Genomic DNA, 57,671 nt, shown 5'->3' with positions numbered 1-57,671 from the left:
CAGGGAAGAAGGTTGTTTCAGCTTGTTTTTTATACCATTTTCCAGTTGCAGGATCTCTAACCGATATATACCCTTTTGTGACACCATTAGCATCTGCTGCACCTGTCCATGTATCTACTCTAATATTCGGATCTTTTAAATAATGCCCTCCTGTACCAACCTTGGTACCATTTGCATAAGTTTTTATCTCACCATTTAAAATATGTTCAGTATTGATCGTTACCTGAGTACCTTTACCGGCCTGTTGTTGAACTAATTCTGCCGGTGTGGAAGATGGTTTAAAGTCCTCAAGGTATTCTCCTGCTTTATTTCCTGTATGCGGATCTACTGTTAATTTACTTTCACGATCAACCTGACGTTTTATCGTTTCTAGTTCCTTTTCCGATAACTTCTGCCCTGTAGCTCTAGCTTTCCAGGCTAAATCACTCAAACCTTTTGCTGTAACTCCACTTGTTGAGAGTGAAAATAACAATTCCGCATCTGATGTTGACACGCCTAAAAACAATAAATAATTATTTTTTACATTAGTCAAATAATATATTTTTATAATTTATTAATCTTTGATTATGGATTTAGTTAAATTTAAGTATCCATATTGGGATAAATTTTAAACAATTTTAAGATATTGCTGAATTGGCATTATAAATTTATAGCATGCTAGATATAACGTTGATTTTAATGGTTTTTTAACTCATAAAATCACTCATTATTCGCATGCTGACACTTCATAACCTCCGAGGTTTGTTGGATCATTTAATTTTTAAATAAAGATAAACGCTAGGTTTCGATATCTAGCACTCCACTTGAATAAGTTTTGTTATCACATTTAACTTACCGTTTTAATTTATCTTTAATAGATTTTTATCACGTTGGGAGCTGACCATAAGATCTTTACCCAAATTGGTGAAGGCTATTTTTTTATTCATATTCATTACATCAGCTCATAAAATTAGAATAAAAAAAGCAAGTCACATAACCGCTAATTACTCTTTTTATTATAAAATTGATACTATAATAGCAACTAGATTTATGAGTAACGATCAGCGATAATCTTAACTCACTCTTATTCAATAATGAGTTTTGTTATGTTTACCATTTATCATTCAAACCAAGTCGATCTACTTAAGTCTATTGTAAGTGAATTGATGCGCAGGCAACCATTAGAGGATGTATTTACACCTGATATAGTCATGGTGCAAAGCCAAGGTATGGCACAATGGTTGCAAATTGCGTTAGCGGATGAACTTGGTATTGTGGCTAATGTTGATTTTCTTTTTCCGACACAGTTTATTTGGCAACTTTATCAAGCTTTGTTTCCCGAGGCGCCAATTGAAAATAGTTATAATGTTGAATCAATGAGTTGGCGTTTGTATTATTTGTTGCCTCAAGTTATTAAACAACCTGAGTTTAGCGCACTTAAACATTATCTTGATATCGATAAGCAAGATAGAAAGCAGTACCAACTTGCAACACGAATTGCCCGTTTGTTTGACCAATATTTAGTTTATCGTCCCGATTGGTTAGCCAAATGGGAAGCCAACCAAAATGTTGCCGAATTAAATCATCATTCTGACGAAGTTTGGCAAGCAGAGCTATGGCGAAAGCTAATATCCATCAGTCAACCTTATCATCGCGCTAATATTTATCAACAAATGCTTGAAATTTTGTTAGATAATAACTTTGATCGTTCACGTTTAGATTCGTTACCTAGCCGTATTTTTATTTTCGGTATTACCTCGCTACCACCGATTTATCTTTCACTACTTTCAGCACTTGGACAACATATTGATGTCCATTTGATGTTTAATAATCCGTGTAAATGGTATTGGGGCGATATTGTTGAAAAGCAGTTATCAGATATCTTCAATACCCCTGAAAAAAGCCCCAATCCACTTTTAACTTCGTGGGGGAAACTTGGGCGTGATAATCTGTTTTTATTACAGGACTTCAATAATAAGCAAGATATTGATGTGTTTGCCGATCAAAACCGAGATTGTTTATTACATGCAATTCAACAAGATATCCTTGATCTTTATCCAATGGTAGTTGCTCGACAACCCGTTGAACTAGCAGATAAATCCGTATCTTTTCATGCTTGCCATAGCGAACAACGTGAAGTTGAAGTGTTATATGATTATCTTTTATCTGTTTTTGATGCTGATCCTACATTAGAATTACGTGATTGCATTGTGATGGTATCGGATATTGATAAATATGTCCCTTATATCCGTGCTGTTTTTGGTAATGCTTATGAAAAACGCTATTTGCCTTTTACTATATCTGATCAAAAAGCACGTAACATTGATCCGATTGTACAAGGTTTTTTTACTATATTAAATTTTCCACAAAGTCGATTTACTGCTGAAGAGCTGTTTAATTTATTAGAGATACCAGCTATTTCAGAAAAATTTGCAATTAGTGAATCACAGTTAACTTTATTACGTACTTGGATTATTGAATCAGGCATTCGTTTTGGTCTTGAAAGTGCACATAGCTGGTTATTTGGACTGGAGCGTTTATTACTAGGCTATACCATGAGTAGTGAACAAGGCGGTTGGCAACAGATCTTGCCGTATGATGGCGCGACAGGCTTAGATGCCGAATTAATCGGCCAATTAGCTGAGTTTATTAAAATTGTAAGTAAATGGTTTACAGCTTTAAGCGAAGAAAAAACATTAGTTGAATGGCAAAGTTGCTGTCTTGAACTAATTAACGATTTTTTTGTCGATACCCCACAACGTGAATCAATTTTATTAATGATCGAAGAGGAATGGCAAAAATTAATTAATAGTGGTTTAGCTGCTAATTATACTGATAATATTTCTATCACAATTTTGCATGATGCAATGCAATCGCGCTTAGAGCAAAATCATCTAGCGCATCGTTTTTTAGTTGGTAGGATAAACTTTTGTACCATGATGCCAATGCGATCCATTCCTTTTAAAGTGGTCTGTTTGCTGGGTATGAATGACGGCGATTATCCAAGAACATCGCTTCCTCTCGACTTTGATCTTATTGCTCATCATCCAAGACGAGGCGATCGCAGTCGCCGTAATGATGACCGCTATTTATTTTTAGAGGCTATTTTATCAGCGCAAAACCAGTTATATATTAGCTATATTGGGCGAGATATAAAAGATGATAGTGAACGTTACCCATCAATACTAGTTGATGAGCTTTGGGAGTATATTGCACAATATTATAACAAGCCTGTTAATCAAGTTGATAGCTCGACAAATAACTTGGATTTTTTACGTGTAAACCATACACGCACACCATTTAACCCCCAAAACTTTTTGCAAGATCCCAAAAGTTATGCTGATGAATGGTTACCCGCTGCATTACAACGAGGGGAAAATCAAGACTTTATTAGTGAAATAGCCGCTATTAGCGTCGATAATATCAATCTTGACGAACTAAAACGATTTTACCAACACTCAATTAGGATGTTTTTACAAAAACGTTTTAATTTTTATATTAATTATCTTGATGATACATTACCCGATGCGGAAAACTTTAATCTTGATAGCTTACAGCGTTATCAATTGAACTTGCAGATTTTAAATCAACTTATCACCAAAGAATCACAACAATCCAATGATTGTTATCAACACTTAGCGCTAACTGGTGACTTGCCAGATGGCGCATTTGGACAGATTATTTATCATGAACAAAATGAAGCAATGCAATCATTAGCTAATAAAATCTGCCAAGAACGCCTAGAAATAACAACTCAAGAAGTGAACTTAGCCATTTCACTAAATCAACAACATTACCAATTACAAGGTTGGTTAACCCATATTCAAGATGATGGTATTTTAACATGGCGCCCTTCAAAACTTTCAATTCGAGATGGTATTTCGTTGTGGATCGACCATTTGGTTTATTGCATCTTAAATCCAGATAAAGTTGAAAGTCAAAGCCGTATCTATGGCAGAGAAGAAAACGAATGGCGTTTTTCACACTTTCCAAGTAATGAGGCTATGGCAATTTTAACCTCGTTAATTGAAGGCTATGTACAAGGTATCAATCAACCTTTATTACTACCTGTACAATGCGCATGGAATTGGTTAATTGCAGCCTATAACAAAAAAACAGGTGAGGTTATCGCGAGTGAAAAAGCAATTAATCAACTGTTAAATACTTGGCAAGGTGGATTATACCAATCGGCTGAGTGTGATAGCTACTACGCTAGACTTTATCCTGAATTAACGGATGAATTAATTGAACAAATTACTTTTGCTGCCCAACGATTTTTACTGCCAATTTTATTACATCAAGCAACCGTAGAATAAGGGGCATTATGTTTATTGATACACACTGTCATTTTGATTTTCCGCCTTTCACTGATCATCTGGCCGATTCAATAGATAAGATTCGCCAAGCGGATATTGTTGGGTTAATCATACCCGCAGTTAGCGCTAACTATTTTAATACCGTTTTGCAACTTGCTGATAATTATTGCGAGATCTATGCTGCTTTGGGGCTGCATCCTATTTATCAACATACCATGGCGGATTTAGAGCTGTTAACCAATATCGTTAAAACCAAACCTAAAAAATTAATTGCCATTGGTGAGATAGGACTGGATCGCTATGATTTAAGTATTGATTTGCAACAGCAGTTATCATTTTTTAGGTCACAATTAGCGCTTGCTAAACAGTTTGATTTACCTGTTTTGATTCATTCACGCAAAGCGCACGATATTATGTACCACGAATTACACCGCGCCAACTTACCTTGCCGTGGTGTAATACATGGATTTTCAGGTAGCTATCAGCAAGCTATGCAATTTGTTAAGTTGGGCTACTATATTGGTGTAGGTGGTGTAATTAGTTATGAACGAGCAAATAAAACTCGCAATACAATTGCTCAATTACCGCTCGAGAGCCTTGTGCTTGAAACGGATGCTCCTGATATGCCATTAAGTAGCCGTCAAGGTCAAATAAATCGCCCTGAATATATCACTGAAGTATTTAAAACATTGACCCAATTACGCAATGAATCAGCAGAACACATACGCAGTACGATTTTAATAAATACCTTGACGCTATTTAATAGAATAAATAGAATGAAAATTACACAAAACAAATAAAATAACCCTATCATTATTATAGAATTATTTTATTAAACCCATAGCAGGTTTATATGACCAGACAATTTAATCAGCTGTTGATTCGATCTATTATCTCTCTTACCCGATTATTTCCTTTGTGGGCAATACTGTGCGCCGGTGTTGCCTATTTCTTTCCTTATACCTTTATTCCTATACGCCCCCACACCGCACATTTACTTATGTTTGTAATGTTTACCATGGGAGTTACATTAAGTATTGATGACTTTAAACGTGTGGTAACCAAGCCTAAAGCAGTAATAATTTGCACTTTACTACATTATATTGTAATGCCACTAACTGCTTTAATCTTAGCCAAACTGTTTACAATGAGACCAGAATTATTAGTTGGAATGGTGTTAGTCGGTAGCGTTGCCAGCGGTACGGCTTCAAATGTGATGATTTATCTTGCTAAAGGCGATGTTGCGTTATCGGTGACAATTTCATCAGTGTCAACACTAGTAGGCGTGGTTGTAACACCTCTACTCACACTATTATTAGTAGGAACAACTATTGAAGTCCCTGTTTGGGACATGCTTTTGCATATTGTACAGATCGTTTTAATACCGATTATATTAGGTTTAATTGTTCACCATTTTTTATATCCTATCGTCAAAAAATGTGAACAATTTTTACCACTTTTATCAATGCTCTGTATCTTATTAATTCTGTGCATTGTCGTAGCAGGTAGCCATACGCAAATTGGTCAAGTGGGGGGCACCGTTATTTTTGCAGTTGTGATTCACAATGCATTAGGTTTACTTGGCGGTTACTGGGGTGGTCGTTTATTTGGTTTTGATGAGTCAACTTGCCGAACCATGTCACTTGAAGTGGGAATGCAAAATTCCGCCCTTGCCGCTACCTTAGGTACTACCTACTTTTCGGCCTTATCAGCGCTGCCCGCGGCAGTATTTTCGGTTTGGCACAATATCTCTGGTTCATTACTAGCTGGCTATTGGCAAGATAAATCTGTTAAGAATAAGAAAAAAGCCAATAATTAATAAATAATATTGTAAAATGGCATCCATCGCTCTCTTTCTTAATAAAATAAGTAGTAAGAGAGCTTAATTTCCAGTGCTTATAGCCAACTGCTCACCCAGCATTTAAATTAATTTTAGGCAAAATTAAAATGAATAGCGAATTACAGTTACCACCCTTTGTTTATCGAATATTACCATGGATTGCAGCATTTGCATTTTTTATGCAATCGCTTGATACCTCGATATTAAACACTGCGCTTCCCTCGATGGCTAAAGATCTTAATGAATCCCCCTTAAATATGCAATCAGCAGTGATAAGCTATGCTTTAACCTTGGCATTATTTATTCCAGTCAGTGGTTTTTTATCAGATAAATTTGGCACTAGAAATATTTTTGTGATGGCAGTTTCACTGTTTACCCTTGGCTCATTGCTTTGTGCTTTATCCAATTCATTAATTTTTTTAGATATCTCTCGTGTTATTCAAGGTATTGGTGGCTCAATGATGGTACCGATATCACGTTTAGTATTAATTAAATCTTTTAAGCGTAGTGATTTTTTAGCCGCCTTAAATACTGCCACCATTCCCGGTTTAATTGGACCTGTTTTAGGACCGGTATTAGGAGGATATTTGGTTGATATGGTGAGTTGGCATTGGGTGTTTTTTATTAATTTACCCATTGGTATTTTAGGTGTGATAATTAGTTGGAAATATATGCCCAATCTAAAGGGTGAACACATGCCTTTTGATCTATTTGGCTTTATATTTATTGTGATTGCCTTTATTAGTGCCACTTTAAGTGTAGAGATTTTAAACCAAAATCAGACATATGATTTTCCATTGCTACTTGCCGTAATCAGCTTCGTTTTTCTACTTGTTTATTATGGGTATGCCAAAAAGAAACCAACCCCCTTATTCCCACTATCACTTTTTAAGATTCATACGTTCAAAATAGGCATTATTGGCAATTTAATTTGCCGATTAGGTATATCTGGTGTGCCTTTTTTAATTCCATTGTTATTACAAGTTGGTTTTGGCTACTCGGCTGTTTTTGCCGGTGTGATGCTAATGCCAATGGCCATTGCATCAATTTGTACTCGAATTTTTATTCCACGTATTTTAGCTCGTTTAGGCTATCGTTTTGTGCTCGTTGCTAATACCATTTTAGCGGGTGTCATGATTATTTTAATGTCGTTGTTAAATTTATCAACACCACTTATATTAATTAGTTTATTGCTATTTTGTATAGGTGGTATAAATTCTATGCAATATACCGCGATGAATAGCATAACTTTAGCGAACTTAGAAAACGAAAATACGAGTAGTGGTAATAGTTTAATGGCAGTTAATCAACAGCTTGCAATCAGTTTTGGTACAGGATTTGGTGCAGTTTTACTGCGATTAATTAGCAACTCAGCTAGCACTATTCACGCATTTCAATTAACATTTGTTATACTCGGTGTGGTTACAGTGCTATCAAGCGTTATTTTTGCGCAACTAAAAAAAGAAGACGGCCAAAATCTAATTACCCATCACCAAGAAACAAGGAGATAAGTATATGTTTCAGTATCAAATCATCCCCGTTACCGCTTTTCAAGAAAACTGTAGCATTATCTGGTGTGATCAAACCATGGAAGGCGCATTGATTGATCCTGGTGGTGAACCAGAACTACTGAAAAAAGCCGTTGAAAAACTTGGCGTAAATATTAAACAGATTTTATTAACCCATGGACATTTAGATCATGTTGGCGCGGCAACCACATTAGCTCAATATTATGATGTAAAGATTATTGGACCAAGCCAAGAAGATGAATTTTTGCTAACAAGTTTGCCACAGCAATGCATACAATTTGGTTTTCCTCATACTGACAGCTTTTTACCCGATCGTTGGTTAAAAGAAGGCGACCAAATTCAAGTAGGTAACATAACTCTTGATGTACTTTTTTGCCCAGGCCATACTCCCGGACATATTGTTTTTATTAATCATTTGGATAAACTAGCTTTTGTCGGCGATGTATTATTTAAAGGCAGTATTGGACGAACTGATTTTCCTCGAGGCAACCATACCGATTTAATTTCATCAATCACTAACAAATTATTACCACTTGGTGATGACTTTATTTTTGTACCAGGACACGGCCCTATGTCAAGTTTTGGTCATGAACGAATCAGCAATCCTTACTTAGTTTAAGTAGAACCTTATTTTTTGTTATCACGCTCTTTGTATTGGGCTGTGATAGCAACAATTCAACCTATATGTAAACTTTTTATATAAAAAATAGTTTACATTGAAATACATTGCGCTATTATAGTTCTACTATTTATGTATCAAAGGTAGAAAATAATGAAACAACAAATTACTTCGTATTATCCAACATTTATCACGACACTGGTTAATTTATCTTCTTGGCAACGTAAGCTATTGACTACTACCAGTGCAGCATTACTTTTAGGGTTAGCGGCTAATATTAGTATTCCAACTTACCCTGTTCCATTTACACTACAATCATTGGCGGTATTGTTAATTGGTGCTTTTTTAGGTCGTAAATTAGGCGCATTAGCAATAATCCAATACCTTTTTTTAGGCGCAATGGGATTACCGCTATTTGCTAATGGCAGTGGTGGGATTATGGCATTAGCGTCACCTTCTTCTGGTTACTTATATGGCTATGTATTTAGTGCCTATTTAGCCGGTTTTGCAGCAGAAAGAGGGTACGATCGTCGCTTTATTTTAGGCTTAATTGCATTTGCTTGTGCGCATCAATTGTTATTTGTATTTGGTGTTGTCTATTTAATGGGCTATTTACACATTACACTTATTGATGCGTTAAAAGTAGGTTATTTTCCATTTGTTGGTATTGATGCACTTAAATTTATTATTGCAACTTGTGTAATGTTTTCACTATGGCGTTATCGTGCTAAAAATAAATAATATTCAAAGTGGCGATATCATCTTTCAAAGCCTTAACGAAGATGATGATTTTAGTGACGCTATAAACCGTTCTGGTGCAGTGCCTAACATGGATGAGATAACAAAAAATATCAATCATGTCGGTTTATATATTGGCAATAATAGCGTCATTGAAGCCACACAAAAATATGGCGTGATTGAACAATCTTTGACTGACTTTGTTGGTGCGGCTAGACGTAATATCATTGGTAGAATCCATGATTTGGCTGTTATTCAAAATGCATTAAAGCGAGCTAAACATTGCTTAGGTTCACCTTACAATCATAGCTTTAATCAAAATACAGATGGGTTTTATTGCAGTGAACTAATTACTTATGCTTTTAAAACTAAACAAGGTAGTGATTATTTCGCATTATATCCAATGAATTTTAAGGATGTAACGACAAATCAAATTTTGCCTTATTGGATTGATTATTATCGCGATCTAAAACAGAGCATCCCACAACAAGAGCTTGGTTCGCATCCACAACAATTACTCAGACAAAAACATTTATTCAAGACAATCCTAACACTTGAATGATTATAAAGGAGGCAAGTTCATACAAAAACAGCATTTAACTATTGACATAGCGCCATAAAATCTATAATATGCGCGCTACATTTCGGTTCCTCCATAGTTCAGTCGGTAGAACGGCGGACTGTTAATCCGTATGTCACAGGTTCAAGTCCTGTTGGAGGAGCCAACTTCTAAATTCCAAAACTATCTTAGATAAACTACTTCTTATACCAAGCTTCTTTTCTTTCTTCCAAATTTTTATCCTGTTGATATCAAAAGTCTATATTGTATTTGCGAAAAAATTATTCATAATAATTCAATAATAAATTTATCTTTAGATATATATAATGTCATTGAACCATGATTTTTGGTGATAATATTTATAGGCAAGGAACCTTTATTAATGCATATACATTTTATTATTCATGAAGCTTTCGAAGCACCTGGTGCCTATGAGCTATGGGCTAGCATGCATCATCACTCCATAACCTATTGTCGCGTTTATCTTGGTGAACCACTTCCTAATTGCATTGATGATATCGACTTTCTTATTGTTATGGGTGGTCCACAATCACCGTCAACAACCAAACAAGAGTGTGCTCATTTTGATTCTATAGCAGAACAAGCTGTGATCTTATCTATGATAAATGCCGGTAAAATAGTTATTGGCGTGTGTCTAGGCGCTCAATTAATTGGTGAGGCGTTAGGCGCAAGTCATGCCCAAAGCCCAGAAAAAGAGATTGGAAAATTCCCAATTACATTAACGCAACTGGGTAAAACCAATCCTTTATTTGCTGATTTTGGCAATACATTAGAAGTCGGTCATTGGCACAATGATATGCCTGGTTTAACCCAAGATGCCCAAATTATAGCTTATAGTGCAGGCTGCCCTCGGCAAATCATTGCTTATAATAACTTCGTTTATGGATTTCAATGCCATATGGAGTTCACCCCTGAAGTCGTTGAATTGCTGATTGCCCATTCGCAAAAAGAGCTTAAACAAGCTGCAAATTACCGCTTTGTTGATACGCCTGATACGCTTCGCTCGCATGATTACACGACAATGAATCAAAAACTTTTCGCTTTTCTCGACAAGTTGAGCGAGCACTATCTGTCATCTTTAGAAAAATAACTGATTATATATTGTAGATAAAGGAATGGAAAAATATGAAGGATATCATTGTCGATAAACCGATAAAACGCAGTAAATTCAGGCTAAAATTAGGCAAAGAGTATTTTATCTTAAAACGAAAATTTGAGTGGTGGCGGCATCGTCACGCCTATAGTACTGTCGACATCAATAATAATACTTGTTGTTATTCACACAAAAAACATCAGTCTGTTTTATTAAGGCAACTAAAAGATGTTGATATGTATTTACAATATAATAAAATTACTAATCTTAGATTAGCCATTGAAAAACTTAATGGTTCAATCATTAAGCCCAATCAACGTTTTTCCATCTGGCAAAAAGTAGGACGTCCATCGAAAAAACGAGGATTTTTAGAAGGACTATCATTACATAACGGGCAGATAGGCAAAGACATTGGCGGAGGATTATGCCAATTAGGTAATTTGATTTATTGGATCGTATTACATTCTGATCTCACCATTATGGAGCGTTGGCGGCATAGTTTTGATGTTTTCCCCGATATCAATCGTACGATTCCTTTTGCTTGTGGCGCAACCTTGTCTTATAACTATGTTGATTTACAATTAATCAATAAAACCAATATCACTTACCGGCTTAATCTTTGGCTTGATGATCAGTATTTACATGGTGAATTACTTGCTGATACCCCCTTAACTCATCATTATGTAATCCTAGAAACCGATCATCGCATTGAACAACAGTGGTGGGGAGGCTATACCAGACATAATAAAATATGGCAACGCAAAACACATTTAATTGATAACCATGTCGAAGAAAAGCTCATCAGCGAAAATCACGCAATTATGATGTATACCCCATTTATCGCAAGTAATGAAAGCTAATTGGAAAAATAATAATCACCCTAATTGCAGATAGCCACTAACTATCTAAGTGATAGTTTGAGGGCTATACTAATAGCCCGTATACTCATAAGATAAAGTAGTTAATAATACCTAATATATGAAAGGAGCAAATTTCATGGCTTATACTTTACCTCCCTTACCTTATGCTTATGATGCATTAGAACCTTATATTGATTCTGAAACAATGCATCTTCATCACGATAAACATCATCAAACCTATGTCAACAATGCCAATGCTATCATTGAAACTTTATCTGCTGAAATTAAAGAATTTAGCCCAAGCGATTTATTAAAAAATTTAGATAAAGTACCCGCAGATAAACTTACAGGCATTAAAAATAACGTAGGTGGTCATGTTAATCACACTCTTTTTTGGGAACTATTAAAAGTCGGTACCGAACTTAAAGGTGAACTTAAAGCAGCCATCGAAAAAGATTTTGGTTCAGTTGATGCATTTAAAGAAAAATTTGCAGCAGCGGCAGCCACTCGCTTTGGATCTGGTTGGGCGTGGTTAGTATTACAAAATGGTAAACTTGAAGTTGTTTCAACAGCTAACCAAGATTCACCATTGATGGGTGAAAAATTTGCTGGTGTTTCTGGTACGCCTATCCTAACGCTTGATGTTTGGGAGCATGCTTATTACTTGAAATACCAAAATCGTCGTGTTGATTACATCGGTGCATTTTGGAATGTGGTTAACTGGGATAAAGTTGCTGAGCTATATACTGAAGCAAAAAAATAACCCAGCTTGCACTCATTATTTTCAACTTAAAAGATGGCGCTTTATGCGCCATCTTTGCTTTTCAAACCAATACTTCATTTATCAACTTCAAGCCAAAAATGGCAATTGGCAATTGCTAAATTATGCCCAAATCCGCTACAATGAACGCTTGTTAAAAATCATGAAACTGAGCAAACCAATTTAAATCATGTTTGAAATTAATCCTGTTAAATCAAAGATAGCAGAACTTACCGAACGCACGGCTGTGATTCGGGGGTATCTTTGACTATGATCTAAAAAAAGAACGGCTCGAAGAAGTTAATGCTGAATTAGAGCAATCTGAAGTTTGGGCCGACCCCGAAAAAGCACAAGCGTTAGGTAAAGAGCGCGTTGCACTAGATGAAATTATCAATACTATCAATTCGTTAAATCAAGGTCTTGACGATGTTGAAGGTTTACTTGAGCTGGCTATTGAAGCGGACGATCAAGAGACTTTCGATGAAGCAAATAGCGAACTTGAACAACTAGAAAAAAAACTGGCCGGACTTGAGTTTCGGCGTATGTTTTCAGGCAATTACGATAGTGCAGATTGTTATTTGGATATTCAATCTGGATCGGGCGGTACTGAAGCACAAGATTGGGCTGAAATGCTACTGAGAATGTATTTGCGTTGGGCTGAATCAAAAGGCTTTGCAACCGAGGTAATGGAAGTCTCTGATGGCGATGTTGCCGGTATTAAATCAGCAACCATTAAAGTATCCGGTGATTATGCTTACGGTTGGTTACGCACTGAGACAGGTGTGCATCGCCTTGTCCGTAAAAGTCCATTTGATTCAGGCAATCGACGTCACACCTCGTTTTCGTCAGTATTTGTTTATCCCGAAATTGATGATGATATTGATATCGACATTAACCCAGCTGATCTTCGCATTGATGTATACCGTGCATCGGGTGCGGGTGGGCAGCATGTGAATAAAACTGAGTCTGCTGTACGTATTACCCATGTGCCAACGGGTATTGTGACGCAGTGTCAAAATAACCGTTCACAACATAGCAATAAAGATCAAGCCATGAAACAGTTAAAAGCAAAACTATATGAGCTTGAGATGCAGAAAAAAAATGCCGAAAAGCAACAGATGGAAGAAAACAAATCTGACATCGGCTGGGGTAGTCAAATTCGCTCTTACGTACTTGATGATTCGCGTATTAAAGATTTACGCACTGGCGTTGAAACACGTAATACACAGGCCGTATTAGATGGCAATTTAGATCAATTTATTGAAGAAAGCTTGAAAGCAGGGTTATAAAAACAGCTTAGTTATAAATAAAAGGGAAAACTATGTCAACACAGCAGCAAGAGCAACAAAACCAAATTGAAGAGTTAAATAACGAACTAAAAGTACGTCGCGAAAAGCTCGCTCACCTTCGGGAACAAGGTGTTGCTTTTCCTAATGATTTTCGCCGTGATGCGATTTCCAATGATCTCCACAAACAGTATGGCGATAAAACTAACGAAGAACTTATTGAAAACAAAATTACTGTAACAGTTGCTGGGCGTATGATGATGCGCCGCATTATGGGTAAAGCGTCGTTTGTTTCTTTGCAAGATGTTGCTGGGCAGATCCAACTTTATGTTACCCGCGATGATCTCCCTGAAGGTTTTTATAACGAACAATTTAAAAAATGGGATTTAGGTGATATTGTCGGTGCGAAAGGTTACCTATTTAAAACGAAAACAGGCGAACTTTCTATTCATTGTGAAGAAATTCGCTTATTAACCAAAGCACTACGTCCATTACCTGATAAGTTTCATGGGCTTGCCGATCAAGAAATGCGCTATCGTCAACGTTACTTGGATCTTATCACCAATCAAGAGTCAAGAGAGACGTTTAAGGCTCGTTCAAAAGTGGTTAGCGAAATCCGTAACTTTATGCTTGAACATCACTTTATGGAAGTTGAAACTCCAATGATGCAAGTCATTCCAGGTGGAGCATCAGCTAAACCATTTATTACGCATCACAATGCACTTGATTTAGATATGTATATGCGTATTGCACCCGAACTTTATTTAAAACGTTTAGTTGTTGGTGGTTTTGAGCGTGTTTTTGAAATTAACCGTAACTTCCGTAATGAAGGCGTATCGCCAAGACATAATCCAGAATTTACCATGATGGAAATGTATATGGCTTATGCTGATTATAAAGATCTAATTGTGTTAACAGAAGCCTTATTCCGTCGTTTAGCGATTGCTGTGACAGGTGATGCTGTTGTGCAATATGGCGATCATACTTTTGATTTTAGTAAACCATTTGTCAAAATGACGATGCGTGAAGCCATTTGCCATTATCGTCCTGAAACCAATAATGCCGATTTAGATGATTTTGAAAAAGCGTGTACCATTGCGCAATCTGTTGGTATTAAGATTGAAAAAGGCTGGGGACTTGGTCGGGTTGTCACTGAAATTTTTGAAGAAGTGGCTGAAGCAAATTTAATTCAACCAACGTTTATTACTGAATATCCTGCAGAAGTATCACCACTTGCTCGCCGTAACGATGACAACCCATTTGTTACTGATCGATTCGAATTCTTTATTGGTGGTCGTGAAATCGGTAATGGATTTTCAGAACTTAATGATGCGGAAGATCAAGCACAGCGCTTTGCTGACCAAGTGTCACAAAAAGATGCGGGTGATGATGAAGCCATGTTTTATGATGAAGATTATATCACTGCACTTGAACACGGCTTACCACCTACAGCAGGACTTGGGATTGGTATTGACCGCACCGTGATGCTATTTACCAATAGTCATACTATTCGTGATGTTATTTTATTCCCGACTATGCGTCCAATCAAATAAAGTCAATTATTACTTAAAACTCACTTATTTTTGATAAGTGAGTTTTATGCTTAAACACTCACTTCGCCCACAATTAAGATAAATAGATCTGCATCATTCTCCCTTAAACGTATCTATTAATATTACTTAAATCTAAATTACACCTTATTTAATACTCAATATATAAAAGCCATTATCAGTTGTGAGTTTTTACTTACATACTCAAAAAAACAATATACATTATGCTAATAGAACAACAAAAATAACATAACTAAACGAAGGGAAAATTGGTTGAAGGGGCTCATTATAAGGAAATAAAGATAGGTGTTCTTAACCGTGTCCAATAAAAATAAAGAAGTGAGTAATTATTCACTTTTAACTATTCATGCAAGCCATAAAAAATGCACAATACCACGATAGATTAGTACGTTAATTTATCTATATCGTTGGCCACCATAATAGCGCCAACGATTATAGGAAAAGGAGTTAATGAATATCAGTTGAGCTTCCTTGATGTGGTAGGATCTGATTTAACACAATGGCTAAAATCCCACACAAGCTTATACCTTGTAATGCATATGACCCAAAATCAAAAATCATTCCACCAATTCCAAAAACTAAAACTAATGAGACAATACACATATTTCGAGGCACGGATAAATCTACCTTATGTTTGACTAAAATATTAATGCCTACTGATGCAATTGAACCAAACAATAGCACCATAATTCCCCCCATGACTACAGTTGGAATTGATCCTAAAAGTGCACCGATTTTACCAATAAAAGACATTAAAATAGCCCAAATTGCCGCCCATGTCATAACGCGAGTTTTAAAATTACGCGTTAATGTAACCGCACCAATCACTTCGGCATAAGTAATACAAGGTGGTCCACCAAAAAATCCAGCTGCCGAAGTTGCTAGTCCATCACCGAGTAATGTGCGATGTAAACCAGGATCACGCGTATAATCTTTACCTGTAACAGTACTAATTGCCATAATATCACCAACATGTTCAATAGTTGGAGCAATCACAATTAGCAACATATACAAAATCGCTTGCCAGTGAAATTCAGGAAACGTGAAATCAGGCACTTTAAACCATGCCGCATCAATCACCGGTTGAAAATTGACAATACCGAACACACAAGAAAGCACATAACCAACCACAATACCGGAAATAATTGGTAATAATTTTAAAAAACCTTTTGCCCAAATAGCCACTACTAGCGTTGTTAATAGTGAAGCCATTGAAATAAGAATCAATTGATAATTTTCAGCTTGTAGCCCACTATTTTTACCCATTGCCATCCCAACAGTAACCGGTGCAAGCGATAAACCAATAACCATAATAATTGGACCGGTCACAACCGGCGGTAAAATGAGGTCAATAACATGTCTACCATTCATTTTGACTGAAAAAGCCAAAAGCATAAATACAAAACCAGAGGCAACTAAACCACCTAAAGTAGCTGGGATCCCCCACTGCGCAACACCAAATGAGATAGGAGCAATAAACGCAAATGATGAAGCTAAAAATACCGGCACTTTACCTTTAGTGGTTAATTGAAATAGTAAAGTACCTACTCCAGCAGTAAAAAGCGCTACATTGGGATTTAACCCCGTTAACAACGGTACTAACACCAATGCACCAAATGCGACAAACAACATTTGTGCGCCAGTAAAAATATCCTGCCAAGAATGCTTATGCAGAGATGTTATATTTTTTGTTTTGTCTGTTGTGATATTGCTCACATCGCGCCTCTCTTACTTAATTAATTTGTTGTATAACTTGCCTAATTGACAGGCATAAAAAAACCGGATTAACCGGTCTAAAATTTGAGATTTTATTTTGTGCCAAAGATTTTATCTCCAGCGTCCCCAAGTCCTGGCAATATGTAGCCTTTTTCGTTCAACCTCTCATCGATTGATGCGGTATAAAGTTCAACGTCAGGGTGAGCTTGTTCAAGCACTTTAATGCCTTCTGGTGCTGCCACCAAAACTAATACTTTAATATTTTTGCAACCTGCTTTTTTAAGCAGATCGATCGTCGCAACCATAGAACCACCAGTTGCCAGCATTGGATCAACAACCAAAGCCATTCGCTCTTCAATATCAGAAGTTAATTTTTGGAAATAAGGAACAGGTTCAAGAGTCTCTTCGTTACGATAAAAACCCACAACGCTAATACGAGCACTTGGAATATGCTCAAGCACACCATCCATCATACCTAAGCCCGCACGCAAAATAGGCACGACAGTAATTTTTTTACCTTTAATTTGCTCAACTTCAACCGGTCCACACCAACCATTTATGGTGACTTTTTCGGTAGGGAGATCAGCCGTTGCTTCATAGGTTAATAAGCTACCAACTTCACTGGCCAGATCGCGAAAGTCCTTGGTACTGATATCGTGTTCACGCATTAAACCAATTTTATGGCGAACGAGAGGGTGTTTTACTTCAACTATTTTCATGGGAGGGAACCTCAGTGTTATTTCTATAATCTATTAGTAGGTATAAATAACCACTGAGCGATAATTCTAACATAGAACTCATTTTATGAAAACCTGAAATCAACGAGCTGGATAAAGTAAAACCAATTTCAATATTAATCTTTGTTTTATTGAAAATTATCTGATCAAATACTTTCGCCGTCTAAATACTCAACCGGCAAATCGACCACTTTTTGCTCGACTTTTTCACCATTAATTCGTTTTAATAACAGCTCGGCAGCAATTTGCCCCATTTCAACTCTTGGGGTATGGATAGACGCTAATTTTGGATTCATAAATTGACCAATTTGGTGTCCATGAAATCCGACAATCGCGATTTGTTTTGGCACTTCGATCCCAATTCTCTGGCATTCAAGCAATACCCCTAAAGCTAAGTCATCATTAGTACTAAAAATACCATCAACATCAGGAAAATCATTTAAAACTTGATGTAAAAATCTTGCACCCAATTCATAAGACGATGCTTCTTTAGTGGCTAGCGTTCGTGGATTTAATCCCGCATCTTCCATTGCTTTTTCATAACCTTGTTGACGAATAATACTGCGCTGATCTTGCCTTGCACTAAAATAGACGATATTACGACGCCCTTTATTTATCATACGATGGATCATATTTCTAGTCGCAGTAAAGTTATCAAATCCAACAGCCATATCAATACAGGGGGAAACGCTATCCATAATTTCAACCACAGGGACACCAGAAATTTCGATCATTTTTAATGTTGCAGGGGTATGTATTCTTTCGGTTAAAATTAGCCCATCGATATTATAAGAAAGCAGTGAACGTAATCGAGACTCTTCTTTTTCTGCACTGTACCCAGTATGGGTAATCATAGTTTGATAACCCCTCACATCGGTAACCTTTTCGATACCTTTTAAGATATCAGCAAAAACCTGATTAGTTAAAGAAGGAAACACAACACCAATTGCATTACTTTTTGCATTAGACAGCATATCAGGCGCTTTATTCGGAATATACCCAAGCTTATCAATCGCAGCTGAAATTTGTAATTGAAGAGGCTTAGACACTAAATTAGGATCGCGCAAAAAACGACTCACCGTCATTTTACTAATCCCAATTAAATTAGCGATCTCTTGCAAGCTTGTTCGACGTTTTTTATTCGTATTCATTTATGATCTTCCGGTAGCCTTGGTTGCCAATCAATTGGCGTTTTACCTTGCTGCGTAATAATATCATTTGCTTTAGAAAAGTGTTTACAACCAAAAAAGCCACGATGTGCAGACAACGGCGATGGGTGCACTGAGGTTAATACATGGTGTTTTTGACGATTAATAAACTGCCCTTTTTTTTGTGCAGGTGATCCCCACAATAAAAAAACCACACCCTCAAGATGTTTATCAATTGCTGCTATCACATGATCAGTAAAAGTTTCCCAACCTATTTTTGCATGAGAATGTGCTTGTCCTGCTTCAACAGTGAGCACATTATTTAATAATAATACGCCTTGAGTCGCCCAAGAAGCTAAATAACCATGGGAAGGAATTGTAAATCCCTCAATATCTGTTGATAGCTCTTTATAGATATTCATTAACGATGGTGGTGGCTTAATGCCCGGTAAAACAGAAAATGAAAGTCCGTGGGCTTGATTAGGACCATGATAAGGATCTTGCCCTAAAATTACGACTTTGATTTGATCAAATGGCGTGAAACGAAACGCATTAAACACATCATGCTGGGGCGGATACACAATCTTACCATTAGCGCGCTCAGATGCCACAAATTGTATTATATGTTGAAAATAGGGCTTCTCTTTTTCACCGCCGATGACGTCATGCCATGTTAATTGATTACTCATACAATACCTATACTATAATTTTATATGACTCAACAATACTACTTGCTGATTACAATAATTATACCTAAAAATCATAATAAACCTAATGTTAATCGGCTTAAACCTCACTACATCATGATTGTTAAATATTCAGTTATGCTCCTTTATTGTTAAAAAGACAATTGACAAGAAAAATAAATAATTAATGTAATAAATAGTTTTCATACAACCATAGCTAAAATGCTAAACAAAGGTATTGCTTATTGAATTGATAGCTTTTTTTGACTTTAATCAAATATTCAAAGTGCTATATTAACCCTAATTATTTTAGGGCAATAAGGCCCCGTTAGGAGGATTTAAAATGATTACAGGTATCCAAATTACTAAAGCAGACAATGCAGCACTTCTTAACTCTTTCTGGTTATTAGACAACGCTACAAAAGAAGCACGTTGTGTAGCTGCTAAATCAGTTTATAAAGAAGATCAAGTGATCCCAACTGCAGAACTAGGTAAATTCGAATATCGTGAAGTCCCATTAGATGTTGCCCCAACAGTTAAAGTTGAAGGTGGTCAACATTTAAATGTTAATGTACTTCGCCGTGAAACATTAGAAGACGCTGTAAAAAATCCTGAAAAATACCCACAATTAACCATTCGTGTTTCTGGTTATGCGGTGCGTTTCAACTCACTAACTGCTGAACAACAACGCGACGTTATTGCTCGTACATTTACAACTAAAATTTAATTATTTGATTGAAATAAAAAAACCCAGTTTTGGCTGGGTTTTTTTATGGCAAAATAGGTATAAACTCGTTTTGTAAATCGTAGTATAACAAAAAATACACTACAAAAATTTAACAATAAAAAAAAGCCTTATATAATAAAAATATCAATAAGCAAAGCCTTGTAATCGTTCTAAAGCATAATTGATATGTTTATCGCTAAATAAACGCAACTTTCTTTGTGCCCATCTTTCACCTGCAGGCCAATGAGCAATCTGCTCTTTTACATCACAAAGTGTCGGCTTACATTGTGTTTGCGAAATAACCCAATCAACGGTGGCTAACAACTCCATTCCAAATGGTGACTCAAAACCATCAATCAGCCTTGTTGTTTCATCTAAAGCGGATAAATAATGTTTACCTTCACTATTTAAATAGGTAGAAACCGTTAATTGCTCATCATTATTAAACCAAATTACATCAAACGCTTTACAATCAGGAATACGTTTATCTGATTTTAAATAACTACCATCTAAAGAATTTAACAAATAATTTAAATTACAGGCATAAGGCCCATAGTTATGAGCTTGGAATTGTAAATTAAAGTCATTTTTAAGACCTTGCTTATCGATAACTCGCTTTAAAAACCAAGTTAATTTTTGGATTTCGAGCAAACTACACTCCATACCTAAAATCCAATAACGTCGAATCAATTCCGCGACAAGCGCACGAGCAGGCGTTAACTTTTTAACACCCTGTCGCTTAGCAACATTTTGGTATTGTTGAGTTGGCTCATAAACAATGATATCAACACTATTGAGATCACCTAAAACATGCTCTATTCTAAGTTTTACCTGTGCCCAATCTAATCCTCCATTACCTGCCCCTAAAGGAGGAATTGCGATTGATTTAACATGATTAGTCACAATAAAATGACGCAAATCGACTAAACCGTCTTCAATCCATTCTATTTGCGATAGTGACCGCCAATGCTGTTTTGTGGGAAAATTCACAATCCAACGGGGTCCTATCAGCTCACCTGTTTCAGTGACAAACATCTTACCCGTGGTAACTTGATTTAGGTTACATGCTCTAGCATATTCAAACATATTCTTTGGAAAACGTTCCTTAAACATCAAAGCAATACCTTTACCCATTACACCAACGGTATTAACGGTATTGACCAATGCCTCTACGTTTGCCTCAAGCAAGTTACCTTTTGTATATCTAATCATCAGAAATACCACCTAGGTCTTTTATGAACGGGGATTTTCAGTTGCCTTTGCTGTAACCAAGTATTAAGGTCTTCTTCTGCTTGCTCATTATAACAAATCATTCCAACTAATGCATTAATTGGACAGTGTTGATGGATCAGCGCCTCGGCTTGGTAACGTTCAAACTTAGCAGTATCATCTTCATCACGAGAAAAATCCCTGCTCTGCAAAATTTCCCAATCAATACGGTCTAAATCTTCAATAGCAGAATAAAACGACGCCCATTTATAATAAGCATGCATATCAGTAAAAACATACTTAAGTTGTAATTCTTGTATTCTATGCAATGACGAAACAAGAATTACAACTTCATCATTATTACGTTGCTTGACTCCTCGCCCCGATTTTATATTTAATAGCATAGGTGAAAACGGCGTAAAATAAAAAGGGACATAATCATTTAAATAACCATGAGGAAACACAGGTACTGGGTGTGATGATCTTTTATCAATGAGCTCGGTACTACCTATTGATACCCAATCTTCACATCGAATATTACTTTTACCACAATGTAGCCCATTATCTAAAATCCAAGGGATATTATTTATATGAACAATTCGCCATATTAGTGCTTTTTTGGGGTTTAGTGTTGCACTATAATCAAAAGCCATGTTATTCCATAAAATCTGTATCATCAAATAGGTTAAATTTATTCTAGCATTTTTAGTATTTTTTGGATCTAGAATTTATACGGGTTGTTTTTTGGAGTGAATTTAGTTTATATAGCGGTTTGTCAAAAACTGCCAAATAAAAACTTTAATAAAATCAATACCTTTTCTGAACGATTTTTGGGTGTAAAATCAGGCCTTTTTGGGGTTGGTAAATAGAATAAATTGGGTGTGGTGGTTTCGGACGTTTTAAGCTTTGATGTACAAAATAGCTACAGCGACCACGTCCGATTTAGGGGATTTTTTTGCGAAATCCCCTAAAAACCCCGCGCAAGGCTGCAGAATGTGGCCTGCGGCTACCCTCCGCCGCCGCTCGGTCTTGACGCACCGTTTGTGGACGCGTTCCCGACGCACCACAAACTCGCCAAACGTCCCTGTTTGGCGTGCTAACCTCGCTCTGTTGTCGGCACATTCTGACGCCGGAACAAGACAAACAACATAACCATCTTTTTTGGGAAGGATTGTTGTGTTTTTATAATTATATCGTTGATTTTATTTTGATTAAACGCCTACACGGCGTTAAGGAAATATTAATTCTTGTGCCCATTTCAAATGGTTTTCTAAACCGCCTACACGGCGTTAAGGTAGAGCTTAAGATTTGATAAATCTTGCTGTATAAAGATAAACAACAATTTCATCTTTGAAAACCCTTTTTTTAAGCTGTTTTTTAATTTGTTGATTTTATTTAATTTTAAATTGTCGTTAAAAAAAGGGTTTGGAGCGGTTAAATTGCTGTTATTAGGCCGCTATTCGTGGTTTTGTTGATTTGTTGTATGTCGGCGCTTTGCTTAGGTTGCGTAAGTGATTGATTTAGCTTAAAAACAGAAAAATAAAAACTTCAATAAAATCAATACCTTTCCTGACCGATTTTTGGACGGAAAATCAGGCCTTTTTTGGGTTGGTGAATAGAATAAATTGAGTGCAGTGTTTAGTGTGTAGATAGCTAAATAATCAGTCTGATTGGTAGATTTATTTTGCTGTTTTTTTGCACTATGGCTGCTTTTTATTGTTTACTGGTGCCTAGGTTATTATTTTATTATAATAAAATAATAACTTAAGGAATTAATATACAAATTGGAAAAAAACAATGCTAAAAAGTTACTTTTTATTATTTGCTTTGTTGCTTTTTATCCCAACTTGTTGGGCTGATGGTTTAACAAAAGAGCAGGCAGAAAATCTTGAGCTTGCAGGGGTTAAACTTGGAATAACCGAACCGGAACTGGTTGAATTACTCAAAAACCAATATCACCTTTCTGAAAATGACTTTACTGTTAGTGAGCAGCAAATGGCATTACCGCCAACCAAAATAGATGGAAAAAGCATAACTACTTGCACAATTAAGAACTATGAAGTCGTTTTAAATATCAACCATCCAGAAGAAACGTTAACAATTCAACTTAAAGACGATATCACGCATAATCCTCCAAAAAAAATGGTGGTTTATAGTATTTATCATACCATGCCATATACAGTAGAAAGTGCACAGAAGGTTTATAAGGAGTTAACCGAAAAATATGGTAAGGAAGAAACAACAAACTTTTTCGGAATAAAAGTTTGGCGTTACAACTCATACCATTTAGGCTTATCCCCAGAAACTGAGGGTAAATTCTATGTATCTATTCGAAGCAATGGACTATAACACAACTAGGAGCTAAACAATGTTAAAAAAGTACTTTTTATTATTCACTTTGTTATTTTGTATCCCAACCTGTTGGGCTGATGGTTTAACAAAAGAGCAGGCAGAAAATCTTGAACTTGCCGGGGTTAAGCTTGGAATAACCGAACCGGAACTGGTTGAATTACTCAAAAACCAATATCACCTTTCTGAAAAGGACATAAAGGTTAGTGAAAAGAACATGCGATTACCGCCATCAAAAATAGGCGAAAAATCGATAACCGAAGGCACAATCAAAAGCTATGAAATAACTTTAAATGCCAACAATCAAGACGAAAAATTAACCATTAGACTTGAAGATGACTTAGAGCGTAACCCTACCCAATTGGTTGTGTTCAATGTTTATAAAAAAATGACATACACAGCAGAAATAGAGCAGAAAGTTTATAAAGAATTAACCCAAAAATATGGTAAAGAAGAATATAAAAACATAGCAGGGGATAAAATATGGAGCTACAAACCATACTCTTTAAATCTATCCCGAGAAAATAACGGTAAGTTTTCTGTTGAAATTTTGACCGAAAAATATCGTAAGCAAAAAACAGGATCGTAGTAAAAAACGAAATAGTTACATAAACAGTTAATTTGGCTAAAAGCTTTTTGTTTTTGTGAATAAATAGGGATGGGTGTAGAGGTCTGAATGTTGGCTAACACACGATTGAACAAGTTATTTTACTGTTCAATCGTGCTTTTGCTATATCAAATTAACCAAAAAACTTTTTCACTTTGTCAAAGAAGCTTTTTTCTTTGGGGCTGTGTTTAGAGTTTTTATCGGCTTTAAAGCTTTCACCTAATTCTTTAAGCAGCTCTTTTTGTTTGCTCGTTAGGTTAACGGGTGTTTCAACCACAACATGGCAGTAAAGATCACCTACCGCACTACCGCGTAATGATTTGACGCCTTTGCCTCGTAGTCGGAACATTTTACCGGTTTGTGTTTCAGCAGGAATCGTTAAGCTGACCTTGCCATTAAGGGTTGGTACTTCAACTTCGCCACCGAGTGATGCCAAGGCAATATTAATTGGAATTTCGCAATGCAGATTGGTGCCGTCTCGCTCAAAAATAGCATGTGGTTTAATTTGCATTTGAACATATAAATCACCTGCTGGTGCGCCATTTAAACCTGCTTCGCCCTCACCAGATAGTCGAATACGGTTGCCTGTATCAACACCGGCTGGAATAGTAACAGACAATGTTTTCGTTTTTTCAACGCGACCTTCACCATGACATTTTTTACATGGATTTTTAACCACTTTACCCCGTCCATGACAAGTTGGGCACTCTTGTTGCACGGCAAAAAATCCTTGTCGCATTTGAACAACACCTGCACCATGACAGGTATTACACGTGACCACATCAGAAGATTTTTCGGTGCCTTGCCCATGGCAAGTATCGCAACTTACCCAAGTTGGTACTTTAATTTCTTTACTAACACCTGCTGCTGCTTCTTCTAATGTTAGAGTGATATTGTATTGTAAGTCATTGCCGCGAGATGCGGTTTGACTGCGCCCACGCCCGCCACCAAAGAAATCGCTGAATATATCGTCGAACGCACCACCGCCAAAGCCACCAAATCCGCCGAATCCACCAGATCCACCCTGTCCTTGTTCAAAAGCAGCATGTCCATATTGATCATAAGCCGCTTTTTTTTGCGGATCAGTTAGGATTTCGTAAGCTTCTTTCACTTCTTTGAACTTTGCTTCGGCTTCGGCTTTGTTATCTTGATTCTTATCAGGATGATATTTCATCGCTAGGCGTTTATAGGCTTTTTTTATCTCACTTTCACTGGCACTTTTACTAACGCCCAATGTTTCATAATAATCTTTCTTCGCCATAATTAACCTTTATTTTTTTATGATTGTATAAACAACTAAACGGGCTTGAGTTACCTCGCGCCCGTTTAACTTGTTATATGCTTAAAACTTGTTGAAATAACTCATTAAAAAACATTGTAGTTAATGTTTATTTTTTATCATCATCAACTTCTTTGAAGTCTGCATCAACAACATCATCTTGCGCATTAGTGTTTCCACTATTTGCTTGACCGGCACCTTGAGCTGCTTGGGCTTGTTGTTGTGCTAATTCAAGCAATTTTTTAGATGCTTCCATTAATGCATTAATTTTAGATTCAATTTCTGCTTTATCTTCGCCACGAGCGGCAACTTCTAAAGCACTAACTGCATCTTCAATTGCTTTTTTATCATCAGCTGATAACTGATCACCGGCTTCAGTCACTTGTTTACGTGTTGTGTGAACAAGATGATCGGCTTGGTTACGAGTTTGAGCTAGCTCTTCAAATTTACGGTCTGCATCAGCATTCGCTTCTGCGTCGTTTACCATTTTTTGAATTTCTTCTTCACTTAATCCTGAAGAGGCTTTAATGGTAATTTTTTGTTCACGTCCAGTATTTTTGTCTTTCGCAGATACATGTAAAATACCGTCAGCATCAATATCAAATGTAACTTCAATTTGTGGCATACCGCGAGGCGCAGCTTGAATACCATCTAGATTGAATTGACCTAATGATTTGTTATCGCCCGCACGTTTACGTTCACCTTGTAACACATGAATGGTTACAGCTGATTGATTATCTTCAGCAGTTGAGAACACTTGACTATGTTTAGTTGGAATAGTTGTGTTCTTTTCAATTAAAGCTGTCATAACACCGCCCATAGTCTCAATACCTAAAGACAATGGCGTAACATCAAGTAATAACACATCTTTAACATCACCACCAAGTACACCACCTTGAACAGCCGCACCAACAGCAACCGCTTCATCAGGGTTTACATCTTTACGTGGTTCTTTACCAAAGAAGTCAGCAACCGCTTTTTGAACCATTGGCATACGTGTTTGACCACCAACAAGAATAACGTCTTTAATATCAGAAACAGAAAGACCTGCATCTTGTAATGCTGTTTTTACAGGATCCATTGAACGTTTAACTAAATCTTCAACTAAAGACTCAAGTTTAGCGCGTGTTACTTTAATATTTAAATGTTTTGGACCACTTGCATCAGCAGTGATATACGGTAAATTAATATCAGTTTGTTGTGCTGATGATAATTCAATTTTTGCTTTTTCTGCTGCTTCTTTTAAACGTTGCATTGCTAGCGGATCATTTTTTAGATCGAAGTTTTGTTCACGTTTAAATTCATCAACTAAGTAGTTGATTAAGCGTGAGTCAAAATCTTCACCACCTAAGTGAGTATCACCATTTGTTGCTAGTACTTCAAAGGTTTTTTCGCCATCAACGTCGTCGATTTCGATAATAGAAATATCAAATGTACCACCACCAAGATCATAAACAGCAATAGTACGGTTACCTACATCTTTATCTAAACCATAAGCAAGGGCAGCAGCTGTTGGTTCGTTGATGATACGTTTTACATCAAGTCCAGCAATACGACCAGCATCTTTGGTTGCTTGACGTTGTGCGTCGTTAAAATAAGCAGGAACAGTAATTACCGCTTCAGTCACTGCTTCGCCAAGATAATCTTCTGCTGTTTTTTTCATTTTCTTTAATACTTCGGCAGAAATTTGTGGTGGAGCAATTTTTTGACCTTTAACATCAACCCATGCATCACCATTATCGGCTTTTACAATTTTATATGGCATGATGCTAACGTCACGTTGTACTTCGGCATCTTCAAAACGACGACCAATTAAACGTTTAATGGCAAATAATGTATTTTGTGGATTGGTTACTGCTTGACGTTTTGCTGGTTGACCAACTAAGATTTCACCATCTTGAGTATAAGCAATAATGGAAGGGGTTGTGCGATCGCCTTCTGCATTTTCTAATACTTTTGCTTGGCCATTGTCCATGACAGCAACACATGAATTTGTTGTACCTAAATCAATACCAATAATTTTACCCATAGTCTTTCTCCTCAAAATCTGTATTTTATTTCTTGTATATAGGTCTTAAATATTAATTTTCAAGCCTTTATTTCACAAAGAAATGTTTTTGTTTTCACATAAATGGGAACATTATTATTAATATCAAGGGGGGCAAAAAAATAATTTTCTCTGAAATCTTGATTATCGCGTTTTCTGCACTTATCATTGCCGCTCTTTTTTAATCATCAAATTTAACCTATAGGATCCTTATGGAACAAACAAAACTTGCAAATCCTGGCCCTCTTGGCTTAATGGGATTTGGTATGACAACAATTTTATTAAATATTCATAATGCTGGATTTTTCCCTGCTATGACAGTCATCGTCTCAATGGGTATTTTTTATGGCGGCCTTGCACAAGTCATTGCTGGTATTTTAGAATTTAGAAAAGGCAATACGTTTGGTACAACAGCATTTACTTCTTATGGTTTCTTTTGGATTGCGTTAGTGGGTATTTGGTACTTACCTACTTCGCCAGCAACAGCACCATCTGATGCAACTTTTGTCGGTATCTTCCTTGCTTTATGGGGTATTTTTACTGGCTTTATGTTTATTGGTACATTAAAAGGTAACCGCGCATTACAATTTGTTTTTGCTAGTTTAACGGTTTTATTTGCTTTATTAGCCATTGGTAATATTTCTGGTAACCATGGCATTATCCATATTGCCGGTTTTGAAGGCATTATTTGTGGAGCAAGTGCTGTTTATTTAGCAATGGCTGAAGTGATTAATGAACAATACGGTCGTACCATTTTACCTATTGGTGCACCAAAAGGCGCTGCACATTAATTTTTCTATCACATCTACCCAATCGGTTGGTAGATGTGATCGCTTTCCCTCTACTCAAATACTATTTTTGATTGTTATTGACATAACGAGTTGTTAATGAACGGCATACATCATGAAGCGACTGGGTATGTTTTTCGATTATTTCGTTAGATAAGTAGTTGTCTTTTGATGAATGAGCATTATTAATAACAATTTTACCCTCTTTATCTATATTACCAGATGTGATCATGATGTAATTGGGTAATTGGGTTTCCATTTTTCCTGTATAAATAGTCTTACCTTCTATTTGTAGACTAGATCCTTCGGGTTTTAGATAAATTAAATCATTGCCATTACCAATACTGTCTATAAAAATAAATTTTTTGTCCTTCATTTGGCTAGAGTAACTTTCCAGCATTTTTAAGCCGTATTGGCCGCTGTTGCCTCCATCATATAAAACAAAGGCTATTTTTTTCTTGTCTTTTTTGTCGAGTTGATTAATTAAGTTAATAATAGTAATAATACTTGATGAATTACAAACAAAATTCTTTTGATTAGGAATGCCGCTTTTAAATTTAAATACAACAAAAAATAGCAAAACGGTTGAAATAATTGAGCTGATGCCAGAAAAACTAAAAAAGCCTTGAGTACTAATATTTGGAAGAAAGACAAAATAATTTAATATCAGCGATATAATAAATAAAAAAACAATAGGCGCAATGCTGATAAAGTAATTTAATTTATTAAATTGCGGTGTAAATGCATAGTTTTTTTGAAGATTAAAACAGTTAATAGCCGTATCATAATAAGTGCAGATGATTAATTCGGCTTTATTTAAATCACCAATATAAGCATTGTAGTAGTTTTCATACCGTCTTGTGGCTAATTTTAATTTAGCCAGTTTTGCATCAACTATATAGCCTAATTGACTGAGTTCTTTAGATATCACTCTTAAAAAAGCAATCTTTTCTTTAGAAGAAAACCGCTTGCCAAAGATGACGCAATATCGTAGAACAAGATCTTTAAGTATTTCCATTTTTAATAAACTATCTAAATTTAAAATAATATAGTGAATAAACCTTTATACAATCCGATTAACTATGAAGATAAAAAATAAGTTGATAGGTATAAACTAAAAACTATCAACTTAATAAATAATATTAGTTAAATTAAACTAATTAATAATCGTCTTCACTTTCAGATTTGTTGGAATGCATAATATTTGCAATAGCATCTTGAATGTTTTCATGCCCTGATTCAATACACTCTTTTGTCAACTCTTGGAGTGATAGCGAATCTCTATTGCATACTGCATTAATTACCATTGGCAAGCTCATACCAGTAATAACGCGAACATTCATGCCAAGATCATGCCATTGTGGCACACATTGCATTGATGCGTTATAAGGTGAAGCCCCATACAGATCGACAAAAACTAAAACACCATCGCCAGAATCTAACGATTTGGTACAATTAAATAAATCCGTTTTTAATTGATTAATATCTTGCCCTGGGTTAAGTGATAATGCTTCAAATTTGTCTTGTTCTCCAACAATCATTGTTACACTATCTTTCATTCCTGATGCCATTTTGCCATGGCTAATTAATAAGACACCTATCATTTTTACCATCCTTGATTATTCAAACATCTTAATTGCTTCATTTAGTGTTACTTTTTTCAATGAAGGCGTTGCCTGAAAATAGATATCCATATTAGGAAAACTCTTTTGTAAATCAATCAATAGATCAAGTTGCTCTTTGTTAATAGATACTTCTTTGATTATTGAAGTTGCACCAGGCACTAGCGGTAATCCACCAATATTAAGGTTGGTTATTGGTACCCCAGCTTTAATAATTTTATACATTACCTCAATATTTTTAGTAATTAAGATAACATTAAAATCATCATATTTGCGATCATTCCAATATCTTACCGCGCCATCTTCTTTTAATACTCTAATTTTATGGCCTGTACTAGCACCGGCACCTAAAATGATATTTTTTGTGAACTCATCATTTGCTGAATAGTCATCGGCAACGAATAAGGCATTAGCCCCAGCCGCTTTAGAAACGTTAGTTGCAACTTGACCATGAATGAGACGACTATCTACACGAGCTAAAACAACTTTTCCCATAATTTATAACCTCTATTTTTTATATCGCTATTTTATAAAATGCCAATTGCAGCTAAAACACCCAGTATGATGGTTAACCCAACTAATGCTCTGGTGACTTTTAAACCTTTCTTAGAAAAATAAAAATAAAGCCCCATGACAACAACAAGCGGTAACACACCCGGTAAAATTTTATCCAATGTGTCTTGTATAACAAACTCTTTACCTGATAAAGTAAATTTTAAACTTGATGAGACTTTAATATAGCTCGCGGCTAAAATCCCCATCATAAACAGACCTAAAATAGATAAGCCTTCTATAAGCATCTGCATTTTGTTACCCACAACTTCTGTAGCAGCATTTCTACCTAATTTAAATCCTAATTGTGCAAAATAATATCCCACAAAAAGTTGATATGTTACAAAAGCAAAGAAAGGGAACAACGCACCAATTGCTAATCCTTCTTGTGCCCAAGGAAGTGCAATTGCAATAAAAATATATTGTATAGTACCCGAGTCAATCGCATCCCCAATACCGGCTAATGCTCCCATTAAACCCGCTTTAGTATTATAAAGTACATCATCATCAATACTGATTGGTTTGTTTTGATAAACCTCATCGGCTCGAACTGATTCAAGAGAGGCCATAATTCCTGAAATTGTTCCTCCACCCCAAGTTATTTGAGTATTAAAAAACAATAAATGTCGTTGGTAAGCAGCTGCCAGTTCGCTCTTTGATTTATATAATTTTTTAAGGATTGGCATTAACCCCCACATCAATGATGCCGCAAGATAACGATCAAATGAGTGTGGGATTTCGTTGGCATAATACCATCGTAACCAAGCAAAAGTTATATCCTTTTTAGTAATAGTCTCTGGTTTTAGATCAATGCTTTCTTGTACTATTTCTGTCATTATAAAATTCCTCTATCTAATTGATTCATCAAATCACTGTAGATTAATAATCGTCATCATCTTGATTGTTATTATTTGAATTATTTCTAGGCTGATCCGCCGCAGAATTTACTGCTTCACTTTTTGCAAGAACGAAAATAAAGGCAACAATAGCTCCCACAATCGCATAAGTTACCATTGTTATATTCAGTGGTTTGGCCATTACTGCCATAAAATAAGCCAATAAGAAGAAAATGATGTAGCTCTTTTTACCAATAACATAAATGGTTAATGCAATACCAACTGCTGCAAGGCCACCACCGATAACGTTAAGAATATGGAAAACCACTCCTCCGGCATTGGATTTAATAACATCAGCAATAATCGGTGCTCCAAAATATAGTGCAACAAACATAAACGGAACAAATAAGGCAAAACTACAAATTATTGGTAATATAATTATAGAAAAAGTTAATCCTGAACTATTTGCTTCTTGCGCATATCTTTCAGTTAATTTCATAATCATAGTGTTAAAGAAAAATCTTAGTTGATACAGGTAAGATCCTAATAAACCAACGGGTACAGCAACTGCAACCGCGGCTGTTGGTTCCATATTTCCAAGCAACGCAACAGGAACAGCAACTGCAGTTGCAATAGCTGGCTCTGATGGCATTTGACCACCTGGCGAAAAAACGCCCATGTAAATTAATTGTATTGCAGCAGTTGTTATCATCGCGTTTGGAATATCATTAAAAACAACACCAACAATTAAACCAGTCATCATTGGGGTAAACCTTAACGTTAAGGTTGCTCCACCCAATCCCCGTGACATAACCATTGCAACCCATATGGAAATAATCGCCGCTTGAAGAAACGTTACATGCATTTCTTGCATATATAAACTCCTTAATATTTTTATTATTAGTTAAAATTTAAAATAATTTATTAAGAAACAACTGATTGTAGTTCTAAATTATTAACAAAATTTTCTACATCTTGTACACACTTTTCCCCCATACCTTGCAGGCATTCAATGGCATAAGCGGAAGTATGAGGTGTAACAAGTACTTTAGGATGCTTAACTAAAGGATGGTCATCGTATGAAGGTTCAACATACATTACGTCAGTTGCATGTCCCGCAACAATACCACTATCAAGTGCATTTAATAACGCACTTTCATCAATCAATTCAGCTCGTGCAGTATTCGTAATATAGACACCTTTTTTCATTAAAGAAAATTGAGGCTCTTTTAAGATATGGTAGCTTGTTTCATTCAGTGATGCATTTAAAGAGATGATGTCGGAATTTTGAAGCAAATAATCTAATTCAACAATTTCGATATTATTTTTATGTGCCCATTCTTTATTGACCTTAGGATCAACCACAAGTAATCGAGCATTAAAGCCATGTTTAAATATTTCTGCTACTCGACTGCCAATATTACCGCATCCAATAACACCAACAACTTTACCCGTAACATTAATGCCTAAAAAAGAGGCTCTTTTTTTCCATTCATTTGACTTAACAGCCGCTTGAGATTGAACTGTTTGCCTAATTAATGCCAGTAAATTCGTTACAGCATTTTCAGCAACCGCATCTCGCTCAACTAAAGGGGGAACAATAGTAACGATCGTACCATGCTCTTTAGCGGCAATAACATCAACATTATTAAACCCTATTCCATGGCGAGAAAGTAAAAGTAAAGGATCTTTCTTGTTATCAAAAAACGCTTTATCAAAAAATGGTCTGACACTTGCAATTACAATATTAAATCCTTGCAATGCATCAGCTAATTCTTTTCCAGAAATACTATTTTCAAAAGTAAAATGTTTTACTTCACCTATTTTTTCTAGTCGTTTTAAATGATCTGGAAAATATTTTCCAAAACTACTTGAGTTGATTATTGCAATTCTATAATTTTTCACTCAATGCTCCTAGTTAATAAATCACCACTCTTACAATTATATTTATTGGAAAATAAACATTGTTTACTTTCCACCCAGTCGTTATGTGACTGGTAACATTAAGTATAGTTTATTAGATTTACAAAAAAATGAATTTAGATCACATATTTAATAAAAAATGCTCATAAAAAATTCAAGACATGTTGTATAGAAAATTGCGTTATTTTTGCAAAAACGTATACCAATCAATGAAACTAATGAACTAAATTTTAAAATAATGAAAAGTTTTTAATAAATGATTAGATTATCGTTGAATGAAAAATGGGAGGTTTATAGTCACTAAACTATGATAGTTTAAGTTAAAGTGAACTTTAAAAAAAGTAGATTAATCAGAATGCTCTAGCTAAATATAAAAAAAGGGCATATAGCCCTTTTTACAAATTTGAATTAGATAATATTATCTTGAGTCTAATCCTTTATTTTTTATAAGCATCATTATGCACACCTACCGCTGCACGGCCTGATGGATCATTTAGGTTTTTGAAAGATTCATCCCATTCAATCGCTTTAGCGGTTGAGCAAGCAACTGTTGGACCACCTGGCACACAATGCGCTGCACTTTCAAGTGGGAATAGTTCATCAAAAATCTCACGATACATATAGGCTTCTTTTGAAGTCGGCGTATTGTACGGGAAGCGGAATTTTGCATTTTCTAATTGCTGATCAGTAATTTTACTTTCGGCAATCTCTTTTAATGTGTCAATCCAGCTATAACCCACACCGTCAGAGAATTGTTCTTTTTGACGCCAAACAACCGATGCTGGTAAGTAAGATTCAAATGCTTCGCGGACAATATGTTTTTCCATTTTGCCATTACTACCACACATCTTATCTTTTGGATTAATGCGCATAGCAACATCTAAGAATTTCTTATCAAGGAATGGAACGCGCGCTTCAACGCCCCACGCCGCCATCGCTTTATTAGCACGAGCACAATCATACATATGCAGTGCCGCTAATTTGCGTACGGTTTCTTCATGAAACTCTTTGGCATTTGGTGCTTTGTGGAAATAAAGGTAACCACCAAACACTTCATCAGCACCTTCACCAGATAGTACCATTTTAATGCCCATAGCTTTGATTTTACGTGCCATTAAATACATCGGTGTGGACGCGCGAATAGTTGTTACATCATAAGTTTCAATGAAATAAATTACATCACGAATGGCATCAATACCTTCTTGAATAGTAAAGTTAATTTCATGATGAACTGTACCTAAATGATCCGCAACCGCTTGCGCCGCTTTAAGATCGGGTGCACCTTTTAAACCAACAGCAAATGAGTGCAACTGCGGCCACCATGCTTCTGATTTTTCGTGATCTTCAACACGGCGCGCTGAGAATTTTTTAGTGATTGCTGAAATGACTGAAGAATCAAGTCCACCTGATAATAACACACCATAAGGCACATCAGACATCAAATGACCTTTTACTGACTCTTCTAATGCAAGGCGAAGTTCATTGATGTCTGTTTTATTATCCTTAACATTGTCATAATCCATCCAGTCACGTTTGTAGTAGGTTTTGATTTCACCTTCGGTACTAGATAAGTAACATCCTGGAGGAAAAGCCTCAATTGTTTTACAAACAGGCACTAGGGCTTTCATTTCAGAAGCAACATAAAATGTACCATTTTCATCGCGACCGGTATACATTGGAATAATACCAATATGGTCACGACCAATAAAATAAGTGCCTTTATTGATATCATAAAGAATAAACGCAAACATGCCTTGTAGTTCATCAAGACAGTCAATACCCTTTTCTTGATATAAAGCAAGAATCACTTCACAGTCTGAACCAGTTTGAAATTCATAACGATCTTTGTACTGATTTCGGAGTTCTTGATGATTATAAATTTCGCCATTTACTGCTAAAACTAATGTTTTATCTTTATTATAAAGCGGCTGAGATCCTGTATTAACATCCACAATTGATAAACGTTCATGAGCAAGAATAGCTTTATCAGACGCAAAAATACCAGACCAATCAGGACCACGATGACGCTGTAGACATGATAGCTCTAATGCTTTTGTTCGTAGTTGTTCTGGATCTGATTTAATATCAAGAATACCTAAAATCGAACACATTGATTTTCTCCATTTCAAATCGCATAAGCGATATTGTTACAAATAAAAACTAACTAGATAAGATTTCATACCATTTTTTATTTTTATTCAATATAAAAAACACTATGAACAGATATTTAAACAAACAGGATACACATTATTGATACACAATAAAAGTGCAATATCATTATACTTTTGTTATTGTTATTAAAAAGCGATAATTATTTTTTTAACCATTGACCTTGTTGTTTAATATATTGACCTGTTGGGGTCTTTTCTTGTGCTTTACTACCGGCCTTTTTTTCTACTTCACTTAAAGGGATATTACTTTCAGCGGATACTTTTTGATACTGTTGTTTACGAGCCTGATTAATCAGTTGTGCAATTTCGGTAGCGTTACCTTCATTTTTCACTACGCCTAAATAACCATCAGCCTGTTCACCAACAATGCCTTGCGCTTTGGCTTGACCTAATGAATCCATCGCTTGTTCTAAATTTAATGCAAATGCAGAAAAAGATAAAACGGCTGATAATAACGTTATTATTACTTTTTTATAGATAGTCATAACAAACTCCTTAATAAATACATCATATTTTATTAATTCGAATGTGGGGCGCCTTTTGTCCACAATCAAATACATCGATCAAAATAGAACCTATTGGTTTAATATAATCCAGATTTATTAATAATATTATCTAACGCCTTATCAACCTTAATATTAATTTCATGGTCTATCTTAACATTCAAATTGATATTAATTGGCTCGCTTGGAGCTTGAACCTTAACTGTTGGTGAACAGCCAATTAACACTCCCGCTAGTACCATCATTACCATAACATTTTGTACCATAAAATAACTCCTTATTTTGAAGATCCCTTTTTTAAATTATCTTCAATACGTTTACGGATAGGCTCGCTAATTTGATCTGACAACTGTAAACTCATAAGCAATTTAGTTATATTTTCTTCAAGATTGATATTTAGATTCACGGCTTTGCCATTTTCGACATCTAAATTGCTGCCTTGAATATTCAATCCTAGTTTAGCAATGTCATTAGCATAATCAACTATACCTTGTAACTTAGTATAATGAAAATTTTTAATAATATCAGTGAGTATTTTCATATTTGGATTACTTTGTGCATAATTTTTCAAGGTTGAATTTTCAAACTGTAAATAACCTTGGTTGATCGTAGCTAACTGACCATTTGTAACGACAAACTTTAATGCTGTTTCGCCCCTTTTCTTTACCTCTAATAAGGTAATAGGTAAAACGCCCTCAATTACGCCCGCACCGGCAAGCCCTTCGGCAGGGTATTTATCAAAAATATCTTTTAGTTGTATCTGTTTTAACCTTAAATTAAATTGTTGGGGTAATTTGTCTAAATTCAATTTATTTTCTTCAATAAAAACTAAACCAGAAAAAACATTAGCTTCAAGCTTACTCCAAGTAACTATACCTTTGCTAGGTGCTTTAAATGAAGCGGAATAACTACCCGCTAATTTTAACTTTTCAAAGGCGATGCCCATATTTACTTCTTGAACATTGAACGCTGGCGTCGAAACCGTAAACTGGTTATCTTTAATAATAATATTAACATCACCTGTCACCGATTTAATTTCACTACTTTTATAAATACCATTAAGCTTATTAACCGTTAGCATTGCTATAACAGACAATTTATTACTATCAAATGGAATTTTTGATTCCAGTTGAATATTCAATTGCCCAGAGGACGATCCAAGAAGTAAATCTTCAGAAAGATTTGCTTTTTCTAAGCTAATTGAGGCTTTATCTGAAGTCGTTAATGCCAATTGATGGGCAGATACCCAACCAGTAAAAGGCAATGTTAAGTTACTATTTTCTAGACCTAATTGATTTAAAGATGTTTTAAAAAGACCGTTTTGTATATCAACACGCGAAGCTGTTTGATTAACAAACAAAGTAGCCGATAATTGTGCGATCTCTTGAGTAGTGGTTGATACATCCAGTTGTACCACTTCTTGCTGTTTACTGATATCGACTTTTAAATCGAATTGTTTTTTATCTTGTTCATAAAATCGCAGTATATCTATATGAATATTCTTAGGTAACCAATAAACAACAGTTGAAATCAAAGAGAGATCAAAATCAGATTGATTAAGATTATCAGTAGCAGTATCAACTACATTTTCGACAGAATCTACGACCGTTTCTGATTGATTTACTTGCCAGTGGATATCCAAATTATTTGCAGATAAATATGACCACGAAATTAACAGATTTTTAGCTGTTATAGAGATTTGAGATTGCTTGCTAACAGTAAGTTCATCAAAAGTAAGCCCTTCAAAACCAATGCTAGCACCATGCCAATCGACCATAATTCCATGTTTCTGCTTAAATGACTGCCAATAGTGCCACCCATATAAGCAAAACAGTACAATCAAAAATAAAATACTAAGTGAGATCCAATAGCGTTTTTTTAAGCGAACCATAGAAGTTCTCGATTTGGCGAAAATAATTGCAGGGATTACCCTGCAATAAATAGATTAATTTTGAGATTGCTCACGCTGAGTAATATATGCCAAAGCTTTATCAATTCTAGCAAGCGTGCGCTTTTTACCAACGGCAAAAACAGTAGCATCAACAGATGGTGATTGCCCGATCCCCGTTACAGCAACACGTAATGGCATCCCAATTTTTCCCATACCGATATCAAGCTCAGCAGCCGTTGCTTCAATAGCATGGTGAATTTTATCAATTTGCCAGTCAAACTGAGCAATAGCTTCAATTTTAGCCTTAATAGTCTCTAATGGCTGTTTAGCCACTGGACGAAGATGTTTTTTAGCTGCATCTGCATCAAAATCAGCAAAGTCTTGATAACAATAACAACAAGATTCAGCCATTTCTTTCAGTGTTTTACAGCGTTCGCCGAATAGCTTAATGATTGTAATAAGATCGGGACCATTAGCTAAATCATAGCCTTGTTGGTTCATATGCCAAACTAAATGCTGAGCAACATAATCTGCATCTAAATGATTAATATAGTGGTGATTTAACCAAAGTAGTTTTTCGGTATTAAAAGCACTAGCTGATTTGCTCACTGCGTCTAATGAAAAGTAGCTAATCATTTCTGGCACTGAGAAAATTTCTTGATCGCCATGCGACCAACCCAAACGAACTAAATAGTTAAGTAATGCTTCGGGTAAATAACCGTCATCACGATATTGCATTACACTGACCGCACCATGACGCTTAGATAGTTTTTGTCCATCATCCCCTAAAATCATCGAAACATGCCCATACTCAGGCAATGGTGCACCTAACGCTTTGAGAATGTTGATCTGACGAGGCGTATTGTTGATGTGATCTTCACCACGAATAACATGGGTAATTTCCATATCCCAATCATCAACAACCACACAGAAATTATAAGTTGGTGAACCGTCTGTGCGACGAATAATAAGATCATCAAGCTCTTTATTGGCGATCTCAATCGGTCCACGGATTAAATCATTAAAGATGACAGTACCATCAATAGGATTAGCAAAACGAACAACATGTGGCTCATCATGAGAATGTTCTTTTTGCACCGAATCACAACGACAATGACCATCGTAACGCGCCTTTTCACCTTTCGCCATCTGTTCTTCACGCAATTTTTCAAGACGTTCTTTAGAACAATAACAACGATAAGCGGTACCTTTAGCTAACATTTCGTCAATAACTAGATTATAACGATCAAAACGTTTAGTTTGATAATAAGGACCTTCATCCCATGATAATTTTAACCAATTCATACCCTCCATTATTGCTTCAATCGCTTCTGGTGTTGAACGCTCAAGATCGGTATCTTCAATACGTAATACAAATGAACCTTTTGCATGACGAGTATAAAGCCAAGAATAAAGCGCTGTACGTGCACCACCTACATGTAAATAGCCTGTTGGACTAGGTGCAAAACGGGTTTTGATTTTCATGAAATAATCCTAATAATAACAGTAAAACGAGCTTAAACAACAAAAAGACTGCTAGCGCCCTTTTCCTTAATTCTGCCAGAATCAACAAGCAAAATAACATGTTGATATCAATTCAATTTAGTTGCTTATTCTAACATGCCGAAAGGTTTCGGCAATAGTTCCATTAATGTTAGACAGTTAGTATTTTATCCTTTTGTTTCACACTGATTTAGAATGATTAATGCGCTTCATCCCAGTTGTCACCCACACCGATATCCACTTTTAGTGGCACGGATAATTGATAGCAATTTTCCATAATTTTTTTAATTTCAGCACAATACTGCTCGATTAGTTCTTCTTTAGCTTCAAATACTAATTCATCGTGAACTTGCATTAACATTCTAATATTGCCGGCAGGCTGACTTTTAATCCACTCACTCATTTTAATCATTGCGGTTTTAATAATGTCTGCCGCTGTACCTTGCATTGGTGCGTTAATTGCCGCCCGCTCCGCTCCTCGACGCTCAATACCATTGGTTGAAGTAATTTTTGATAAATATAAACGTCGACCCGATAAGGTTTCAACATAACCACTCTCAGCAGCCTGCTGGCGAGTCTGCTCCATATAGGTTTGTACACTAGGATAACGTTCAAAATAACGATCAATATAAAATTTGGATTCTTTACGGCTAATATTAATTTGTTTAGATAAACCAAAAGCACTCATACCATAGATTAAACCAAAATTAACCGCTTTAGCGCGCCTTCGTTCTTCAGGCGTTACTTGAGATTCAGGTTTTTCTAAAATTTCGCCTGCTGTCACAAGGTGAATATCTTTGTCGTTGGCAAAAGCGTTAAGTAGGCTTTTATCTTGTGATAAATGAGCCATGATACGTAATTCAATTTGAGAATAATCGGCAGCAATAATCTTATAACCTTTTGGTGCAATAAATGCTTGTCGAATTCGTCGCCCTTCTTCGGTACGCACTGGAATATGTTGTAAATTTGGTTCGTTTGACGATAATCGCCCTGTTACCGTACCGATTTGATTATAATTAGTGTGGATCCGATGATCGATAGGGCTCACCATCAATGGTAATTTATCTGTATATGTGTTTTTTAACTTAGCTAAACTACGATACATTAAAATCATGCGCGGTAATTCGTATTGATTGGCCAGTTCACTCAACACATCTTCACTGGTTGCTGGATCGCCTTTTGGCGTCTTTTTTAAAACTGGTAGTTGATGTTTATCAAATAAAATAGCTCGAATCTGTTTAGGCGAACTAGGATTGAATTTTTCTCCAGCTAGAAATTGTAACCTTTCTTTCAGTTCTTTTAATTTTTTGTTCAACTCAGCAGAGTATTTATTCAATAAATTAGTATCAACCAAAACCCCTGTTCTTTCCATTTCGGCAATCACAATAACTAATGGCATTTCAATATCAGTGAATAGATTTTTTAATTTTTGGTCTTTTTCAAGATTTAGCCATAACTTATTGTGCAATTGTAAAGTAATATCTGCATATTCGGCGGCATATAGTGTAGCTTTTTCTACTTCTATGTCATTGATATTGAGTTGTATTTTCTCAGCTTGAGTTAGCTCTTCATAAGTAATGGTTTTGTGGTTCAAATAGCGGTTTGCCAAACTATCCATATCATAACGTTCAGTACTATTTAATACATAAGATTCAATCATTGTATCAAACGCAATGCCTTGCACGGTTATACCATAATTTGCCAAAACGCTATAATTAAACTTCGCATTTTGGGCGACTTTTTTGATTTCTGGATTTTCAAATATTGGTTTTAATTTATCCAACACCTCATCTATTGGTAACTGTTCTGGAACCCCTAAATACTGATGAGAAATAGGAATATAAGCCGCTTGATTAGATTCAACACTCAACGAAATTCCTACTAATTGAGCATGTACATGATCAATACCATCACTTTCAATGTTAAAAGCAAATTGCTTACAATTTGTTAATGTTGCAATCCATTCATCTAGTTGTTTATTGGTTAATATGCACTGATAATCGTTTGTTTGTAAATCAGGTGCAGATTGTTGCATAAATGAAAGCAAACTATCATCAATAGGGGTATTGTTTTGCTGTTTTAAAAAAGTGCCTGAAATTAGCTCTTTTTGCCAACGATGAAAGCCATGATAATTAAACAGCTCAATGAGTGCTTTAACATCAATATCCCCCAATAATAGCTGTTCACTAGTAAAATCTAATTCAACATCGGTTTTTATCGTCGCAAGTAAATAAGAAAGCTCGGCTTCTTTTTGATTGTCTAATAGTTTTTGTTTTAAGGATTTAGCGCCTCTGATTGTCAATTTTTCAATATCGTCTAACCGATTATAAATATCTTTTAAACCATCAAACTCGGCTAACAAACTTTGTGCGGTCTTTTCACCCACACCAGCAATACCGGGAATATTATCTGACGCATCCCCCCTTAACGCTAAATAATCAATAATCTTGCCAGGCGGCACACCAAATTTATCTATTACGCCTTGCGGATCTAAGGCGGTATCATTCATGGTGTTAACCAATGTAATTTTGTCACTCACTAACTGAGCCATATCTTTATCACCAGTGCTAATCAATACGTCAAGATTTTCCTTTTCTGCTTGTCTAGCTAGTGTACCAATAACATCATCGGCCTCCACCCCATCAATGCAAAGCAGTGGTAAGCCCATTGCTTTTAAAATAGCGTGGATTGGTTCAATTTGTGGGCGAAGACTCTCAGGCATCACTTCACGTGTTGCTTTATATTCAGAATAAATTTCGTTACGGAAAGAGCCACCTTTAGCATCAAATACCACAGCAACATGAGAAGAATTATATTGATTAATCAAACTGCGAATCATATTAATCACACCAACAATAGCCCCTGTGGGTTCACCTCTGGCATTGGTTAACGGAGGACATGCAAAAAAAGCACGATAAATATAAGCAGAGCCATCAATTAAGATAATCGGTGTGTTATTTAGCATTACAGTCACCTAAACGTTATTCAATACAATTGTTTAAGTAGTATAACCTAATTAAAAATAATATTCTTACGAAGAACCATTATATAATGTAAAGAATTTTCAAAAAAGTATAAATGTTTCACATATAAAACCATATGTAAACGACTATATATTGTATAAAGAGTATTATATAATATTGTATCTATTTTCGCCTGAGTATGTAATAAATGACAGAATTAAGTCTTGCTGCGCAAAAAGTAAAAGCGGCGCTTGCGGCTAAAAACCTTGAAACACCATCATGCCGATTAGCAATGGATAATGGTGAACGCAAAGAAAAAATCGAAGCTCATTTTCGTGAAATAATGAAACTTATGGAACTCGATTTGACAGATGATAGCCTTGCAGAAACACCTCATCGAGTATCAAAGATGTATGTTGATGAGATTTTTTCAGGTCTTTATTATGAAAATTTTCCTAAAATCACGCTAATCGAAAATAAAATGCAAGTTGACGAAATGATAACCGTCCGCGACATCACTTTAACCAGTGTTTGTGAGCATCATTTTGTAACAATAGACGGCAAAGCGACGGTTTCTTATATCCCCAAAGACAAAGTGATTGGACTGTCAAAAATCAATCGCATTGTTGAGTTTTTCTCACAGCGTCCTCAAGTACAAGAACGACTAACCCAACAAATTTTAGTTGCGCTACAAACATTACTTGGCACAGTCAATGTTGCTGTTTCCATTGATGCCACCCACTATTGCGTAAAAGCAAGAGGCATTAAAGACTCAAGCAGTATGACAACAACAACAGCGCTTGGTGGTGGATTTAAGACTAATCCAAGCACAAGACAAGAGTTTTTACGCACGTTAAATCACTATTAATCATTCGATGCTATTTGGTACTGTCAATACAGTACCTCTTCCTTAAGCTATCACAAAAACCAAACATCTAGCGCAAAAAGCCACTTTATATTGCGTGCATCTTAAAGAAAGATTGGTATAATTCTGGGCTACTCAATATAAATAACATTGTTTTCATGAAGATTATCCGTGGTATAACTAATTTAAAAAATCAATTCTCTCAATGTGTTTTAACCTTGGGAAATTTTGATGGCGTTCATCTAGGGCACCAGCAATTAATTAACCATATTATTAAACAAGGAAAAAAGAGAAACTTGCCTACGGTTGTGATGTTATTTGAGCCTCAACCACTAGAGTTTTTTACACAAGATAGTGCACCTTCACGGTTAACTTCATTTCAAGAAAAAGTCATTTTTATTGAAAAGTTAGGTGTTGACTATATTCTTGTTATTCCATTTACAAAAAAATTTGCCCACATGTCAGCGAATCATTTCATCCAAGATTGGTTGATTAATAAGCTACAAGCTAAATATATTACTATTGGTGATGATTTTCGATTTGGATTTGACCGTAAAGGGAATATCAATCTTCTGCAACAATATGCGCACAACAACGACTTTATAGTAGAAAGCATGCCAACATTTGTTTGGAATAATTTCCGCATAAGTAGTACTGCCGTTCGCCAAGCACTTTTAAATAGTGATTTTGAATTGGCTCATTGTCTGTTAGGGCGTAATTATACAATACAAGGTCGCGTAGTCCATGGTAATGCTTTAGCTAGACAATTAGGATTCCCAACAGCCAACATTCACCTACACCGAAAAAAGCCTGCGCTACAAGGTGTCTATTTTGTTAAAGTCAAAAATATCTGTAACAACCAACATTATCATGGTATCGCCAATATTGGTTTAAGACCAACCATTAATGGAAAAAAGGCTATTTTAGAAGTGAATATATTTGACTTTTCTGAGGATATTTATGGACAATATTTAGACATAACATTCGTCCAAAAATTACGTGATGAGAAAAAATTTGATTCATTAACAGATTTAAAACAACAAATTACACAAGATATTTGCACTGCGAAAAAGATCAGTGCACAATTAACCAATTAAAAGTAGTATCAACAAATTTAACTGGAATAAATCAGCATGACAGACTATAAAAACACATTGAATTTACCTGAAACAGGATTTCCAATGCGAGGCGATCTCGCTAAACGCGAACCTGCAATGTTACAAAATTGGTACGATAAAGAGCTTTATCGCAAAATCCGCCAAGTGAAAAAAGGCAAAAAAGCCTTTATTTTGCATGATGGTCCTCCTTATGCAAACGGTAAACTTCATATTGGTCACGCTGTTAATAAAATTATCAAAGATATCATTATCAAATCAAAAGGCTTAAGCGGTTATGATTCCCCGTATATTCCAGGATGGGATTGTCATGGCTTACCAATTGAACAAAAGGTCGAAGAGCAAGTTGGTAAGCCTGGGGTTAAAGTATCTCCGGCTGAATTTCGCCAAATTTGCCGTGATTATGCAGCCTCACAAGTTGAACTACAAAAAGCCGATTTTATTCGTATGGGCGTACTTGGTGATTGGCAAAACCCTTATCGCACCATGAATTATGATACAGAAGCCAACATTATTCGTGCTTTAGGTAAAGTGATTGAAAATGGTCATTTAGTTAAAGGCGCAAAACCAGTTTATTGGTGTACTGATTGTATGTCTTCTTTAGCGGAAGCCGAGGTTGAATATTATGATAAATCATCACCAGCAATCGATGTAAAATTTAAAGCTGTTGATAATCAAGCTGTCGCAAAAAAATTTGGTATCAATACCGATTTAACCATTTATGCAGTTATCTGGACAACTACGCCTTGGACATTACCAGCTAGCCGAGGGATTGCTTTAAATGCAGATTTTGAATACCAACTCGTTCAAATCAATGATAAAGAGTGCTTAATCTTAGCCACTGATTTAGTTGAAACAGTGATGAAGCGAGCTAATATCAGCGAATGGAAAGTGTTAGGTAGCTGTCAAGGCAATGCACTTGAGTTATTACGCTTTAAGCACCCATTCCTTGATTTTGACGAGCCGGTTGTGCTTGGCGATCACGTAACTATTGATGCCGGTACGGGTGCTGTGCACACTGCACCAGGTCACGGTACAGAAGACTTTATAGTAGGACAAAAATACGGGCTAGAAGTAGCTAACCCTGTTGGTGGAAATGGCTGTTACTTACCGGGAACAGGCGCAGGGCTAGATGGTCTATTTGTGTTCAAAGCAAACAAAGTAGTCGTTGAAATATTAAAAGAACACAACGCATTATTACACTTTGAAAATATTGAACATAGTTATCCATGCTGCTGGCGTCATAAAACCCCTGTTATTTACCGAGCAACACCGCAATGGTTTATCAGCATGGAAAAACAAGGTTTACGGGCACAATCATTAAAAGAGATCAAACAAGTTCGTTGGATCCCTGATTGGGGACAAGCTCGCATTGAAACCATGGTTGCTAATCGTCCAGACTGGTGTATTTCGCGTCAACGAACATGGGGCGTGCCTATGACGTTGTTTGTTCATAAAGAAACAGAAGAACTTCATCCAGATACGTTAGCATTAGTTGAAAAAGTCGCTAAATTAGTTGAACAAAATGGCATTCAAGCTTGGTGGGATGCTGATATTAAAGATCTCTTAGGCCCTGATGCTGATGATTATCGCAAAGTGCCTGATACATTAGATGTTTGGTTTGATTCAGGATCTACTTTTTCGTCAGTGGTTCGCGTTCGCCCAGAATTTGAAGGACATGAAGCCGACATGTATTTAGAAGGCTCAGATCAACACCGTGGTTGGTTTATGTCTTCATTAATGTTATCAACAGCAATTGATAACAAAGCACCTTACAAACAAGTATTGACTCATGGTTTTGTGGTTGATGGGCAAGGACGCAAAATGTCTAAATCGCTTGGTAACATTGTAACTCCACAAGATGTAATGAATAAACTTGGTGCCGACATCTTACGTTTATGGATTGCCTCAACGGATTATTCTGGCGAAATGAACTATTCAGATGAAATCATCAAACGTTCCGCTGATAGTTACCGCCGAATTCGTAATACTGCACGCTTCTTACTGGCGAATTTAAATGGTTTCGATCCAGAGAAAGATATGGTCAAACCAGAAGATATGGTTGTCCTCGATCGCTGGGCGGTTAGTATGGCAAAAGAAGCTCAAGAACAAATCATTCAGGCTTATGAAAATTATGATTTCCATAAAGTGGTACAACGAATTATGCAATTTTGCTCAATTGAGATGGGATCATTCTATTTAGATATCATCAAAGATCGTCAGTACACAGCGAAAAGCGACAGCATCGCTCGCCACAGTTGTCAAACTGCGTTATATCATATTGCACAAGCATTAGTTCGCTGGATCGCGCCGATTTTATCATTTACTGCCGATGAAATTTGGCAATATCTACCTAGTTCAGAAAAATCGGAATTTGTATTTGAAGATGAATGGTATTGCTCACTGTTTACGTTATCAGATAACGAAGCGTTAAATAGCGAATATTGGGCGAAAATTTTAACTATTCGTAGTGAAGTAAATAAAGTACTTGAGCAAGGTCGTAATGACAAAGTGATCGGTGGTGCACTTGAAGCTGCCGTTACACTTTATGCTAATGAAGATATTGCTACGGCATTAGCTAAGTTAGAAAACGAATTACGCTTTGTTTTACTCACATCACAAGCGAGTGTAAAACCATTACAAACAGCGCCAGAAAATGCCGTACAAAGTGACATACAAGGTCTAAAAATTGAACTTACTAAAGCACAAGGCGATAAATGCCCTCGTTGTTGGCACTATACCGTCGATAATGAGCCAACAACACATTTATGTAAACGTTGTGAAGAAAATATTCACGGCCAAGGCGAAGTGCGGCATTTTGCATAATGCTAAGCTATTTAGCACATTAAAATAAGCTATAGCGACGCCTTATAGCTATCTAGTACCTTTTCCGCCGACAATTGTCGGCGGAAATATAATAATGAGCACAGACTTATATGAAAAAAGATAATGGACTTTACTGGTTATTATTTGCAATCCTTGTTTTTATCACTGATATCGCAAGTAAATTTTGGATTTTAAATAACTTCTCACTATTTGAATCGGTGAACCTCTTACCCTTCTTCTCAATTACTTATGTACGTAATATTGGTGCTGCCTTTAGCATTTTTGAGGGCCAACGAATGATGCTTGCTGCTATCGCCTTAATTATTAGTGCTGTAATTTTGCATATGTTATACCGCAATACTCGCCAGCAAAAATTAGAAAACTTTTCATTATCGCTAATTTTAGGTGGCGCACTAGGTAATTTATTTGATCGCCTTTATCATGGTTTTGTCGTCGACTTTCTTGATGTCAATTTTGGTGATTGGCACTATCCAACCTTTAATATCGCAGACTGTGCCATTTGCGTAGGTATTGGATTATTTATTTTCTATAGTTATAAAAAACCGAAGAAGACCGTATAATATGCAAATTATTTTAGCCAATCCTCGTGGTTTTTGTGCTGGTGTTGATCGAGCTATCACCATCGTTGAACGTGCACTAGAACTCTTTGGAGCACCGGTCTATGTACGCCACGAGGTTGTACATAATCGCTATGTTGTTAATCGTCTAAAAGAGTTAGGGGCGATTTTTATTGAAGATATTAGCGAAGTACCTGATAACACCATTCTTATATTTTCAGCACATGGCGTGTCTAAAGCGATCCGAGAGGAGGCAAAACAACGTAAACTCCGCATTTTTGATGCAACTTGTCCACTCGTAACCAAAGTACATATGGAAGTTGCTCGATCAAGCTATCGTGGCGAAGAAGTCATTTTAATCGGTCATGCTGGTCACATCGAAGTAGATGGTACAATGGGGCAATATAGCAATCCCGAAGGTGGCATCTATTTAATCGAATCAATTGATGATGTGAAAACACTGCAAGTAAAAAACGAAAATCATCTTTGCTTTACCACACAAACAACGTTATCGGTTGATGATACAGCCGAAATCATTACTGCTTTAAAAAAACGTTTTCCTAATATTCGCAGTCCTCGCAAAAATGATATCTGCTATGCTACAACCAATCGCCAGCAAGCAGTGAAACAACTATCATCACACGCAGACATTGTTTTAGTCGTAGGCTCTAAAAATTCATCTAATTCAAATCGCCTAGCCGAGCTAGCAAGGCGAAACAGCAAGCAAGCTTATTTAATTGATTTTGCATCTGACATCAAAAAAGAATGGCTAGTAAATACACATACGATAGGTGTAACGGCAGGCGCTTCTGCACCTGAGATTTTAGTGCAACAGGTGATTGATCATTTAAAAAGCTTAGGTTGCACATCTCTTATTGAAACAGATGGCATTTTAGAAAATATCACTTTTGAAATTCCAAAAGAACTTCGAATTGACATTAAATCAACTTGAATTAAGAAGACTTCAGTCCCTCAAATTTTACTAATAATTCTTCTTTTGTTTCAATATATTCAGGATCAGCAATAATCGCATTTTGAATCGGACAAACTCGCTGACAAGTCGAATGATCATAATATCCCACACACTCAGTACATTTATTGGGATCGATTTCGTACGTGTCAAATCCCATTGAAATAGCCTCGTTTGGGCACTCTGGTTCACACATATCACAATTAATACATTTGCTAGTTATTTTTAATGCCATTACAGTTTATCTTTACCGACTCTAAAAAATTTGCGACATTATAGCGCAATCGCTAATAAATCCGAATAAGGATCCTATTATTGCTTGTTGAACAACATACTTACTAGTAAAAAATGCCGATTAAACATATATTTTATGTATCATAAGCAATAACTTATATCGGGTATATTTTCATAATTATTACAATTTATTAAGAATGGTTATCAATAGCATTTAGTTTATTGCGATAGAATGTTAAAATCATAATAAGAACATTAAAGGATAAAAAAGATTGTTAAAATTGATAAAAATTAAATATATATTTATGGCTATTGCCACTTTTGTAATCATTTGTATTGCATATTTAATCACATCACGTTCAGAACTGACAGTCAATTACATTACATCGCCTGTAACAAAAAACAATATTGAAAAAACAGTACTGGCCGATGGCACAATTAGTGCCTTTAAACAAGTTAGTGTTGGTGCTCAGGTTTCTGGTCAAATAAAAAAACTCTATGTTGAGTTAGGCGATGAAGTTAAACAAGGCGATATGATTGCCGAAATCGACGATCTAAAACAAAGCAACGATTTAAAACAATCAGAAGCCTCACTTAATAGTTTAGAAGCACAACGTGAAGCCAAAAAGGCAAGACTAATCAACTATCAGTTAACCTATGATCGTCAGCACAAACTGGTCAGTAAGGGAGTGGGTATTCAATCGGATTTGGATACAGCAAAAGCCGAACTTGATGCAATCAAAGCCGATATTGCTGCGCTTAATGCCGACATAGTTAAGGCGCAAGTTGCGGTGGATACCGCGAAAGTTAACTTAGGATATACTAAAATCCGCTCGCCCATTGATGGTGTAATTGTCGCAATTCCAGTCGATGAAGGACAAACAGTAAACTCCGTCCAAAGTGCACCAACCATTGTTAAAGTAGCTCAGCTTGATAAAATGACGATTGAAGCGCAAATTTCTGAAGCCGATGTGGTCAATGTCAAAAAAGGCATGCCAGTTTATTTTACCATTTTAGGACAGCCTAATAGACGTTTTGATGGCTTAACACTACGCGCCATAGAGCCGGCACCAGATTCAATTAATACCGAGACAACCTTATCAAGCTCATCTTCATCAACAAAAAGCGCAATTTATTACAATGGATTATTTGATGTGGACAATCCTGATCATATTTTAAGAATTTCAATGACAGCACAAGTCTATATTGTCCTATCTGAAGCAAAAGATGTATTAACCATTCCTTCTCAAGCAGTCCAAAAAAAATTAGGCAATAATAAAGCCATTGTTTATCTATTAAATAAAAATAAAGAAATTGAAGAACACGAAGTTATTTTAGGTATCGATAATAACATCAATGTTGAAATAAAATCGGGTATAAAAGAGGGTGATATTGTTGTAGTAAGTAGTACTAATGGAGCATCAATAGGTAATAATGCAAGATCCCCAAGGATTCGATTCTAATATGGCAAATAATACACCTCTTATCAAACTTGAAAATATTGTTCGTGAATTTCCAGCAGGCGATTCAACCATACAAGTTCTTAAAGGCATCAATCTGACAATTAATGCTGGTGAAATGGTGGCAATTATTGGAGCATCAGGATCGGGTAAATCCACGTTAATGAATATATTAGGCTGCCTAGATAAACCAACTACTGGCACCTACTCCATTGGCGGACGAACAACGAGTAAATTGTCACTTGACGAGCTTGCCGAATTACGTCGTGAGCATTTTGGTTTCATCTTTCAACGTTATCATTTATTAAATGCACTAACTGCACAAGGCAATGTAGAAATCCCAGCCATTTATGCTGGTGTAACCAGTGAACAACGGCAAAAAAGAGCGAACGAAATTTTAACACGTTTAGGGCTTGCCGATAAAATACATAATAAGCCTAGCCAGTTATCTGGTGGTCAACAACAACGCGTCAGTATTGGCCGAGCTTTAATTAATGGTGGACAAATCATTTTAGCCGATGAACCAACCGGAGCCCTCGACCGCAAAAGTGGCCTAGAAGTGATGGCCATATTACAAGAGTTACACCAACAAGGCCACACAGTTATTATTGTCACACATGATTCAAATATAGCCCAAAATGCCCAGCGAATTATTGAAATTAGTGACGGTAATATTATTTCTGATTCCATTAACCCCAAATACCAATCTGAACAAAGTGATAGTCGTCAAATTAAACAAATCGAAGCGACTAAAACCCAAGATAACTTCTTGGCAAAATATTATCGTTTTCGTGACGCTTTTAAGATGGCCATATTATCAATGCTCTCACAGCGATTACGTACTGTATTAACGATGTTAGGTATCATTATTGGTATTGCTTCTGTGGTATCAGTCGTTGCATTAGGACAAGGCACAAAGCAGAAAATTTTATCTAACATTAATTCGTTAGGAACAAGCACACTTGAAATCTATGCAGGCTCAGGCTTTGGCGATCGCAATGCAGATAAAATCACGACACTACGCTCATCTGATGCTGACTTTTTGGCGCAACAAAGTTTTGTTCACAGCACCACACCAAATCTTGCAACCAGTGTTTATTTTCGAATTAACAACTTAGCGGTAACAGGAACAGTAAACGGCGTTGGAGAGCAATTCTTTGCCGTTCGTGGTTATACTATTTCTCAAGGAAAATCGTTTGATGAAACCAGTATTATTACTTCAGCACAAGATGCGGTAATTGATGAAAACACCGTTAAACGACTATTTGCAGATCAAAACCCTATTGGAAAAATTTTAATGGCCGGCCAGCTACCTGTAAGAATCATTGGTGTTGCAACTAAACAACAACAAGGGTTTGGTAGTAATGAAAGCTTGAATATTTGGTTACCTTATACCACCGTTATTAATCGGATGGTGGGTCAAACCTCGTTAAAAAGCATCACAGTACGCGTTAAAGATCATGTCGATTTATCAATTGCAGAACAAGCCATTAATCAAATCATGTTAAAACGACATGGCACAAAAGACTTTTTCATCTTCAACTCAGACAATATACGAGAAACCATTAACTCATCAGCTTGGGTAATGACACTCTTGGTTTCAGCTATAGCACTCATTTCACTTATTGTGGGAGGCATTGGCGTGATGAATATTATGCTAGTATCGGTCACAGAAAGAACGCGAGAAATTGGCGTACGTATGGCTGTTGGTGCGCGTTCAAGCGACATATTACAACAATTTTTAATTGAAGCCGTATTAGTTTGTTTAACCGGTGGCACAATAGGTATTTTACTTTCGTTTACCATTGGATTTATTTTTAACGCTTTTGTTACATCATTTGCCATGAGTTTTTCCTTACTTGCCATTGTTGCGGCATTTAGCTGCTCAAGCATAATTGGCATTATCTTTGGTTACTTCCCTGCAAAACGTGCCGCAAAACTCGATCCTATTTATGCATTAGAGCGAGAATAGCCATCCAACTATCATAAAAAAATCCCTTTGCACAAAATAATGATGCAAAGGGATTTAAAAATTAATTGATACAGGTTTCTTTAACCCTGATAATCAGTTATTTTTTATTAGAGTTCGTTTTGTCTTCTATTTTTGCATTAGGATCTAATCCAGCAACAAATGCAGTCACTCTTGCATAATCATTAATAAATGCTGAATCACTAGTTATATTAAGTTGATTTGCTATGATAAAAAACTTACGATTAACAATAACAGTAGGAATAGACTCTGGTTTCATCTCTCTAATCGCATCACTTTGTTGTGCCATAAACGCTTTAACTAAAAAGCTATCTTTCGTTTTATCATACACTTCAGCACTGATACCTAATTTTTCAAAAACCGCTTTAATATCATCAGCTTTTTTTATTGTTTTATCTTTTTGAACTGCATTATAAAGTGCATCTGAAGCTTTATCTTGAATACCAAGTACATTAGCCACCGCCCATGCTTCCGAAAGCTCTTTAGCTAATAACCCAAAGTTTTCTAAATGGTAACGTTTAAATTTAACGCCTTCTGGCAAAGCCTTACTAATAGTTTGTGAGCCATTATTTTGTATTTCAAATCTAAAACAGCTTGGGCAATTAAACGAAAAGAACTCAATAACTTCTTTATCGGGTGATGGATTAGTTGGCAGTGCTGCATATTGTTTGCCTAATTCGATCGGCGCTGGTGCATTGGTAGAGGCAGTTTGTGATTCATCGGTTTTAGTTATTGTTTTTCCTTCATCGGCAAAACAACTTACAGAAGAAAACAAAATACTAATTGCAATAAGTGTTTTTTTCATTTTAATAATTCTCCTTATTCTTTTATAATTCCACGAGCTTTTAACAATGCGGATTTAAAATCTTCTTCATAATCTTTTTTTAGACCAGGAATAGCTTCATTCTTATCCGAACCCCGCATTTTTAAATGATAAATTAAAACTTCATCGCTCAAATCTTTTAATTCACCTTCAAAACCAGCCTCTTGACCTAATTTAGCTAAAAATTGTAATAAGTTAAGATCAGAATCGCTTTCCCATGCGGGTTGCAATAATTCCACTACTTCATCAATACGATGACATTTCATAATTGTTACCTTTAGTAGATCTTCAAACCTTTCGAAGATAATGATAAATAAGCAATCATCAAAAAATGATACGCTACGACTTGCAATAACTTTGCTATATAGTAATGTTATTTTGTTTTTTCGCAACGTAAAAGAGAAATAATTTATGGAAAAACCCTCTATTACTGCAATCATTCTAGCCGGTGGTAAAAGTACCCGCATGAATGGCAACGACAAAGGACTGTTATTATTACAACAAAAACCACTTTATCAACATGTTATTGATCGCATCCAACCTCACGTTGACGCGCTCATGATTAATTGTAATCGCCATATCCAACAATACCAAAAAGCAGGTTATCCTGTATTTAGTGACGATCTGGCAGGATTTTGTGGGCCGTTATCGGGTATTTATAGTGGCTTACTACGCAGCAAAACCGATTGGAACTTATTTATCAGTTGTGACACGCCTTTTTTGCCAGATGATTTAATTGACCGCTTAGCTGTTTATACGGCAAATAACAGTGCTATTTATCCATATGATGGACAATATCACCATCCAACCATCTTGCTTATTCATAAAACAACTATTCCACAGCTACAAGCTTATTTAGAACAAGGTGAACGTAAGCTGATGCTGTTTTTAGAACAAATCAGTGCTAAATCTGTTGATTTTAGTGATAAAGCAGCTTGTTTTATCAATATCAATACGGTAGAGGAGCTTAATGCATTTAATCAGAAAGTAAATAAATAATATTTTTCGATTTTTGACGTTTTTTGGGTGGATGGAATGAATTAGGTACAGTGGTTTTGGACGTTTTGACCTTTGGTAAACAAAATAGCTACCGTGATCACCTCCAAATTAGGGAATTATGAATTCCCTAACTACCCACGCTCTAGCTACAGAATATGGTCTGAAGTTACCCTGCATCGTCGATCAGATGGAGGCGCTTTTTTGACTTTTAGTGATTAAAGCACAAAGCTCGCAGATCAATCCGGCTCAGCGTCTCAACTACATGGGGAGGGCGCTGTTCTTTGATAGATTATCTTCTATCTGCACTATAACAGCCCCCCGTGGCTAATGATTAAGAACTAAAAAATAAAAGTTAAGGTGTGGTGCAAAAAACGGTAACCCGATTGTTATCTATGTTGGAGACGTAGCCGTTTTGGGCGACTTTGAATACCCCGTCACTTGTCCAGTAGAAGGCCAAGATGTAGCCGTAATCAAGCATGCGGCCCCACTCTGAGAAAAATGCACCTATTTGTCGCTGGTAAAGATTATTAGGTGAAGACGGCGTAGCGCCGACAGAACCTTGGCAATGACTTCCTGAGTACTCACCAGAACAAGCCGCATTAGTTAAATCCTTCACATGTGGCAAACGATAACCCAAACCACTACACCAAGAGGATTGGTTAGACTGAGTATCGAATTTATCCGATCGATAGACGAACCAATGCTTCAACACAAATCCATACCTCATCTCATTACCACGACTATCCCTTCCCACCAACTCAAATGTCTGCGGCAAAGGTGGTACACTTAAAGGACTAGGATTATCTGACTGTATTTGAGCGCTATCCGCCTTAGGACCATTTAACATTACCCGTGTTACATAACTGGATTTATCATAAATCCAACCATCGTGGGGGTAGGATTGATTTGGCATTGTCCAACTCACCGTTGCTCTTATACTACCATTCGTGACAACAGACCACGTCAACTGACTTGCATCAACTCCATCTATGAGTAAATCAAAATACAATCCATCAGCACCCGTTGTTGGGAAATTACGATCATAGGATGATGGACTTGTTGACTGCGTTAGAAAACCCTTATAAGGATTCCATATATTAGATGGGCCAGCGTATTCGGGCAGATCGGTAGCCATTCTTCCACCGCCAAATATCAAATTAGGCCTTGCTAATTTCACAAACCCACAGATGATTGATGCATTCACACTGATATAATACTCCACATAACTACCATTGAAAGTACTACTATTAGGAACACCATACTGTGTTGATAAACTACCACTTGTACTACTTAATGTTACCTTGTAAGGAACATCACAAGCACTTAATGTTTCACTACGACTTACCGCATTACCATTCTTATCGGTAATACTCACCGATAAACTTCCAGTCGCAGTCACACCATTAGCACCCTGACCATCCCCATCATCATCTCCCCAATTACCTAGAGTGATTAGGTCATTTAAACTCACTGAATTTACCCCCGACGGCACCGCCATGTGTATATCATTAAAGGTACTTCCATTGTTTAACCTTATCGGATTTGTCAAACTTGAGGTATTAGTTAATGGAGTAATGGTACTACCATCAGGCAACTCAATAGCCAATAATGTGTCAGTTGTTGTTGCCTTAGTTCGACCCCCATCAAACATTATATATGGCGCAGTACCCTCAATAGCTTTTGATGTATAAACCGATAACGCCTGTACACTAAATGAAGAAAATAATAACAAAGGTGATAAAAATATTGACCTCAGCAAGAATGCTAATAATTTCGCTACATTCATAGGTAAAAATAAAGCTCGTGAAGAATCTTGATGACTACAACTTTGATAACCAAAAAGATATGCTGAGGAATTACAATACATAACAACCGACCTGTTAAGTGAATTTTTTATAAGAATTTTAGAATTATTTGCTCATTTAATTGGTCGGACTTTTGTCCGATTGCAAAAATTATATTCTGCATCAGAATAAACAACTAGCTTTTTTTGTTGATTTTTGTAAAGTTTTGTATGGAAGTGATGTCTTAGAGAACGTTTTTTTATGTTGTTTTGAGTAAAAACAATCAAAAAAAATTTTAATAAAATCAGTATCTTTCCTGACCGATTTTTGGCGGAAAATTAGGTCTTTTTTGTTCTGGTGCATAGAATGAATTAGGTGCAGTGGTTTCGGACGTTTTAACCTTGGGTGAACAAAATAGCTATTGTGACCACGTCCGAGTTAGGGGATTTTTTGCGAAATCCCCTAAAAACCCCGCGCAAGGCTGCAGAATGTGGCCTTCGACACTACTCGTATCATCCTGATACTCGCCTCTACGAGGCCATCTTCGCTGTGCTCAGATGTTCAAATTTGTTCCAGACAAATTTGTCCGACGCCGCCGCTCGGTCTTAACGCACCGTTTGTGGACGCGTTCCCGACGCGCCACAAACTCGCCAAACATCCTTGTTTGGCGTGCTAACCTCGCTCTGTTGTCGGCACATTCTGACGCCGGAATAGGACAAACAATATAGCCATCGTTTTTGGGATGGGTTGTTGTGTTTTCATTAGGCGGTTTTTGTAAAAAAACAGCCCAAAAAAACTTTAATAAAATCAATACGTTTTCTGACTGATTTTTGGCGGAAAATCAGGACATTTTGTTTTGGTGAATAGAATAAATTAGGTGCGGTGGTTTCGGACGTTTTGACCTTGGGTGGACAAAATAGCTACAGTGACCACGTCCGAGTTAGGGAATTTAAAGCGAATTCCCTAACAACCCACGCTTTGGCTGCAGAATGTGGCCTGCGGCTACCCTCCGCCGCCGCTCGGTCTTAACGCACCGTTTGTGGACGCGCTCCCGGCGCACCACAAACTCGCCAAACGTCCTGTTTGGCGTGCTAACCTCGCTCTGTTGTCGGCACATTCTGACGCCGGAATAAGACAAATAACATAATCATCGTTTTTTGGGATGGGCTGTTGTGTTTTTATAAGGCGGTTTTTGTTAAAAAAACAACCAGAAAAAAACTTTAATAAAATCAGTACCTTTTCTAACCACTTTTTGAGTGGTTAAATGGCTGTTATTAAAGTGCTCTATTCGTAGTTTTGTTGATTTGTTAGTTGCCGGCCCTTGCTTAGGCTGTGTAAGCAGTTGATTTAGCTTAAAAACAGCAAAACAAAAACTTTAATAAAATCAATAACTTTTCTGACCACTTTTTGGATGTAATTGCATTGCTTTTTAATACAAAAACAACTCACAAAAAAACACCTAAGATTATGTTGTCTGTCTTGTTCCGGCGTCAGAATGTGCCGACAACAGAGCAAGGTTAGCACGCCAAACAGGGATGTTTGGCGAGTTTGTGGTGCGCCGGGAGCGCGTCCACAAACGGTGCGTTAAGACCGAGCGAC

General features: G+C 36.3%; 50 protein-coding genes and 1 tRNA gene (1 of these 51 running past the window's edge). 25 read left to right on the top strand and 26 right to left on the bottom strand.

Annotated elements, in window-relative coordinates:
- A protein-coding gene (locus GQ598_RS03475) for an EndoU domain-containing protein (RefSeq protein WP_160402373.1) crosses the window boundary here: on the bottom strand, window positions 1-532 show its 5' portion. The gene continues 194 nt to the left of window position 1, outside the view; 532 of the gene's 726 nt are visible here — the first part of the coding sequence; its start codon is at window positions 530-532; its stop codon lies beyond the left edge, outside the window.
- Between the two features lie 553 nt (window positions 533-1,085).
- On the opposite strand from GQ598_RS03475, the gene recC reads away from it, so the two are divergent.
- The 13 genes from recC (at window position 1,086) to lysS (ending at window position 15,153) form a co-directional block, all read left to right on the top strand.
- On the top strand, window positions 1,086-4,295 hold the full coding sequence (gene recC, locus GQ598_RS03470) for an exodeoxyribonuclease V subunit gamma (protein WP_160402372.1): 3,210 nt from the start codon (window positions 1,086-1,088) through the stop codon (window positions 4,293-4,295).
- 8 nt (window positions 4,296-4,303) lie between these two features.
- Window positions 4,304-5,095: a TatD family hydrolase gene (locus GQ598_RS03465; RefSeq protein WP_160402371.1), complete on the top strand. Its 792-nt coding sequence runs from the start codon at window positions 4,304-4,306 to the stop codon at window positions 5,093-5,095.
- Between the two features lie 53 nt (window positions 5,096-5,148).
- Complete coding sequence (locus GQ598_RS03460; protein ID WP_160402370.1) at window positions 5,149-6,114, top strand: bile acid:sodium symporter family protein; 966 nt, start codon at window positions 5,149-5,151, stop codon at window positions 6,112-6,114.
- A gap of 128 nt (window positions 6,115-6,242) precedes the next feature.
- Window positions 6,243-7,646, top strand: a complete 1,404-nt coding sequence (locus GQ598_RS03455; RefSeq protein WP_160402369.1) for a DHA2 family efflux MFS transporter permease subunit — start codon at window positions 6,243-6,245, stop codon at window positions 7,644-7,646.
- Window positions 7,647-7,650: 4 nt separating this feature from the next.
- Window positions 7,651-8,283: an MBL fold metallo-hydrolase gene (locus GQ598_RS03450; RefSeq protein ID WP_160402368.1), complete on the top strand. Its 633-nt coding sequence runs from the start codon at window positions 7,651-7,653 to the stop codon at window positions 8,281-8,283.
- A 153-nt stretch (window positions 8,284-8,436) separates the two neighbouring features.
- On the top strand, window positions 8,437-9,024 hold the full coding sequence (locus tag GQ598_RS03445) for a biotin transporter BioY (protein WP_160402367.1): 588 nt from the start codon (window positions 8,437-8,439) through the stop codon (window positions 9,022-9,024).
- Window positions 9,008-9,583 (top strand): YiiX/YebB-like N1pC/P60 family cysteine hydrolase, encoded by a 576-nt coding sequence (locus tag GQ598_RS03440; RefSeq protein ID WP_160402366.1) that lies wholly within the window; start codon window positions 9,008-9,010, stop codon window positions 9,581-9,583. Before GQ598_RS03445 ends, GQ598_RS03440 begins: the two co-directional genes overlap by 17 nt.
- An 87-nt stretch (window positions 9,584-9,670) precedes the next feature.
- A tRNA-Asn gene (locus GQ598_RS03435) sits at window positions 9,671-9,746 on the top strand.
- Between the two features lie 216 nt (window positions 9,747-9,962).
- Window positions 9,963-10,691 (top strand): type 1 glutamine amidotransferase, encoded by a 729-nt coding sequence (locus GQ598_RS03430; RefSeq protein WP_160402365.1) that lies wholly within the window; start codon window positions 9,963-9,965, stop codon window positions 10,689-10,691.
- A 35-nt stretch (window positions 10,692-10,726) separates the two neighbouring features.
- The gene (locus tag GQ598_RS03425; protein ID WP_160402364.1) at window positions 10,727-11,554 is read left to right on the top strand and encodes a VanW family protein; all 828 of its coding nucleotides are present in this window, start codon (window positions 10,727-10,729) and stop codon (window positions 11,552-11,554) included.
- A 136-nt stretch (window positions 11,555-11,690) separates the two neighbouring features.
- The gene (locus GQ598_RS03420) at window positions 11,691-12,317 is read left to right on the top strand and encodes a Fe-Mn family superoxide dismutase (RefSeq protein WP_160402363.1); all 627 of its coding nucleotides are present in this window, start codon (window positions 11,691-11,693) and stop codon (window positions 12,315-12,317) included.
- 187 nt (window positions 12,318-12,504) lie between these two features.
- Window positions 12,505-13,603 (top strand): peptide chain release factor 2 gene (prfB, locus tag GQ598_RS03415; RefSeq protein WP_160402362.1). Its coding sequence is split into 2 segments (ribosomal slippage): window positions 12,505-12,579 and window positions 12,581-13,603, totalling 1,098 coding nucleotides; the frame shifts between segments, so codons are not numbered across the junction.
- A gap of 32 nt (window positions 13,604-13,635) precedes the next feature.
- Window positions 13,636-15,153 (top strand): lysine--tRNA ligase, encoded by a 1,518-nt coding sequence (gene lysS / locus GQ598_RS03410; RefSeq protein ID WP_160402361.1) that lies wholly within the window; start codon window positions 13,636-13,638, stop codon window positions 15,151-15,153.
- 465 nt (window positions 15,154-15,618) lie between these two features.
- On the opposite strand, the gene GQ598_RS03405 is transcribed toward lysS, so the two are convergent.
- The 4 genes from GQ598_RS03405 to ung all read right to left on the bottom strand — a co-directional run bounded on the left by GQ598_RS03405 (window position 15,619) and on the right by ung (window position 19,461).
- Window positions 15,619-16,887, bottom strand: a complete 1,269-nt coding sequence (locus GQ598_RS03405; protein ID WP_202112663.1) for a uracil-xanthine permease family protein — start codon at window positions 16,885-16,887, stop codon at window positions 15,619-15,621.
- Window positions 16,888-16,979: 92 nt separating this feature from the next.
- Entirely contained in the window at window positions 16,980-17,606 is a 627-nt protein-coding gene (gene upp / locus GQ598_RS03400; RefSeq protein ID WP_091350428.1) for a uracil phosphoribosyltransferase, read from the bottom strand.
- A gap of 164 nt (window positions 17,607-17,770) precedes the next feature.
- Window positions 17,771-18,775: a gluconate operon transcriptional repressor GntR gene (gene gntR / locus GQ598_RS03395; protein WP_160402360.1), complete on the bottom strand. Its 1,005-nt coding sequence runs from the start codon at window positions 18,773-18,775 to the stop codon at window positions 17,771-17,773.
- Window positions 18,772-19,461, bottom strand: coding sequence for a uracil-DNA glycosylase (ung, locus tag GQ598_RS03390; RefSeq protein WP_160402359.1), 690 nt, complete (start codon window positions 19,459-19,461; stop codon window positions 18,772-18,774). The genes gntR and ung overlap by 4 nt, the downstream gene beginning before the upstream one ends.
- A 340-nt stretch (window positions 19,462-19,801) precedes the next feature.
- Between ung and grcA the strand changes: the two genes are divergently transcribed.
- The gene (gene grcA, locus GQ598_RS03385) at window positions 19,802-20,185 is read left to right on the top strand and encodes an autonomous glycyl radical cofactor GrcA (RefSeq protein ID WP_160402358.1); all 384 of its coding nucleotides are present in this window, start codon (window positions 19,802-19,804) and stop codon (window positions 20,183-20,185) included.
- Between the two features lie 144 nt (window positions 20,186-20,329).
- On the opposite strand, the gene GQ598_RS03380 is transcribed toward grcA, so the two are convergent.
- The 3 genes from GQ598_RS03380 to GQ598_RS03370 form a co-directional block, all read right to left on the bottom strand.
- The gene (locus tag GQ598_RS03380; RefSeq protein WP_160402357.1) at window positions 20,330-21,397 is read right to left on the bottom strand and encodes a macro domain-containing protein; all 1,068 of its coding nucleotides are present in this window, start codon (window positions 21,395-21,397) and stop codon (window positions 20,330-20,332) included.
- On the bottom strand, window positions 21,397-22,047 hold the full coding sequence (locus GQ598_RS03375; RefSeq protein ID WP_160402356.1) for a DUF4433 domain-containing protein: 651 nt from the start codon (window positions 22,045-22,047) through the stop codon (window positions 21,397-21,399). The genes GQ598_RS03380 and GQ598_RS03375 overlap by 1 nt, the downstream gene beginning before the upstream one ends.
- A gap of 289 nt (window positions 22,048-22,336) precedes the next feature.
- Window positions 22,337-22,516: a hypothetical protein gene (locus GQ598_RS03370; protein ID WP_160402355.1), complete on the bottom strand. Its 180-nt coding sequence runs from the start codon at window positions 22,514-22,516 to the stop codon at window positions 22,337-22,339.
- A gap of 675 nt (window positions 22,517-23,191) precedes the next feature.
- Here GQ598_RS03370 and GQ598_RS03365 point away from each other — a divergent pair.
- A complete protein-coding gene (locus tag GQ598_RS03365) occupies window positions 23,192-23,743 on the top strand; it encodes a hypothetical protein (protein ID WP_160402354.1) in 552 nt (183 codons plus the stop codon).
- 19 nt (window positions 23,744-23,762) lie between these two features.
- The gene (locus tag GQ598_RS03360; protein WP_160402353.1) at window positions 23,763-24,332 is read left to right on the top strand and encodes a hypothetical protein; all 570 of its coding nucleotides are present in this window, start codon (window positions 23,763-23,765) and stop codon (window positions 24,330-24,332) included.
- A 151-nt stretch (window positions 24,333-24,483) separates the two neighbouring features.
- Here GQ598_RS03360 and dnaJ read toward each other — a convergent pair whose 3' ends face one another.
- Both dnaJ and dnaK read right to left on the bottom strand, forming a co-directional pair.
- The gene (gene dnaJ, locus GQ598_RS03355; protein WP_091349377.1) at window positions 24,484-25,611 is read right to left on the bottom strand and encodes a molecular chaperone DnaJ; all 1,128 of its coding nucleotides are present in this window, start codon (window positions 25,609-25,611) and stop codon (window positions 24,484-24,486) included.
- Window positions 25,612-25,738: 127 nt separating this feature from the next.
- Complete coding sequence (gene dnaK, locus GQ598_RS03350; protein WP_160402352.1) at window positions 25,739-27,658, bottom strand: molecular chaperone DnaK; 1,920 nt, start codon at window positions 27,656-27,658, stop codon at window positions 25,739-25,741.
- A 230-nt stretch (window positions 27,659-27,888) separates the two neighbouring features.
- Between dnaK and satP the strand changes: the two genes are divergently transcribed.
- Window positions 27,889-28,467, top strand: a complete 579-nt coding sequence (gene satP, locus GQ598_RS03345; protein WP_091349371.1) for an acetate uptake transporter — start codon at window positions 27,889-27,891, stop codon at window positions 28,465-28,467.
- Between the two features lie 61 nt (window positions 28,468-28,528).
- Here the strand turns inward: satP and GQ598_RS03340 are convergent, their stop codons facing one another.
- The 12 genes from GQ598_RS03340 to polA form a co-directional block, all read right to left on the bottom strand.
- Window positions 28,529-29,482 carry a hypothetical protein gene (locus GQ598_RS03340; protein ID WP_160402351.1) on the bottom strand — a complete coding sequence of 318 codons (954 nt, stop codon included), beginning with the start codon at window positions 29,480-29,482 and terminating at the stop codon, window positions 28,529-28,531.
- Between the two features lie 142 nt (window positions 29,483-29,624).
- Window positions 29,625-30,068 carry a PTS sugar transporter subunit IIA gene (locus GQ598_RS03335; RefSeq protein WP_160402350.1) on the bottom strand — a complete coding sequence of 148 codons (444 nt, stop codon included), beginning with the start codon at window positions 30,066-30,068 and terminating at the stop codon, window positions 29,625-29,627.
- Between the two features lie 15 nt (window positions 30,069-30,083).
- Window positions 30,084-30,581, bottom strand: a complete 498-nt coding sequence (locus tag GQ598_RS03330; protein ID WP_091349363.1) for a PTS sugar transporter subunit IIB — start codon at window positions 30,579-30,581, stop codon at window positions 30,084-30,086.
- Between the two features lie 32 nt (window positions 30,582-30,613).
- Window positions 30,614-31,474 (bottom strand): PTS system mannose/fructose/sorbose family transporter subunit IID, encoded by an 861-nt coding sequence (locus GQ598_RS03325; protein WP_160402349.1) that lies wholly within the window; start codon window positions 31,472-31,474, stop codon window positions 30,614-30,616.
- A gap of 43 nt (window positions 31,475-31,517) precedes the next feature.
- On the bottom strand, window positions 31,518-32,339 hold the full coding sequence (locus GQ598_RS03320; RefSeq protein WP_091349396.1) for a PTS sugar transporter subunit IIC: 822 nt from the start codon (window positions 32,337-32,339) through the stop codon (window positions 31,518-31,520).
- A gap of 59 nt (window positions 32,340-32,398) precedes the next feature.
- Entirely contained in the window at window positions 32,399-33,379 is a 981-nt protein-coding gene (locus GQ598_RS03315; protein WP_160402348.1) for a D-isomer specific 2-hydroxyacid dehydrogenase family protein, read from the bottom strand.
- Window positions 33,380-33,834: 455 nt separating this feature from the next.
- The gene (gene asnB / locus GQ598_RS03310; RefSeq protein ID WP_160402347.1) at window positions 33,835-35,508 is read right to left on the bottom strand and encodes an asparagine synthase B; all 1,674 of its coding nucleotides are present in this window, start codon (window positions 35,506-35,508) and stop codon (window positions 33,835-33,837) included.
- A 200-nt stretch (window positions 35,509-35,708) separates the two neighbouring features.
- Window positions 35,709-36,053 carry a YdbL family protein gene (locus GQ598_RS03305; RefSeq protein WP_160402346.1) on the bottom strand — a complete coding sequence of 115 codons (345 nt, stop codon included), beginning with the start codon at window positions 36,051-36,053 and terminating at the stop codon, window positions 35,709-35,711.
- Between the two features lie 98 nt (window positions 36,054-36,151).
- The gene (locus GQ598_RS03300; protein WP_160402345.1) at window positions 36,152-36,337 is read right to left on the bottom strand and encodes a YnbE family lipoprotein; all 186 of its coding nucleotides are present in this window, start codon (window positions 36,335-36,337) and stop codon (window positions 36,152-36,154) included.
- Window positions 36,338-36,348: 11 nt separating this feature from the next.
- Complete coding sequence (locus GQ598_RS03295) at window positions 36,349-37,962, bottom strand: YdbH domain-containing protein (RefSeq protein ID WP_160402344.1); 1,614 nt, start codon at window positions 37,960-37,962, stop codon at window positions 36,349-36,351.
- Window positions 37,963-38,016: 54 nt separating this feature from the next.
- Window positions 38,017-39,447, bottom strand: coding sequence for a glutamate--tRNA ligase (gene gltX / locus GQ598_RS03290; protein ID WP_160402343.1), 1,431 nt, complete (start codon window positions 39,445-39,447; stop codon window positions 38,017-38,019).
- A gap of 217 nt (window positions 39,448-39,664) precedes the next feature.
- Window positions 39,665-42,430: a DNA polymerase I gene (polA, locus tag GQ598_RS03285; protein ID WP_160402342.1), complete on the bottom strand. Its 2,766-nt coding sequence runs from the start codon at window positions 42,428-42,430 to the stop codon at window positions 39,665-39,667.
- Between the two features lie 206 nt (window positions 42,431-42,636).
- On the opposite strand from polA, the gene folE reads away from it, so the two are divergent.
- The 5 genes from folE to ispH all read left to right on the top strand — a co-directional run bounded on the left by folE (window position 42,637) and on the right by ispH (window position 48,764).
- Window positions 42,637-43,296 (top strand): GTP cyclohydrolase I FolE, encoded by a 660-nt coding sequence (gene folE, locus GQ598_RS03280; protein ID WP_091349344.1) that lies wholly within the window; start codon window positions 42,637-42,639, stop codon window positions 43,294-43,296.
- Window positions 43,297-43,451: 155 nt separating this feature from the next.
- Window positions 43,452-44,390, top strand: a complete 939-nt coding sequence (ribF, locus tag GQ598_RS03275; protein ID WP_160402341.1) for a bifunctional riboflavin kinase/FAD synthetase — start codon at window positions 43,452-43,454, stop codon at window positions 44,388-44,390.
- Between the two features lie 36 nt (window positions 44,391-44,426).
- Window positions 44,427-47,234: an isoleucine--tRNA ligase gene (gene ileS, locus GQ598_RS03270; protein ID WP_160402340.1), complete on the top strand. Its 2,808-nt coding sequence runs from the start codon at window positions 44,427-44,429 to the stop codon at window positions 47,232-47,234.
- A 110-nt stretch (window positions 47,235-47,344) separates the two neighbouring features.
- Window positions 47,345-47,815 carry a signal peptidase II gene (gene lspA / locus GQ598_RS03265; RefSeq protein ID WP_160402339.1) on the top strand — a complete coding sequence of 157 codons (471 nt, stop codon included), beginning with the start codon at window positions 47,345-47,347 and terminating at the stop codon, window positions 47,813-47,815.
- Window position 47,816: 1 nt separating this feature from the next.
- Window positions 47,817-48,764: a 4-hydroxy-3-methylbut-2-enyl diphosphate reductase gene (gene ispH, locus GQ598_RS03260; RefSeq protein WP_091349334.1), complete on the top strand. Its 948-nt coding sequence runs from the start codon at window positions 47,817-47,819 to the stop codon at window positions 48,762-48,764.
- Between the two features lies 1 nt (window position 48,765).
- On the opposite strand, the gene GQ598_RS03255 is transcribed toward ispH, so the two are convergent.
- Window positions 48,766-49,017 carry a YfhL family 4Fe-4S dicluster ferredoxin gene (locus GQ598_RS03255; RefSeq protein WP_160402338.1) on the bottom strand — a complete coding sequence of 84 codons (252 nt, stop codon included), beginning with the start codon at window positions 49,015-49,017 and terminating at the stop codon, window positions 48,766-48,768.
- A gap of 304 nt (window positions 49,018-49,321) precedes the next feature.
- On the opposite strand from GQ598_RS03255, the gene GQ598_RS03250 reads away from it, so the two are divergent.
- On the top strand, window positions 49,322-50,479 hold the full coding sequence (locus tag GQ598_RS03250) for an efflux RND transporter periplasmic adaptor subunit (RefSeq protein ID WP_160402337.1): 1,158 nt from the start codon (window positions 49,322-49,324) through the stop codon (window positions 50,477-50,479).
- A 1-nt stretch (window position 50,480) separates the two neighbouring features.
- Window positions 50,481-52,448 carry a MacB family efflux pump subunit gene (locus tag GQ598_RS03245; protein ID WP_160402336.1) on the top strand — a complete coding sequence of 656 codons (1,968 nt, stop codon included), beginning with the start codon at window positions 50,481-50,483 and terminating at the stop codon, window positions 52,446-52,448.
- 97 nt (window positions 52,449-52,545) lie between these two features.
- Here GQ598_RS03245 and GQ598_RS03240 read toward each other — a convergent pair whose 3' ends face one another.
- Both GQ598_RS03240 and GQ598_RS03235 read right to left on the bottom strand, forming a co-directional pair.
- Window positions 52,546-53,271, bottom strand: coding sequence for a DsbA family protein (locus GQ598_RS03240; RefSeq protein WP_160402335.1), 726 nt, complete (start codon window positions 53,269-53,271; stop codon window positions 52,546-52,548).
- A gap of 14 nt (window positions 53,272-53,285) precedes the next feature.
- Window positions 53,286-53,555, bottom strand: a complete 270-nt coding sequence (locus tag GQ598_RS03235; protein ID WP_091349323.1) for a YihD family protein — start codon at window positions 53,553-53,555, stop codon at window positions 53,286-53,288.
- A 145-nt stretch (window positions 53,556-53,700) separates the two neighbouring features.
- Between GQ598_RS03235 and mobA the strand changes: the two genes are divergently transcribed.
- Complete coding sequence (gene mobA / locus GQ598_RS03230; RefSeq protein WP_160402334.1) at window positions 53,701-54,288, top strand: molybdenum cofactor guanylyltransferase MobA; 588 nt, start codon at window positions 53,701-53,703, stop codon at window positions 54,286-54,288.
- Between the two features lie 352 nt (window positions 54,289-54,640).
- Here mobA and GQ598_RS03225 read toward each other — a convergent pair whose 3' ends face one another.
- Window positions 54,641-56,155, bottom strand: a complete 1,515-nt coding sequence (locus tag GQ598_RS03225; RefSeq protein WP_160402333.1) for a hypothetical protein — start codon at window positions 56,153-56,155, stop codon at window positions 54,641-54,643.
- Between the last annotated feature and the right edge of the window lie 1,516 nt (window positions 56,156-57,671).

This window comes from Gilliamella sp. Pas-s95, from assembly GCF_009795795.1.
GTDB classification, from domain to species: domain Bacteria; phylum Pseudomonadota; class Gammaproteobacteria; order Enterobacterales; family Orbaceae; genus Gilliamella; species Gilliamella bombicola.
The sequence above is the reverse complement of the archived record's forward strand: the minus strand, read 5'-3'. Positions and strand labels throughout refer to the sequence as shown.

What these genes read in the sequence shown, in the direction of transcription:
- recC (WP_160402372.1), top strand. Translation starts at nt 1,086, where the DNA reads ATGTTTACCATTTATCATTCAAACCAAGTCGATCTACTTAAGTCTATT.
- GQ598_RS03465 (WP_160402371.1), top strand. Translation starts at nt 4,304, where the DNA reads ATGTTTATTGATACACACTGTCATTTTGATTTTCCGCCTTTCACTGAT.
- GQ598_RS03460 (WP_160402370.1), top strand. Translation starts at nt 5,149, where the DNA reads ATGACCAGACAATTTAATCAGCTGTTGATTCGATCTATTATCTCTCTT.
- GQ598_RS03455 (WP_160402369.1), top strand. Translation starts at nt 6,243, where the DNA reads ATGAATAGCGAATTACAGTTACCACCCTTTGTTTATCGAATATTACCA.
- GQ598_RS03450 (WP_160402368.1), top strand. Translation starts at nt 7,651, where the DNA reads ATGTTTCAGTATCAAATCATCCCCGTTACCGCTTTTCAAGAAAACTGT.
- GQ598_RS03445 (WP_160402367.1), top strand. Translation starts at nt 8,437, where the DNA reads ATGAAACAACAAATTACTTCGTATTATCCAACATTTATCACGACACTG.
- GQ598_RS03430 (WP_160402365.1), top strand. Translation starts at nt 9,963, where the DNA reads ATGCATATACATTTTATTATTCATGAAGCTTTCGAAGCACCTGGTGCC.
- GQ598_RS03425 (WP_160402364.1), top strand. Translation starts at nt 10,727, where the DNA reads ATGAAGGATATCATTGTCGATAAACCGATAAAACGCAGTAAATTCAGG.
- GQ598_RS03420 (WP_160402363.1), top strand. Translation starts at nt 11,691, where the DNA reads ATGGCTTATACTTTACCTCCCTTACCTTATGCTTATGATGCATTAGAA.
- lysS (WP_160402361.1), top strand. Translation starts at nt 13,636, where the DNA reads ATGTCAACACAGCAGCAAGAGCAACAAAACCAAATTGAAGAGTTAAAT.
- upp (WP_091350428.1), bottom strand. Translation starts at nt 17,606, where the DNA reads ATGAAAATAGTTGAAGTAAAACACCCTCTCGTTCGCCATAAAATTGGT.
- gntR (WP_160402360.1), bottom strand. Translation starts at nt 18,775, where the DNA reads ATGAATACGAATAAAAAACGTCGAACAAGCTTGCAAGAGATCGCTAAT.
- ung (WP_160402359.1), bottom strand. Translation starts at nt 19,461, where the DNA reads ATGAGTAATCAATTAACATGGCATGACGTCATCGGCGGTGAAAAAGAG.
- grcA (WP_160402358.1), top strand. Translation starts at nt 19,802, where the DNA reads ATGATTACAGGTATCCAAATTACTAAAGCAGACAATGCAGCACTTCTT.
- GQ598_RS03380 (WP_160402357.1), bottom strand. Translation starts at nt 21,397, where the DNA reads ATGATTAGATATACAAAAGGTAACTTGCTTGAGGCAAACGTAGAGGCA.
- GQ598_RS03375 (WP_160402356.1), bottom strand. Translation starts at nt 22,047, where the DNA reads ATGGCTTTTGATTATAGTGCAACACTAAACCCCAAAAAAGCACTAATA.
- GQ598_RS03370 (WP_160402355.1), bottom strand. Translation starts at nt 22,516, where the DNA reads ATGTGCCGACAACAGAGCGAGGTTAGCACGCCAAACAGGGACGTTTGG.
- GQ598_RS03365 (WP_160402354.1), top strand. Translation starts at nt 23,192, where the DNA reads ATGCTAAAAAGTTACTTTTTATTATTTGCTTTGTTGCTTTTTATCCCA.
- GQ598_RS03360 (WP_160402353.1), top strand. Translation starts at nt 23,763, where the DNA reads ATGTTAAAAAAGTACTTTTTATTATTCACTTTGTTATTTTGTATCCCA.
- dnaJ (WP_091349377.1), bottom strand. Translation starts at nt 25,611, where the DNA reads ATGGCGAAGAAAGATTATTATGAAACATTGGGCGTTAGTAAAAGTGCC.
- dnaK (WP_160402352.1), bottom strand. Translation starts at nt 27,658, where the DNA reads ATGGGTAAAATTATTGGTATTGATTTAGGTACAACAAATTCATGTGTT.
- satP (WP_091349371.1), top strand. Translation starts at nt 27,889, where the DNA reads ATGGAACAAACAAAACTTGCAAATCCTGGCCCTCTTGGCTTAATGGGA.
- GQ598_RS03340 (WP_160402351.1), bottom strand. Translation starts at nt 29,482, where the DNA reads ATGGAAATACTTAAAGATCTTGTTCTACGATATTGCGTCATCTTTGGC.
- GQ598_RS03335 (WP_160402350.1), bottom strand. Translation starts at nt 30,068, where the DNA reads ATGATAGGTGTCTTATTAATTAGCCATGGCAAAATGGCATCAGGAATG.
- GQ598_RS03330 (WP_091349363.1), bottom strand. Translation starts at nt 30,581, where the DNA reads ATGGGAAAAGTTGTTTTAGCTCGTGTAGATAGTCGTCTCATTCATGGT.
- GQ598_RS03325 (WP_160402349.1), bottom strand. Translation starts at nt 31,474, where the DNA reads ATGACAGAAATAGTACAAGAAAGCATTGATCTAAAACCAGAGACTATT.
- GQ598_RS03320 (WP_091349396.1), bottom strand. Translation starts at nt 32,339, where the DNA reads ATGCATGTAACGTTTCTTCAAGCGGCGATTATTTCCATATGGGTTGCA.
- asnB (WP_160402347.1), bottom strand. Translation starts at nt 35,508, where the DNA reads ATGTGTTCGATTTTAGGTATTCTTGATATTAAATCAGATCCAGAACAA.
- GQ598_RS03305 (WP_160402346.1), bottom strand. Translation starts at nt 36,053, where the DNA reads ATGACTATCTATAAAAAAGTAATAATAACGTTATTATCAGCCGTTTTA.
- GQ598_RS03300 (WP_160402345.1), bottom strand. Translation starts at nt 36,337, where the DNA reads ATGGTACAAAATGTTATGGTAATGATGGTACTAGCGGGAGTGTTAATT.
- GQ598_RS03295 (WP_160402344.1), bottom strand. Translation starts at nt 37,962, where the DNA reads ATGGTTCGCTTAAAAAAACGCTATTGGATCTCACTTAGTATTTTATTT.
- gltX (WP_160402343.1), bottom strand. Translation starts at nt 39,447, where the DNA reads ATGAAAATCAAAACCCGTTTTGCACCTAGTCCAACAGGCTATTTACAT.
- polA (WP_160402342.1), bottom strand. Translation starts at nt 42,430, where the DNA reads ATGCTAAATAACACACCGATTATCTTAATTGATGGCTCTGCTTATATT.
- folE (WP_091349344.1), top strand. Translation starts at nt 42,637, where the DNA reads ATGACAGAATTAAGTCTTGCTGCGCAAAAAGTAAAAGCGGCGCTTGCG.
- ribF (WP_160402341.1), top strand. Translation starts at nt 43,452, where the DNA reads ATGAAGATTATCCGTGGTATAACTAATTTAAAAAATCAATTCTCTCAA.
- ileS (WP_160402340.1), top strand. Translation starts at nt 44,427, where the DNA reads ATGACAGACTATAAAAACACATTGAATTTACCTGAAACAGGATTTCCA.
- lspA (WP_160402339.1), top strand. Translation starts at nt 47,345, where the DNA reads ATGAAAAAAGATAATGGACTTTACTGGTTATTATTTGCAATCCTTGTT.
- ispH (WP_091349334.1), top strand. Translation starts at nt 47,817, where the DNA reads ATGCAAATTATTTTAGCCAATCCTCGTGGTTTTTGTGCTGGTGTTGAT.
- GQ598_RS03255 (WP_160402338.1), bottom strand. Translation starts at nt 49,017, where the DNA reads ATGGCATTAAAAATAACTAGCAAATGTATTAATTGTGATATGTGTGAA.
- GQ598_RS03250 (WP_160402337.1), top strand. Translation starts at nt 49,322, where the DNA reads ATGGCTATTGCCACTTTTGTAATCATTTGTATTGCATATTTAATCACA.
- GQ598_RS03245 (WP_160402336.1), top strand. Translation starts at nt 50,481, where the DNA reads ATGGCAAATAATACACCTCTTATCAAACTTGAAAATATTGTTCGTGAA.
- GQ598_RS03240 (WP_160402335.1), bottom strand. Translation starts at nt 53,271, where the DNA reads ATGAAAAAAACACTTATTGCAATTAGTATTTTGTTTTCTTCTGTAAGT.
- GQ598_RS03235 (WP_091349323.1), bottom strand. Translation starts at nt 53,555, where the DNA reads ATGAAATGTCATCGTATTGATGAAGTAGTGGAATTATTGCAACCCGCA.
- mobA (WP_160402334.1), top strand. Translation starts at nt 53,701, where the DNA reads ATGGAAAAACCCTCTATTACTGCAATCATTCTAGCCGGTGGTAAAAGT.
- GQ598_RS03225 (WP_160402333.1), bottom strand. Translation starts at nt 56,155, where the DNA reads ATGTATTGTAATTCCTCAGCATATCTTTTTGGTTATCAAAGTTGTAGT.